Raw genomic sequence first — 57671 nt, forward strand, 5'->3', positions numbered from 1 at the left:
ATCCGTGTCGATAATGCAGTCGAAGGAGCTCCTGCTGATAAAGCAGTTGCATATGATTTAACTACAGAAAAGATCTTCGAGAAAGAACTGCACGCCTATACCATCACTCACGCTATTGAAGACAAAAATGTATTGGGTTTCCACATCGATTATTTTGGAAAAGGCAGTAGCAAGGAAGATGGCAAAGATGGGCAAGCAAAGCCCAAGAAAAAAGAACTGCCACCACCTGAAGCGGTAGTAAAAGCAATTTTCGATAAACATGACAGCGCCACTAATCAGCGCCGATTTAATGCCCTGTTAGCGACAGCATCTATCAATCAGGCCATTGAGTACTTTGAGCTCTTTAAGAGTTTACAGGCGCAAAAAAAGGTAGAAGATGAAAATTTTGAGTCGTTGCATATTGCTTGTGTTTTTTCGCCACCAGTAGAAGGCAATAAAGATGTGCAGCAGTTGCAAGAAGATTTAGCAACTGAAAAAGAAGACAATAAAAAAGACCCGGAAGAAAAGAAAAAAGCGCTTAGAGAAATTATTGCCGACTACAATGCGCAGTACGGCACCAATCACAGTATTAATGAGTTTGATCTTTACTATCAGGATGTGCAACAGCGCATCAAAGACCAAAGATACAGCAATGCCGATTACCCACGTGAAAACAAAATCGACATCACCATAGTGGTCGACATGCTGTTAACTGGCTTCGACTCTAAATACTTAAATACCCTCTATGTGGATAAAAACCTGAAATATCACGGCCTTATCCAAGCCTTTTCGCGCACTAACCGGGTTCTGAATGATACTAAGCCCTGGGGGAATATTCTTGATTTCCGTTTTCAGGAGGATCAAGTCAATCAGGCCATTAAGAGATTTTCAGACAATAAAGACGAAAACGAAGCACGGGAAATCTGGTTGGTCGATCCGGCTCCTAAAGTCGTTGAGGCCTTCCAGAAAAAGGTGGATGAATTGCAAACCTTTATGGAGTCCAAAGGCTTAACCTGCAAACCATCCGAGGTTCATAACCTCAAGGGTGATACCGCCAAGGCCGAGTTTATCAATCACTTTAAAGAAGTGCAGAAGCTTAAAACTCAGTTAGAGCAATACACCGATCTGGATGAAGAAAGCAAAGCCACTATCGAGCAAAAGCTACCAACAGATACCCTGCGTGGCTTTAAAGCCATTTACCTCGACACAGCCATGGAGCTAAAGCGCAAGCAAGGGAAAAGTGATGACAACGAAGCGGCGGTGGAGCAACTGGAATTTGATTTGGTGCTGTTTGCCTCCAGCATTATTGATTATGACTACATCATGGGGCTGATCGCCAAATCCACCCAAAAGACTGGCAAGCAGAAAATGACTCGCCAGCAACTGATCGACCTGATCAGCGCTAATGCCAATTTGATGGAAGAGCGCGAAGACATTATTGCGTACATCAATAGCCTGAAGGCAGGTGAAGCGCTAAATGAAAAGCAAATCCGCGAAGGCTACCAGGCTTTTAAAGCGCAGAAAGCCGCGCAGGTATTAACGCAAATAGCTGAGAAACATGGACTGCAAACCCCAGCGCTGCAAGCTTTTATAGACGGTATTCTGGATCGTATGATCTTCGATGGGGAACAACTCACCGACCTGTTGGCCCCCTTAGAGCTGGGCTGGAAAGCGCGTCGCGTGGCGGAGCTGGCTTTAATGGAAGATTTGGTGCCTTACCTGCAAAAACAGGCCGAGGGGCGAGAGATTTCGGGATTAGATGCCTATGAGTAAGCAAAAGAAAGGATTGGTTCCAGAGCTGCGGTTTCCTGAGTTTGAGAAGGAGCCTAACTGGCCATGCGTGCAGTTGAATGCCGTGGCCAGAAGGTCAACAAGTAAGAACAAGGGAGAGAAAGTTTCCCGTGTGCTTACTAACTCTGCGATTGATGGAGTTGTTGACCAGCGAGATTATTTCGAAAAGGATATTGCGGTCAAAGGAAATCTTGAAAGCTACTACATAGTTGATAAAGGCGATTACGTCTATAACCCAAGAATTTCATCCACCGCACCGGTAGGGCCAATCTCGAAGAACAAGGTTGGCAAAGGGGTGATGTCTCCGCTTTACACAGTCTTTAATTTTAATAGTAAGAAGAATGATTTTTTCGAGCAGTTCTTCAAGTCGTCCAGATGGCATGGCTATTTACAAACGATCTCGAATAGTGGTGCACGCCATGATCGTATGAGTATTACCAGCGGTGAATTTATGGCAATGCCTGTTCCTAACCCTAGTGATATGGAACAACAAAAAATCGCCGACTGCCTTGCCTCTGTCGACGAATTGATAACGCTGCACACCCAAAAACTCAACACCCTCAAAGACCATAGAAAAGGCTTGATGCAACAACTCTTTCCCGCCGAAGGTGAAACAGTGCCCAAACTACGATTCCCTGAGTTTAAAGGTAAGGAGAGTTGGGTTGCTTTACAGTTACAGGATTTCAGCACAATTATCAGAGGTGCAAGTCCAAGACCAAAAGGCGATCCAAGGTATTATGGCGGAAGCGTGCCTCGTTTGATGGGGCAGGATGTTTCACGGGATGGCAAATGGGTTACTCCGTGCATAGATTATTTGACTGATGAAGGTGCGAAGTTAAGCCGATTTTGTAAAAAGGGAACTTTAACAATTATTTGTTCCGGTGATGTCGGTGTTCCAAGCTTTTTGTCTGTAGATGCATGTATACATGATGGGTTTCTTGCGCTAACTAAGATTAATTCAAAAGTTATTAATAAAGAGTTTCTCTACTATTGTTTGGTTAATCTATACAGCGTCTTTAATGACTCAGCTACTCATGGCGGTATCTATATAAATTTAACCACTTCAATACTTAAGGAGTTTCAGGTTTCAATTCCTGAGAGCCTAGAAGAACAAGGATCGATAGTTTCGGTACTTGCGGCTGTAGATGATCTAATTGCTGCTCAAGATTCTTACCTGTCTGATTTAAAGAATCATAAAGTCGGATTGATGCAAAAACTCTTCCCAGTCATGGATAATGCTGTCTGATGAGCGATAAGCCAAAAATTTACAATTACAAAGCTCTTCGAAATGTCGTTACACGGATAAGAGATGATTTGCGTCAAAATGATAATGGCGGTGTCGATTTCGTGCTGCTATATGCATATAACGGCACAGGCAAGACCCGCCTATCAATGGAATTTAAAGAAGCCGGCAAGCGTAAGCGGGGCCAAGAGCGAGACACCCTTTACTTTAATGCGTTTACCGAGGATTTGTTTCATTGGGATAACGACTTGGAGAACGACGCCAACAGAGTGTTGCAGATCAATTCAGACTCCAAGTTTTTTGAAGGCTTTAAAGAGTTGGCCCTCGAAGACAAGATTTTCGCTTACCTAGCACGCTACAGTAACTTCAACTTTAAGGTCGATTACGATAACTGGAATGTTAGCTTCAGCAAACTGGTGAAGAATCCGCGATTTCGTCCAGGTTCCGAAGAGCCAGAGACGATCGTGCAAGACAGCATAAAGATTTCGCGCGGTGAGGAGAATATCTTTATCTGGTGTGTGTTTCTGGCGATTTGTGAACTAGTTATAGATGGATCAGAAGCCTACAGCTGGGTGAAGTATTTCTATATCGACGATCCTATCTCATCGTTGGATGACAACAATGCCATTGCTGTGGGTTCCGACCTGGCGAAGCTGTTGAGACGCTCAATTGGCAAGGTGAAAACGGTCATATCGTCGCATCACAGCTTGTTTTTTAACGTTATGTGCAATGAGTTAAAAAAGCAGCCGCATAAATCCTATTTCATTTACAGCCGTAATGGTGATGGCTATAGCCTTCAATCCACCACAGACACGCCGTTTTTCCATCATGTTGCCATGCTCAGCGAACTAAAGAAAGCCGCTGATGCCGGTAGGCTCTATGCAAACCACTTTAATGTATTGCGCGGGGTGTTAGAAAAAACCTCCGCTTTCTTCGGTTTTAAGGACTTTTCAGGCTGTATTCACGGTATCGAGGATGAGGTGCTTTTCTCCCGCGCTTTAAACCTGTTAAGCCATGGGGATTACTCTTTGTTTGATCCAAAAGAGCTCACCGAAGACAACAAACGACTTTTCAACAGCATTCTTAATGGGTTTCTGGCGCGATATGCCTTCGATTTGCCCGATATCCATGCGTAAAGGTAGATAACTAATATGACAAAAGAACAACTCAATCAGCTTGGCAAAACCCTCTGGGATATTGCTGATCAATTACGTGGCGCGATGAATGCCGATGACTTCCGCGATTACATGCTGTCTTTTCTATTCTTGCGTTATCTTTCTGATAACTACGAGCAGGCAGCTAAAAAGGAATTGGGGCGTGATTACCCAGAACCAGAGAAAGATGATCGTCGCGCACCTCTAGCAATCTGGTATCAGAACAACCCAGCTGATATTGCCGATTTTGAAAAGCAGATGCGGATTAAAACCCATTATGTAATTGAGCCTGCGTTTCTGTGGAGCAGCGTGGCCGAAATGGCACGTACTCAACATGCCGATCTGCTGGATACCTTATGGAAGGGCTTTAAGTACATTGAAGAGAAGTCCTTTAACAGCACGTTTCAGGGCTTGTTCTCGGAAATCAACCTGCACTCTGAAAAGCTTGGCAAAAAACCTGCTGATCGTAATGCAAAGCTTTGTACGATTATTCAAAAGATTGCCGAAGGTATATCTCATTTCAGTACTGATACCGATATTTTGGGTGATGCGTACGAATACCTGATCGGTCAGTTTGCCGCAGGCTCGGGCAAAAAGGCGGGAGAGTTCTACACCCCTCAGCCAATTTCACAGATTTTGTCTGAGATCGTAACACTTGACAGCCAGGAACCAGCGACTGGCAAAAAGAAAAAGATCAAACAGGTTCTGGATTTTGCCTGTGGCTCAGGCTCATTGCTGCTAAATGTGCGCAAGCAGATAGGCCCCCACGGAATTGGCAAGATCTACGGGCAAGAAAAAAATATCACCACCTACAACCTTGCCCGCATGAACATGCTGTTGCATGGGGTAAAGGATACCGAGTTTGAAATTCATCACGGTGATACGCTAGAGAATGACTGGGATATTCTCAATGAGATGAACCCCGCCAAAAAGATGCAGTTCGACGCCGTCGTAGCCAATCCGCCTTTCAGTTTGCGCTGGGAGCCGACCGAGGCATTAGGTGAGGATTTCCGCTTCAAGAACTACGGCCTTGCTCCTAAATCAGCGGCTGACTTTGCCTTCCTTCTTCACGGATTCCATTTCCTAAGTGATGATGGGGTTATGGCGATAATACTGCCGCACGGTGTGTTGTTCCGTGGCGGCGCAGAAGAGCGCATTCGTACCAAACTATTAAAGGATGGCCATATCGATACCGTCATTGGCCTTCCAGCCAATCTGTTTTTCTCGACAGGCATACCTGTTTGCATTTTGGTGCTCAAGCGATGTAAGAAGTCGGACGATGTATTGTTCATCAATGCTTCTGATTCGGAGCATTTTGAGAAAGGTAAACGCCAGAATTACCTATTACCAGAGCACATTGGAAAGATCATAAGTACTTATCGGTTTCGCAACGAAGAAGAGCGATATGCTCGCCGTGTTTCCATAGAAGAAATTGAGAAAAATGGTTATAACCTAAATATCTCCCGTTATGTAAGTACAGCACAGCCTGAAGACATAATAGATTTGGAGGCAGTTCACAATACGCTGGTATCGCTTGAGGAAAAGATCAACAAATCGACCGCTCTCCACAACACGTTTCTGACAGAGCTAGGCCTTCCAGCATTGCCTCATCAAGATCGGAGTAGCTAAGCTGATCACCACGGTTTCACTGAGGTCGCGTCAAGGCCCTCTACAGGCATGTTAATAATTATTAACATGCCTGTGTACCCAAGTGATAATCCCTTGGCGCACCACCAACTTTACAGACACACCTTTTAGCATAGGACGCATCGCACAACGCAGCACAGCGTCAGCTTTAGATCGAGAGCTACATCTCCCCCGGCCTTCGCCAATGTCTGCTCTGTGCGCTAGTCAGGCTTAACCAGTCAGTGACGCTTGAGTTGCCCAACGCTGACCTTTAGGGAGCTCTAATAAACGTAAACCGGCAATTGATGCCAGCAGCATTTGCACCCATCCCATGAGGTGGAGCCGAAGGGGCCATGTAATGGGCATCGCGATGTCTGCATCGCTTAGAAGAAATTGGTTGCCTGCTTCCGTTGTGCTTGGACAAAGCCAGCACCTTGTGGTGAGTTTTCACGAATCATTACCTCATTCTGATTGGTAGAATTCAGGTTAGGACCAAAAGTTATTGATTCGAGGTTCCTCAGCAACATAGGCCAACGGTGCGCAGTAACAAAAGGCATGGCAAGGAGCTGGGTTAACTGTAGGCCTGTTTGCACACACTGGGGGAACTCTGGAAGCTCCATTGCTTCAATTTCAGGCCAGGCTCCAGCCATGAGACTGGAACCTGGCCTGCTGGCGAACCTACAGCTGTCTTAGAATGGTTGAATCGGTGATTTTGTCGTCTTCCGCTAGCATAAATGCCTTGGACAGGACGATTGAAAGCCCGCTGTCACCCTCGAAGGGCAGGAAAACCCGGCTCAGGTGCTTGTTCTTGCTTCGGCTGGGCACAATGCACAGATAACGATCATTAGGACAAATCAGGATATTGCCACTGCCGATATGGATCTTATAGGTGTGGCGTGAGCCTTCAACAAACAGGAACTTGCCGTCAATATGTGTTTTGTCCCGAATTTTTAATTTGGGCAGCAGCCTTTCAAGCACAGCCTTGCGCGTTTTAGCCACTTCCGTCAGGTCCCCGAATGAATAGCTCTGCCAGTACTCACGATACTGCGGACGTGCCTCAGGCCCACCATCCTGCCACTGGGGATCGTTACCCACACTGGCAACACCAACAAAAAGGTCAAGGTCCCGCATAATTTCCGACAGCACAAGCGGCGGAATATCTGTCAGGGGAACAGGTTCGTCGCCGTCTCGACAGAAGCGCAGTTGATCCGAGGCCACGTAATGCCAGATACCGACATCATTAACGTTGTCAGCGATTTCATTGATCCAGTACTGAGCTTCCAGGTTATAGGCCGGAAGCGTCCTGCGAGCAATTCCACCATTACGATCATCATCGTGAATGCCCAGCAGCGAATACTTCCAGCCGCGTATGGCTGCCAACGAATTAAACTGATGTTGCTTGAGGATGTGAGCCGCCATGCGGTTGGAGTACAGCCGCGTGTTGATCTCTGCATCGGTCAGGATATACACCTCGCGATATGCCTGTTTAAAAGGCTGGCTAACTGCCAGCTCTTCAAGACGATCACGCCAGGCCAGCACCTCTTCCGGAGATGAGTCGATGGGGTGCCAAAGACGGATTTCACGGATATCTGCTGGCACCAGCAACTCGCCGTTGACGTTCTGCCAGTGCTCATCATGATAGAGCGCTGGCGTCCCATCGAGTGCCCATATCAGCTTTCGGGCAATGTCTGCCACCAACCCGTGGTGTAGGTAATATGTTTCAAAATCATCCTTGGACCAGCGCATATCTTCAAGATAGAGGCGATCAATGCGGTCGCGCTGCGACGTGGATGATTGTTTAACCTGCTTTTCCAGAGCCCGCATTTGCTTCAATTTGGCCGAATGGTCGGCACTGTTCTTAACGAAGGCTGGGGCTGTTTTCTGTGGTGAACCATCCGGTTTGATCCACTGTAGTTGCGTCGCCCCAACACCTGAGTGTTTTAGTACCAGGCGATAATCGTCAAAGGCTTCTACTCGCTCGCCAGCGTTCAGTCCAAAGTCCGGTACGGCGATCTCTTCGATCTGCGCAGGCCTGATGCCCTGTTTGGCCGCCTGCTCGTCGATAAAGTTCTGAATCAGCTTTTGCGTGTTGTTCTGACGAATGCGCAGCTTCAAACGCGACAGGTGGCTGATACCCGCCAGCCCCGGCGCTTGTGCCAACGCATAAATGCCGGCATTGCCCACACTAGCGGCTACTGGGCCGTGCCTGGGGATTTTCTGGAAGCACTTTTCCGTCAATAGCGCGATGGATTGCAGAGTTTGCGGATCATGAAACCAGCTCTGTAACCAAAGCAAACCTTTCAACAGGCTGAAGCTATGAGCTTCGATAAACACGACGTCACGATACGTATAAGTGTGGACAATATACTGCTCGGTATACTCTGTTTCGGTCATTTGGAGCTGTGCCGCTGCGGCCAGCCAACGGTTGGTGCAAGACCTGAATACAGGCACACCGATTTCATCCACCAGAGGTCTAAGCGTATTGAGAAATTTTTGGGACGGCGTACCCCCGTCGGCCATACTGAGATGATGAAACAGGTGATGCCACTTTCCCCTTTCCTCTGCACTTATCTGCCCCATGTCAGCTTGCACCAGGGAACCAAAGGGACCCCCTCCGAGCTCGTAAGCCGGCATCTGAAATATACCGGACTCACCTGCCTTAACCAGGATGCGCTCAAGCTTTTTGGCTGCCCAGCAAACTTGTCGCGTTTCTCCCCTGAGATGGCGTACAACGCACTCTTGTCCAATCAGGTTAGAGATATCCTCCGCAATGATTTCGTTCAGGCCCCACCGTTTAATATGTTTTTCAATCTGCATAACCAGGGCGGTGAAGGGGCCAGATAAAATATCCAGGTCAGGGGGTGACTGGTCGGTAATGCCATATAACGCCCGGAACAGCTGGAAAAACGAGAAACCATCCGGGAAGTCGATGCGCGTACGCATCAGGGTATTCAGCAAATTGGCATGAACGAGACGGCGCAGGTATTCCGGGTCGTCATCTTGTGATGAACGACTGACTGCGTTGTGATTAAGCTGCGATATCAGATAAAGCAGGAATTCGATTTTTTCTTCTGCAGGCAACACTTCTAGAGTTGCATAGGTCTCACAGCCCTTGAGCGGTAGGCTAGAGTGGGTGGGAATATAGCGCGTTTTAGCCAGCACGTGCGATTCAATATCACTGAGCAATGCGTCCATTTCAGGATGTTTTTCAACAGGATGACCAGCGAGAATCTTGCTCATCAGTACGTCCATATGCTTAACGATGGCATTCACAACTTAGCCTCCGACCAAGGGTGTCAATTTAATGAACGATACTCGTGTTTGCGGTCGAATGGTGATGATATCGTCCAAGTGTTCCACCTGACTGTCGCCGATAAAGATGAAGAAGCCGTTGCTTTCGAATGCCTGCAGGGCAATCGCAATTTGCTTGTCAACATCTACGAGCGGGCGCTTTTTACCTGGCCCATTCAGCTGTCGCTCGAGTTCAGTGGGCTGCACCAGATCAAATTTGTCCGTCGAAGCGGACCGGTTATAACGGATGACCTCCTGCATTACCCGTTCAGTGATGACATCCCTGACCGAAACCTCAACACGGTCAAAACTCATCTGCCATTCATTGAAAATTGTTCCTAAGCCGTTTTCATCACGTATGTGCAATATGTTCTCGTGTAACACGAATATCTTCCTCCTGAAGATCCAAAAAGCCTACGGATTTGATTCCCTATTGAATCTGTCCACTTACGCTCATATTCTTTCCGCGAGCGTGTGACCATCTTATTAGGCATCCTTACTGCCTAATTTAGGCCAATAATGTACAGTTGGCGCATTGCTGCGCTTTCACTCCGGCACTCAGTTGTCGGGACAGCAGCCCTGCTAAGTCGATTAAAGCTCCCGCCATGAAAAGGCTCATTCAGTAAAGCGAAGGAGGGTGTTCAAAACTCTGTGTCAGCCAACCAGCCTTATAGGCTGATGTGATATTCCAAACGCCTTGGGAAGTGGATGGCCATCTGTGACAGCGTCAAGTTCCAGTTCTGCACGGGGTGCGTCCAGCGCTCAGAGGCCTTGAGTATACCGGCATAGAGTAGCTTGAGTAAGCTGTTCTCATTGGCGAAGCCGCCCTTGGTCTTGGTGAGCTTGCGGAACTGGCGGTGTACGGCTTCCACCGCGTTGGTGGTGTAAATCGCCTTGCGCACGTAATCGGGGTTTTGAAGTAGGCTGAGAGCGTGGGCCACTTGTCCCGCCAAGACTTGATCACCATGGGATATTTATCGCCCCACTTGGCTTCCAGGTCATCAAGCGCAAGTTCGGCGGCATTGAGTGTGGCAGCCTTGTAGACGGCTTTCAGGTCGGCCATAAAGGCCTTCTGGTTTTTCGAGGCAACGTACTTCATCGAGTTCCGGATCTGGTGAATGATACAGTGCTGGATCTCGGTGTCGGGGTAAATCGACTCAATGGCTTCGGGGAAGCCCTTCAGTCCACCGATACAGGCAATCAGGATATCTTTGACGCCCCGGTTGTAGAGGTCCGCGAGTACACTGAGCCAGTGGTGAGCACCTTCCTGGTCTGAGAGGTAATGGTCTTGTGACTGGAACCGTTCTTGCGGTTGGCTGTGTCCTCCGAGGCTAAATGGGCCTCCAGCTCACCTTGCATGGCGGCATCCATATCAAATGTAGGTTTGGTCATGAGTCATCTCTTCTTGCGGTACCGTTTGTGTCCTTGGCGCAATGTCTTGTAGAGCTTGCCGCCACGGGCCTTATCGGCAGCGACATGAGGAGAGCCGATATCTGCTGCAGCCCTTGCGATTGCTGGGTCAGATGAGTATTTGAACTCCATTGTCTAGGGTATTGGCTGATTCAGATTCGCTATCTGTATACGAGGTTCGCTTTTTGCATATTCCTTAGCCTCAAGCTGTGAGAATTTAAGGTTGTATGGTTTTTAAACCAACAAGTCTGCGGTCAAAAGGAGTAGACAATAAAAGTCAGCTGCTGAGCGCTCAAGATACTCGCTTTTGTCGGATTACCTGATTCCCTGCATTTCGCCCTTGAGGGCATAGAAAATGAGGTTCATAGATGAATAAGACACAGTTGTTCTGCGCTGCACTGACGCTATCCATGACAGCGAGTGTTTCCCAGGCTGAGACAGTCAAGCTCTCCATGTCTTCCTGGTTGCCCCCGACACACCCGCTCGTGACCGATGTATTCAAGCCTTGGATTGAGGATGTCAAACAGGCAACCGAAGGTCGTATCGAGATTGTGATGTTGCCATCTCCTCTGGGGCATCCCAAGACGCACTTTGATCTTGCTCGCGACGGCCAGGCCGATATTACCTACAGTACCCATGCTTTTAATCCCGGCCGTTTCAAGCTGACTGAAATGTTCGAACTACCGTTCTCGGGTGACAGCGCCGAAGTAACATCGGTTGCGACCTGGGAGGTCTACAGCAAGTATTTCGCCAAGGCTGGCGAGCATGAGGGGGTGCAACTTTTGTCGCTGTTCACCAATGGACCTGGGCAAATTCATACCAGTACGAAGCCGATCAAAGAGATGACCGATTTTAGGGGTATGAAACTGCGTGTCGCCGGTGGTGCTGCTCAGGATATTGTTGAAGTGTTGGGCGGTGTTCCTTTGCATAAGCCTGTATCAAGTACCTTCGAGCTGATGTCGAATGGCGTTGCCGACGGTACTCTGTTCCCGGTGGAGTCGGTCAGTAGCTTTAAGCTGCAGGATATTGCGACCCATACGACGCTGGTACCCGGTGGCTTGTTTAATACGACGCTGTTTCTTGCGATGAATAAGGACCGGTTCGACAGCCTGCCAGCCGAAGATCAGAAGACGTTGATGGATATGTCGGGCGCAGCCTTTGCCAAGCGTGCGGGGCAAATGTTCGATGCGCAAGACGCCAGGGTGCTCAATGAGTTGAAGGCAAACGGTAATGATATCACTGTTGCGGATCCGGACTTTGTCGCCCATATCCGTACCTCTACCGCGCCCATCACAACGGCCTGGGTTGAAGAGGCTAAAAACAAAGGCGTTGATGCAGAAGCGGCCCTGGCGGAATACCAGGAACGGGTTCACTGATCTTACTTGATCGTGAATATTCCCGCTAAACTTCGGTCCCTGGCGGGATTTTATTTACGATCACTCTTGTCATATTTAAAGCATTCAATCGATTGATAAACCGTCCAGAGTAAAATTTTTTTAGATGTTTTTTAGATGTTTTTTAGATGTTTTTTAGATGTTTTTTAGATGTTTTTTAGATGTTTTTTAGATGTTTTAAATGTTATTAATGGGAAATTTTATTTCGAAAGTGGGTTGAGAAAGTTTTCCAATTCAGTAGAAAAAATTTTAGTTGACGTCTGTTAGGAACTGCTCTTAGAGTCGAAAGAGGCTGTTTGATGACACTTCTCGGTGAAGTGTAGTTAACGGCCAGGCTTAAGGTGTTTCCCAACAGAGTGAGGCAAGATGTTACAGGCAAACCCTCTGTCCAATCACAACCTCTTCGAGTCTCATGATTTGGAGGAGACACGAGCGCGTATAGGCGATTATCTCTGGCCTCACCAGATGCAAATTCTGGGCAGCTCGTCTGAGGTGACGACTCGACTGGATGGGGTGTCATTTGATTGTATCGATCTGTTCAGTCTGGAGTACGGCACAGAAGTACAGCTTGAACCCGGCGAGATCGAAGGCTATTACCTGGTGCAGACAACGCTCTGCGGCACTGGGCATGTGAAAAACGGTAATCGCTGTGCGGATACCCGGGTTGGCCTGACCACCATTGTTTCACCTTCTGAGCCCACCTCGATCATCATGGATGCCGCTTGCCGCCGCTTGATTCTGCGTGTTGAACGAGAAGCGCTCGAAAGGCAGGTTAGCCTGACGCTTAATCGCGAGCTGAAGACCCCGCTGGTTTTTAATCTCGAACTCTCCCACAGCTCACAGGAAGGTGTTGCCTGGCTTCAAACGCTGGAATATCTCTGCCAGCAATACAACCTCTGTGCCGGCACCCTGGATAATCAGGCGATTCGAAAGCAGTTCGCCAATATGGCGATGACACTTCTGATTGGGACTCAACCACACAATTACACGGAGCAGCTCAAAACCGAGTCCCATGTGGTATTGCCGCGCCATGTGCGTCAGGCACGGGATTATATTGAGGCCAATCTGGGTGAACCCATCAATATGTCCGAGCTGGCGTCTCAATTTGGTGTCACGCCTCGAACCCTTCAGTCCGGGTTTCAGCGCTTTCTTGATCAGACGCCCAGCGAATATATCCGTGAGCTAAAGCTTAAACGGGCCCATGAAGCATTTCTGAGTGCTGACCCTGAGACCTCTCAGGTGACCGATATTCTGCTGGGATTGGGTGTCAGTAATGCAGGGCGCTTTGCACAGCTCTACAAGAAACGCTTTGGTTGCCTGCCGTCACATACGCTCAAAAACTCGAATTCCTGATCCTCTTGCGTTTACTCCGCGTCTCTTTACCCTCAGCCATCGGCTGACACGATTTTCATAACGGGGCCATCACTGTTGGCTGTCTGAAAATCACTTCGCTTAGTGAATACAGGCTTCGTGATTCGCATATTTTCCCCACCGGGGCAGTGATTGAATGGTCACAAGGTTCGCACCAGCTGATGCAGGCTTGGGACGCGAATGTGGTCAATTGACAGGTGGAGAAGCATCATGGAAATAGCAGTACTGGGTGGTGGACATGGTTGTTACGCAGCGGCCGCAGAGTTGTCCGAGAAGGGGCATCAGGTGCGCCTGTGGCGTCGGGATGCTGAAGCATTGGCGCCGGTGATTGAAGCCGGGTCCATCAGTCTGAAGGATTTCCGGGGCGAACGTGATGTGCCGATCGCCAAACCAACAACGTCACTTGAAGAGGCTGTAGCAGGTGCTCAGCTGATTGTTATTCCTTTGCCGGCGACTACGCATTCAAGTCTCTCCAAGCAGCTGGCGCCCTTGCTGGAAGATGGCCAGGTGCTGTTCTTCCCGCCGGGCACTTTCGCCAGCTACATCTTTGCCAAGGCCATGCGAGAAGCGGGAAACAAGGCCAATGCCGCCTTTGCTGAAACCGGAACCCTGCCCTATTTGGCACGTAAACATGGGCCGCGTCAGGTCGTTTGCAGTGGTTATGCCACGCGTCTGCCCACCGGTGTCTTCCCGGCATGTAACGCCAAGCATGCGTTCGAAGTGCTCAAGCAGGCTTACAGTTCCATTGAAGAAGTTGAAGATGGCTTGAGTGGTGCGCTGATGAATGCAGGCGGCATCATTCATCCGCCGTTGATCATGATGAACGCAGGTCCTCTGGAGCATTTTGATGCCTGGGATATCCACAACGAGGGTACTCAGCCAGCCGTACGCCGGGTAACGGATGAGCTGGATGCTGAACGTATCCGCCTGCGTGAAGCACTGAACTACAGCGCCCCCCATTTCCCGCTGGCCGATCATTACGCCAAAGAGGGTGATGAATGGATGTATGGCCGTGCAGCGCATGAACGTCTGACGGACAGTGGCGATTGGCGCGAAAAGATCGTACTCACCGAACATCGATACATGCTGGAAGACACGGCGCTGGGCCTGTCATTCCTGGTGTCCCTGGGCAAGTGGCTGAACTGCCCTACGCCGGTTGCCGCAGGTTTCCTGGCCATCGCCTCCGCCATTACCGGTCAGGATCTATACGCGCAGGGACGGACACTGGAAAACCTGGGGCTGGACCAGCTTTCAGTGGATGAAATGCGCAATCTGCTGCAGAACGGGGTGTAAGTCATGGCGCTGTCAAATGTTGAAGTCGCGGTGCTGGGTGCCGGGCGAATGGGCCGAGGGATTGCACTGAGTTATGCCTTTGCCGGCGTCCCTGTGGTGATGCTGGATTTGAAAAAACGCTCTGCAGAAGGGCGTGCCCTGCTTCATGACGAGGCGTTGGCCGAAATCCGGCGTGATTTAGAGTTTCTGGTCTCGTCTGGTCTGCTTGATGACTGTAAGGTGGACAAAGTCATGGACCGAATTGGCTTCGCCGCCGAGGCTCAGGCTGAGCGCATGCTGGCATCGGCAGCGATCATCTTTGAAGGGGTACCTGAAGTGCTGGAAGCGAAGCAGGAAGCCTTCGCTTTCGTGAATCGGCATGCGGCCCCTGATGCGATTGTCGCCTCTACCACCTCGACCTTTCTGGTGAATGAGCTGGCTGAGCTGGTCGAAAACCCCGACCGCTTCATGAATGCGCATTGGTTGAACCCGGCGCATCTGATGCCCCTGGTCGAACTGAGCAAAGGGGAGAAAACCAGCGACGAAACGGTGGTGTCACTAAAGGCGAGTCTTGAGTCGGTTGGCAAGGTGCCCGTGATCTGCGCTGCTGCTGCCGGCTACATCGTACCGCGTATTCAGGCACTGGCGATGAACGAAGCCGCGCGTCTGGTTGAAGAAGGTGTGGCCAGCGCCGAAGATGTGGACAAGGCAATCAAGGTTGGCTTTGGGCTGCGTTTCTCGGTACTGGGCATGCTGGAATTTATCGATTGGGGTGGGGGTGACATTCTCTACTACGCATCGAAATACCTCAGCGGCAAGGTCGATCCTCGCTTTGAATCACCGGACATCATTGCCTCCAACATGGAGAACCAGAGGAACGGTATTCGTGATGGTGTGGGCTTCTATGACTACGATGCCGTGGATGTGGACGCCTATCGCCATTCGCGCATGCAGGATTTTGTTGCGATGTTGAAGAGCCGCAAGTTGTTACCTGAAGAGGGGCAAGCACGTGCAGCAAGCGAACAGCGAGCCGCCGGTGCGCACTGACAGGGACCTTTAGAGCACCTGTAAGGTGCTCTTCTGTTTGGGTGGTCGAGTATTTGCGCAAGTTGGTACATTGCTGCACTTTAACTCCGGCACCCAGTTGTCGGGACAGCAGCCCTGCTGAGTCGATAAAAGCTCCCGCCATGAAAAGGCTCATTCAGTAAAGCAAAGCTCAATCTTGGCGATAGAGTGCGAGTTCTGCCTTGCATCCCCATTATCAGGGTCGTGCGTGACCTGTTCACCATAAAGCTGGAAGTCCACCATATCCTTGTCAGGATCTACGCTTATCAGTGAGAAGTTACTATCGGTGTAGCGTGCGAGCCGTTTGAATTGATAACCATCGTGCGTCACACCTGTATCAGGTACTACCTTGCCTAATGCCCAACCCAAAGCACGTGATTGGTTGTAGGTGATGGCACTGGATGTCAGCTGGTAAATGACTTTACCGGAGTCTGGGTCGGTTAGACGAAACGCTGCGGCTACGTGTACATCACCGCTGAGAATGCAGACCCGATGACCTTTTTTGGCCGCTTTGAACAGGTACTTCAGAAGGGTACGGTTTTCGACTCGATGTGCTTTGTGTTCCCAACCGTCACGCAGGTCATCCGTAATGTTCGCTAAATCGGGCAGAAAGCCTTCTCCCTGATCAACCAAAATATGGCTCAAATGAACCATGGGCACGGCACTGGCAACAAATATGAACGGCGTTGTTTCAACGTCGAGCTCTTCTATCCAGTTCTTGAATCGTTCCAGTTGGTCTTTACCCAGGATTTTGAGTGTTGAGCGATCAAAATCCCGCTGGCCACGTCCGTCCAGTACGTACAATGCCCCTTTAGGGAACTCGATGTGATAATCATAGGCATCGGCAGGAAAAGCGGGTGATGCCTGCTGCATATTGGGGTTATGGCTGTGTTGGTATTCCCTGTACACATGCTTGGCGGCTTGTACCATCCGCTGAATAAGTTCAAACCGGTCCTGGTAGCTCAGGTTGCTGTCATTTTGGTCTGGAAGGATCTCATCTATTTCGTCTCTCGGCATGCCTTCGGCAAACCGAAACGACCCCCAGCCATCGGCAATTTCATGATCGTCCCAGATCATGTAGGTGGGGAAGCTGGAAAACACTTCTCTCAGGGCAGGAAACCCCCAGTAACCGCGATAGATATCTCGGTACCAGGTGATCATTTCATCTATGTCAGGTAGAAGCTGGTCGCCTTCACGGCGCATTACCTTCTTCAAAAAATTCCAGATACTGAGGGTTTCGACCCCATCGCTGTACACCTGGTCCCCGCCCGCCAACACAAACCGCAAGTCTTTTTCGTTGTGCCGTGAGAGCATTTCATGGAAGTAGTCCCACATCTGTTCGTTGACCACTTGGGTACGACCGAACAGGGTCTTTTTGTACGGCATATGGCAGGAGAAGAATCCGAAGGAAATCGGTCCTGCAACTTCAGCGAATGTTTTGAGCGTCAGGGGCCTTTGGTGCCCCAAGACGGGCTGGTCTGTGTCTTCATTCCACAAAAGGTAACGGTAATGTGAGTCGGCTTTCAGGTTTTCAATATCGACAACAGCAGTAGTATCGGTTTCAGTTGAGCTCTCGAACGAGTAGGACTGCAGAGCATAATGATCTGCGGATCTTGCACGTAACTCATCGAGTTGCGCCAGTGTTGGGTTGGGTTCAGCCAGCACGCTGTCAATCGCATCCGAGGGTATCTCTGATAGTGCAAATACCAGAACGACGAAGTGCCCGGGAGTATGTGTACGGAACCAGAGGCGTGAACTGTGTGGCGTGGTGTGGCCCACAATGGCCGCTACTTCAAGATAAGGATTGGGCCAAGGCCTCTCGGGCTTGTTCACGAACGAATTCTTCATGGTACTTCCCTGTTTTCTGTCCCTGAAATGGTAGAGTTCAGTCTGGACCAAGGACAGAAACTTGGCAAATACGGGTGATCAGAATGCTTCCATGAGGCATGTGATATAGAATACATTGAACAAGACGCTGAGAGTTGCCATTGAAAGGGTATTAGACCCTCGGTGCAGGCCTGTTAATGATGGGTGGCTTTGTCGAGAGGAGGTAGTGGCTATCAATATTTTGATGCAGTATCTTCGCCAAAACGAGACAATGTGGGAGCAATGTTCCGTTATGCACTTTATTTTATTACTTGCTCTTGTTATATCGGCTTTTATGACACCAAATATGGCGAAGGCGGAAGATTTATCACCGGGGCCAAAGCAGCAAGGATTGCAAGAATATGAAGATCAGGTTTCCTATATAGTATCAGGTATTATCAGTTATTCCCGCTGGCCCGAAGGTACGCGCCCTTCAAAGGCCTGTATTGTCGGATCGACACGATACATAAAGGCTTTGCTTGCTCAGAATGACAGTAATAATACCTATACTTGGCAGTATTTTCAGGAAAATAACTATTCGGATTTGGAAGATTGCGAAATTATTTATATAGGTTCGCTTAACGCTTCAGAGATGGATAGCCTTTTACTCAGGATTATTGGTAGGCCAGTGTTAAGTATTACTGAAAATGACCCACATTGTGATGGTGGTAGTCTGATATGTTTGAGCCTCGTCGAAACAAGGAGCTCATTCCAGGTCAATTTGGATGCGGTGGCGCGTAGCGGTATTCGTATTCACCCTCAGGTATTAAAACTTGGAAGAGAGTTGTGAGGTTAGCCAGATGAGCGAGAATACTACCGTCAATTATGGAAAGGTAGTCACATTGCGACGTTTGATGCACAAGGCACAAATACGCAGTAATGTGGTGGGTATTATTACATCGGGCACCATTCTGACCATTTTAGGTTTGTATGCACTGGTTAACTTGGCTGACCACAATCAGAATCTCGTTAGTCGTGTTTTGTCCTACACACTTGAAGCGGCTGTGGTTTTTAAGGATGAAGATGCCATACGCGAAGGGATTGATCTGGTTGCAGAAACCGAGAGGCTCTCTGGTGTCGTCGTGCTTGATGAGCAAGGCCGGTCCTTGTACGAATGGGATACCGCTGGCGCAACAAAATGGGGACAAATCGAGAGACAGGTTTTGGGGTTCATACTGGACCAACCCCGGGTTGTACCTGTCCGCCATAACGGTAAACATGTTGGCGAGCTGAAGATATATACAGATGGTACAGTCTTCTTCATATTTCTGCTGTGCGGGGTTTTGGCTGTGTTTTTAAGCCTTCTCATCAGCACGGTTGGTGCCAATATCGAAGGTGGTCGTATACACACCTTTATCTGCAAGTCAGTCAAGGACTTGGCTAACATTGCCCGAAAAATTGCTCGTGAGCGGTCATTCGAGCTCCGAGCTCCTCTGAGCTCCATTTATGAAATCAGGGAGCTGGCGGAAGACTTGAACATATTGCTCGATGAGATTGAAATATGGGAAGGTCATTTACAAAAGGAGAACACTTCTCTTAGCTATAAAGCTAACCATGACCCATTGACCGGGGTGTCTAACAGAGCATCTTTCGAAACCTTCCTGTCTCAGCAAGTTGATTCTTTTCTTGATGAAGGAGGGAAGTTTGCTCTGCTTTATATTGATGGCTATCGATTTAAGTCAATCAACGATACGTATGGGCATGCAGCGGGTGATGCTGTGCTGGTTGCTACGGCGAAACGGCTTGGCTCTCTGATTCGAGAGCAGGACAGGTTGGCTCGTCTTGGTGGTGATGAGTTTGCCATAGTGATACAGCCTTTACAGCATGGCCAGGACCTTGAAGCAATTGTGAAAAAAATGGTCGACAGCATGTCTCATCCCATTGCATTAGATAATGGGGAGCAGGTTCCTTTTGCGCTTACGATAGGCGCAGTGGTATTCCCTCAGCATGGTGAAACGCCAAAAGATCTTATGCAGGCAGCGGATGAGGCTATGTATGCTGCCAAGAAAGATGGGAAAAATTACTATATTAGGGAATTTTTTAAAGGAGGAGAGGTGTGAGGGTATTAATTGTATTTCTGTGTATGCTGACGTTAACGGCATGTCAGCTTTTTCAATCAGGAAATTTAAACTCCGAGCAGGTTGCTGTGCTGCAAAAACATGGTTTTTATATGTCGGATGAAGGCTGGGAGTTTGGCATGGCTGCCAAAGTACTATTCGAATTTGATTCTGACAATATAGCACCTGCCAGCCAGCAGAAGCTGGCAAATATTACGCATGACTTTCTTGATGTGGGTATCAGCGGGCTTACTCTGGAGGGGCATACGGACGATTACGGAGACCCTGTATACAATGTTGAGTTGTCTGAGCGCCGTGCGAATGCTGTAGCTGAAGTTATGATTAATAACGGTATGCCAAGAGAAAACATTCAGGTGCGTGGCATTGGAGATGCCAAACCGATAGCTGACAACAGTACCTTGAGTGGGCGTATTGAAAACCGACGAGTGACCATTATAGTGGCCAACTAATATCACACCAAAAAGGGAGCAACCGAGGTCGGTATTCACTTGAAGCGCTCACAACTGATTGCACTGATCCTCATCCCCCTGCTGTCAGCTCTGCTGTTGCTAACACCGGTTGCAGAGCTGTTTACCGGCCAGCAGCAGCTGTCGGCTCTGCTGATCATGGCCGGTATGGTGCTGTTTGCCACCGGTGCACTGCCGGAGTTCGTCAGTGCTCTGTTGGTGCTGGTGCTGGCCATGCTGCTGTCGCTGGCGCCGGCGGAAGTCGTATTTTCGGGCCTGACCTCGACAGCCTGCTGGCTGATTTTTTCGGGTCTGGTGATCGGTATCGCGATAGCGGAAACCGGCCTGGCACGGCGCATCTCTGACCGCTTCACTCGTTACCTGGACAGCAGTTATGCACAGCTGATTACCGGCATCGTCTTCATGGGAGTGCTGCTGGGGTTTGTGATGCCCTCTTCAGTGGGGCGTGTGGTGCTTTTCATCCCGATTGCGTTGGCGATCGCTGAAAACTGCGGTTTTGCCAGAGGCAGCAAGGGCTATTACGGCGTATTGCTGGCAGCGGCCTTTGGCTGTCACCTGCCCACCTTTGCAATTCTTCCGGCCAATATCCCGAACATGATCATGATCGGTTCAGCCGAGAGTATCCACGGATGGACGCCGATGTTCACCGAGTATCTGTTGCTGCATTTCCCGGTGCTGGGTCTGTTGAAGGCGGTGCTGTTGATTGGGGTGATCCTGCTGCTGTATCCGGATACCCCTCGGCGCGCAGCGCCGGTCAGCCGTAACGGAAGGTTCAGCTTCCGAGAAAGCCGGCTGATGTTGATTATGCTGACAACGCTCGGATTCTGGCTGACAGATTCCATACACCACATCTCGGCGGCATGGATCGGGCTGGCGGCGGCTACCGTTCTGTTGCTGCCCGGCGTGGGAATGGTGTCGCCCAAGAGTTTCAACGACAAGGTGAATATCAGCTCGATTCTGGTTGTGGCCGGGCTGTTGGGTATTGCAAGCTTGATCAACTACAGCCAGATCAGCCAGGTGGTGGGGGAACGGGTGCTCGACTGGTTGCCACTGGAGCCGGGCCGTGATGCAGTCAACTTTTTCTCCCTGTCGCTGGCGGCGATGCTGACCGGGGTGGTAGCCACCCTTGCGGGAGTGCCTGCTACCCTGACCCCGCTAGCCGGGCAGATCAGTCAGATGACGGGTTTCAGCCTGGAGGCGGTATTGATGACCCAGGTGTTTGGCTTTTCGACCATCGTGTTCACCTATCAATCCGTGCCACTGATGATGGCGATGCCGCTGGCGGGGATCTCAATCGGGCATGCCGCTCGGCTGTGTCTGATTCTGGCCGCGCTGACGGTGGTGGTTTTGTTGCCACTGGATTATCTCTGGTGGCAGCTGCTGGGCTGGATCTAGCGTCGAAACAGCTGCGGATTGCGGGCGACGAAAGCGTCGATCCAGCGTTCAAGCAGCGATTTCTGACCCGGATTTTTCAAGTAGCGCCAGCCCAGTATGGAAATGACCAGTGCGCCGACAGCATCCACGATCAGGTCCCACATGGTGTCGGTCAATCCGGAGGGGTCCCCCAGCATTGGCTTTTGCATGTTCATGCCGAGCAGGGAGTCCATGGCAAACTCGAAAATTTCCCAGAGCGCGCCCATGCCGAGTGCAAACATAAAGGCAAAAAAGGCGACAAAGCCGGGCTTCATATGGACATGGATGTCATCAATCTCATTCATGATGTGTACCAGCAAAAAGCCGACAATCCCCAGCAGAAAGCCGGAAAGCGTGTGCAGCGCCATATCCCACCACCAGAAGCGGGTGTAGTAATCACGAATCTCACCCAAAAACAGGGATGCAAACACAAAGCAGATTGCGGCCAGTTGCAGATCCGGTGGAATGTGAATCCTGAAACGGCGTTCAAATACCAGTGGCAGAAGTGTGATCAGAATGATCATGCCGCTGAGAAAGGCGGTAAACCAGCGCTGGTTCCAGATCGCCAGTACCGCCTCCAGCAACAGTATCAGTTGCAGCACCAGCGTGATTCTTTGGTGAGTGGTGCGAATCCTCATGGGGTGTCCCTGTACTCCCTTGTTGGGTCATTGGCTCAATGCTCGGATATACTCTCAGCATAACGCGTTTGTGTAGCCTTGGAGATAGCCTGTGTCACGATTGTATGTTTACGACCACTGCCCCTTTTGCATTCGCACCCTGATGGTGGCGCACTACCGACAGGTCAGCGATCTTGAGCAGGTGGTGTTGCTCAATGATGATGAGGCGAGCTGCCAGCGTCTGATCGGCAAGAAGATGGTGCCGATCTTTGAACATCAGGGTGTGGCCATAGGTGAGAGCATGGATATTGCCAAACTGCTGGATGAGCTGGGGGAGGGGCCCAAAACGCTGCGTCCACTGCAACTTGCTGAAGCAACCCAGCCTCGGCTGCAGCCGGTTCAGGCGCACAGCTGGGCGCTGACCTTTCCCCGAGTGACTCAAATCGGTATGAAAACCTTCGCAACTGAATCGGCGCGGGACTATTTCCGTCATAACAAGGAAGCGATGTTGGGGCTCAGCTTTGAGCAGGCGCTGGCTGAAACCGAAGCGCATAAAGCTGTTATCGAGCGTGTGTTGGCGGAACTGCCGCCGTTAACGCTGCCGTCAGAGCAAGGCCACACCTTGAGCTGGAACGATGTTATGAATTTTCCGCCGTTGCAGTATCTCACGATGGTGAAAGGCCTGACGTTCCCGCCACGGCTGCAACAGTGGTTGCAGGAGGTCGCCGAGCTGGGTGGTGTAGAGCTGTATTTTGATCGTGCGATTTAGGGTGAAGCGAATGAACATTAAAGCTGTCTTGCTGGGTGTGGTGTTGAGTGTGTCGATACTGCCCGTTATGGCAGAGTCGGATCTGGACGCCGCCATTGAGTACCGCCAGGGTGTGTTCACGGCGATGGAATGGAATCTTGGGCCGCTGGCCGCGATGGCGCAGGGGCGGGTGGCGTTTGATGCCGAAGAGTTCGCGCAGCGTTCTGAACGGCTGGTATTCCTCAGTCATCTCACGGGGGAAGGCTTCACGGATCCGGCGAGCGGTCGAAGCAGCCACGTGGAAACAAGAGCGTCATGGCAGATATGGGAAGCAAAATCGCGCTTCGACAACCTGATGAGTGAGATGCAGGTTCGCCTGATGACATTGAATGAAGCGGCTTCACAGGGGCAGGGGCGCGAACAACTGAGGCCGCTGCTGGGGCGCGTGGCACAAAGCTGCAAGGCCTGCCATGACAAGTTCAGGGACTGATCAGGCATAGCGCTTACTCATAAACAAAAGCCCCGCAGACTCTCGCCTGCGGGGCTTTTATTGCATACACGCTTGAAGCTGGTTCAGCCGGCCTGCTTGGCCTTCAGTTCCAGACGACGGCGGTGCAGCACCGGCTCGGTGTAGCCGCTGGGCTGTTCACAACCCTTGAGCACCAGTTCGCAGGCAGCCTGGAACGCGATGCTGTCATCGAAGTTCGGCGCCATCGGCTGATACAGGGCATCACCGGCGTTCTGACGATCTACCACCGCTGCCATGCGCTGCAAGGTTTCCATTACCTGCTCTTCAGTGCAAATGCCGTGGTGCAGCCAGTTGGCAATGTGTTGGCTGGAGATGCGCAGAGTGGCACGGTCTTCCATCAGGCCCACATCGTTGATATCCGGTACCTTGGAACAGCCCACACCCTGATCGACCCAGCGTACCACGTAGCCGAGGATGCCCTGGGCATTGTTGTCCAGTTCCTGCTGGATCTCTTCGGCGCTCCAGTTGGGATTCTGCGCAACCGGAATGGTCAGAATATCGTCCAGGCTGGCGCGGGTGCGGTTCTTCAGCTCTTGCTGGCGTGCAAAAACGTCCACCTGGTGATAGTGCAGGGCGTGCAAGGCAGCGGCCGTCGGGGACGGTACCCAGGCGGTGTTGGCACCGGCCATCGGGTGGCCGATCTTTTGTTCCAGCATGTTGGCCATCAGGTCCGGCATCGCCCACATGCCCTTGCCGATCTGGGCACGACCACTGAGGCCACAGGCCAAGCCGGTGTCGACGTTCCAGTCTTCGTAAGCCTTGATCCAGGCGGCGCCTTTCATGTCGCCCTTGCGAATCATCGGGCCGGCTTCCATGGAAGTGTGGATCTCGTCACCGGTACGGTCGAGGAAGCCGGTGTTGATGAACACCACGCGTTCCTTGGCGGCACGGATACATTCTTTCAGGTTGACGGTGGTGCGGCGCTCCTCGTCCATGATGCCCATCTTCATGGTGAAACGGGGCAGGCCAAGGGCGTCTTCCACACGGCTGAACAGTTCGTTGGCGAAGGCTACTTCTTCCGGGCCGTGCATTTTCGGCTTCACGATGTAGATGGAGCCGGTGGTGGCGTTGCGGAACGGGCCGTTGCCCTTGATATCGTGCAATGAAATCAGGGTGGTGACCACGCCATCCATGATGCCTTCAGGAATCTCGTTGCCGTCGCGGTCGATGATGGCCGGGTTGGTCATCAGGTGGCCCACGTTGCGCACGAACATCAGGCTACGGCCTTTCAACGCCAGGCTGCCGCCATTTGCCGCAGTGTACTCGCGATCCGGGTTCATGCGGCGAGTGAAGGTTTTGCCACCTTTCTGGATCTCTTCCGTCAGGGTGCCCTGCATCAGGCCCAGCCAGTTGCGGTAGGCCAGTACCTTGTCTTCGGCATCGACGGCGGCAACCGAATCTTCGCAGTCCATGATGGTGGTTAGCGCCGCTTCCATCAGGATGTCCTTCACGCCGGCAGCGTCGGACTTGCCGATCTGGCTGTCGCGGTCGATCTGGATTTCGAAATGCAGACCGTTGTGCTGGATCAGAATGGCGGTCGGGTTGCTGGCGCTGCCGTTGTAGCCGATCAGCTGGGCACTGTCCTCAAGACCGGTTTCACCACCATCACGTAGCACAACACACAGCTGGCCGTTCTGAATGCTGTAGCCGGCCGAATCCTTGTGCGATGCATCCTTGAGCGGGGCGCTCTGATCAAGGAAGTCACGACCGAAGGCGATCACCTTGGCTCCACGAGCCGGGTTGTAGCCCTGCCCCTTCTCGGCACCGTTCGCTTCCGATATGGCATCGGTGCCGTACAGTGCATCGTACAGGCTGCCCCATCGGGCGTTGGCCGCGTTCAGTGCGTAACGGGCGTTCATCACCGGTACGACCAGCTGGGGGCCGGCCATGGTAGCCATTTCCGGGTCCACGTTCTCGGTGGTGGCGGTGAAGTTTTCGCCTTCGGGCAGCAAATACCCGATCTCCTGCAGGAAGGATTTGTAGGCATCAAAACTGAAGGCAGTGCCACGGTTGTCGCGGTGCCAGGCATCGATCTGTGCCTGCAAGGCGTCACGTTTGGCCAGCAGCTCACGGTTACGCGGTGCGAGGTCGTGCACGATGCTGTCGAAGCGGCTCCAGAACTGCTCCACCTCGACGCCGGTGCCCGGCAGTGCTTCAGTGTTGATGAAATCGTAAAGCTCTTTGGCGACCTGCAGGCCACCGACCTGTACCCGTTGGCTCATCTTCTTGCCCCAATTGATTGAATCATCTGCTCCGGTGCAGTCCGGCAGCAGCAGGAATAACTGTCCATCAAAGGATTGTGCATTGCGAAAATAGCGCAAAAAAACGCGCCTGTCCCGCGTTTGCGCCTAAAGTATGAAGAAGTGGCTCAATGGTGGGGTTTTAGTGAAAGATCGCGGGTTGTTGACAGTTTTTCGCGAATGTTTGGTTGTTTTTTTACAAGACGGTCAGTGTGTATTCCGGTATGTGTGCATCTGCACTGTACCGACCCCGGCTTGTCGTAAATTTAGAACAACCGGCCCGCAGGCCGGTTGATGCACTCGCTTCCGCTGCAGCTCAGGCAGTTTCGGGGCCTGGGGTCGGCTTGGCGCGGTGCAGGTGTACATCGAGCTGCGGGAACGCGATCTCGATGCCGTTTTCATTGAACGTTTTGTTGATTGCCTTGTTCAGCTCATCCGTAACCGGGACGCGATCGGACATAGTGCTGACAAATACGCGCAGATCGATCTGCAGGCTGCTGTCGGCGAACTCTCTGAAATAGGCATCGGGTTCGGGATCATCAAGCACGCGCGGGTTGTTGTGCGCGACTTCCAGCAGCAGTTTTTCGGCCAGCTCCTCGTCGCTGCCATAGGCGATACCGATCTTGATTACGACCCGAGTAATGGCATCGCTGAGTGACCAGTTGATCAGTTGATTGGTGATAAACGTCTTGTTGGGGATGATCACCTCCTTGCGGTCCCAGTCGGTGATGGTGGTGGCCCGGATCTGGATACGGGACACGGTACCGGTGACATCGCCCAGTGTGACGGTGTCACCGATTCGGACCGGCTTTTCAAACAGGATAATCAGGCCCGAGACGAAGTTGGCTACGATCTCCTGCAAACCAAAGCCCAGGCCCACACCCAGAGCGGCAATCAGCCATTGCAGCTTGCCCCATTCCAGCCCGAACTGGCTGATGGCAACCAGCACACCAACCAGAATCAGGGTGTATTTCAGCAGGGTGGTGATGGCGTAGCTGGTACCGGGTGTCAGATCGAGGTGGCGCAGGGCCAGCAGTTCCAGCAGCCCCGGCAGGTTCTGGGCCGCCATAATGCTGATCCATAGCACCAGCAACCCCAGGATAAGATCACGCAGAGTGACATGGGTGAGTATCTGTTCCGCCCCCTGCTGAGAGAGGCTGCTCCAGAGTTGTACACTTTCCAGTACCTGCAGTGTCGGCAGGAAATCGCCCAGTGTCAGCCACAGCATGATGCCCAGCAGCAGCAGGGTAAGGCTTTTCAGCAGTATCCGAGACTGATCTGAGATGGTCTGCAGATCAAGGTAGTTTTCCTTTAGCGGTGCACTGTTGTCTTCACTGTTTTCGCGTGCGGCCACCAGCTCGGCCCTGCGAGCGCGGGCGCGGCTGAACGCCAGACGGCGCTCGGCGATCAACAGCCAGCGCAGGCCGAGCTTGAACACCAGAAAGGCGCCCAGCACCTGCAGAATCACCACCAGCAGGATCAGCATGAAGAACAGTGCGGTGAGGATATAGCCCCAGACACCGAGCAGGAACATGGCGATGTTGAACAGAATCAACATCGCGATCCAAAGGTGGGCGCTCTGCCACCAGCGCCGGCCCTGTGTCATCTGATTCAGCTCATGGCTGACACGCCAGATACCGCGCCAGAACAGAATCAGGGAAAGTGTCAGCAGCAGGAAGATCAGCCGCCCCAGACCGGTTTGCAGTTCGGGAGAGTTGTAGCTGTCGATCAGCAGCCACAGACTCAGTAACGGGGTGCCAAGCCAGAACAGCAGATGCAGCTGTCGTTTCAGGCGTTTGGCAAGCGCTTCGGGGGTTGCAAAATGACCGCAGAAAAGGCCATCAGGGACCCGTAGCCACTGCAGTACAGTGCCGTACAACAGCAGACTGGCAGCCCAGAGCAGCATCAGCTGTTGCAGCGCAAAGTGATCGGGGTGCGATGGATTGAGACTGTGTTCGCGCAACAGGATCAACAGCAGCGGCAAGGGGGCTGCAATCAAAGGAGCGAGCAGATACAGACGCAATGTGCGGGCAAAACGGTCATGCACTACGTTGCCCAGCTCGCGTACCCAGCGGGCGCGATTCTGGCGCTGATAGCGCTGCAGCCAGAATGCCAACAACAGGCTCATGACGAACATGATCACGCTCAACCCCAGTTGAGGAGTCTCATTCCATACCGCGGTTTGTGGCATGGGCTTCAGTTGCTGTGACAGAAGGCTGAAGCCGGAGACAACCTGCCCAGGCCAGGAGGCAGATATGGGAGTGACCACCGGCAGCCACAGCAACTGGCGTGCAATCAGGCCTCGAGCCTGTGAAATTCGCTCATTGAGCTGTTCCTGAACGGTTAGAAGTTGTGACAACTCACCGATCAGTTGTTGCCGGCGCTCCTGTATCCGGCTGAGCAGGTTTTCCTGACTGGCTTGCAGCTGCGTCAGCTGTTGCTGTTGTGCAGCGGACAGGGAAGCCTGTTCGGTGTTGGTCTGTGCATCCTGCTGTGCCCGCAAACGGTTGAAGTCGAGACTGCCAAGGCGTAAGGAGTTCAGCATCTGCCGTGTGGACAGCGTGTCGACCGGTCGTGAAAGGGACTGGGTGAAACGGCGCAACTCATAGCTGGCGCTGTAACTGTCCAGCTCCAGCTGTTGCTGGACGGTTTTGAGACTTTGGCTGACCAGGTTCAACTCCTGCTCCAGCGCATTGCGGCTGCGGGTAGCGGCCGCACTGCGCTCGTTGAGTTGCCCCAGCTGCTCGGTCAGTTCGCGGTTGCGCTCGATCAACTCCCGTATCGGCCCGGGCTGCGTGGCTTCGGCACCTGCCTGAATCAGGTTGCTCAGGGTGTTTTGCAGTTCATCCTGTCGCTTCTGCTCCAACAGCTGCTGCATCTGCGTCAGCTGTTCGCTCTCGGAGGTCAGCTGCTGCTGCAAATGACGCAGTTCCAGCCGGGCGCGTTCGCTTTCACCCGGCAGTGCCAGCAACTCCAGCTCCAGCGCCTGTATCTGGCTGTTGTGACGTTCCTGCAGTGCATTTTTCAGCTGCAGACGTGCATCGGTCAGTTGGCTGTCGCCCTCACCGGGAAAGTCGGGAATGCGAGGTGATGTCTGTTTCAAGTCTGCCAGCTGCTCACGCAGGGACACCAGCTTCTGCTCATTGAGCTCTGTCTGCTGCAACAGCTGGTCACGGCGCTGCTCCAGCTGCAGCAGAGCGGCCCGCTTAAGGGTCAAGCGTTGCTCAAGACTGACCGTATCGAGAGCCTGCAATGACTGCATGTCGATCGGTGTCAGGGGACGTTCCAGTTGGCGTTGCTGTTCTTCCAGTGCGGCGGGTTGACGTTCGAGCTGTTGCTGCAGGGCTTCGGCACGTTGCTGATATTGCCGCTGATCCTTGATGGCGCTCAGGGTGCGCTGATAAAGATCGCGCAATGGGGGCTGGCCACTTTCATCCTGGCTGAGCTGCTCAATTTGTCTTTCCAGCTGCGTTACCAGTTCTGGCGTTGCTGCCGAAAGAGAGGTGGCCAGCCCCAGCAGAAGAAACACTATCGGCGTCAGCAGTATTGATCGGATCATCCAGGAAGTCCGCACAGGGTCTAGGAACAGGAAGGCACAATGCCTTTTCGAGCATTCTAGCGTGACTCAGTGAATTTTAGCTGACTGTGACACGGTTTGGTGTGGCAGGGAAGGTGGTTACGGTTAGACACGTCCCAAACGCAAAAGGCAGGCCGAGGAGGCCTGCCTTTCAAAACAGCACCGGAAAGATGATCAGAACAGGCGGCGGCAACGAATGGTGCCGTTGACCTGCTGCAGTTTTTCCAGTGCCAGTTTGGAGTAGTCAGCGTCTACATCGATCACCACGTAGCCAACCTTGTCGTTGGTCTGCAGATACTGGCCGGAGATGTTGATGCCGTTCTCGGAGAACACGGTGTTTATCTGGCTGAGCACCCCCGGGATGTTCTCGTGTACGTGCAGCAGGCGGTGCTTGTTCGGATGCTCCGGCAGTGCCACTTCCGGGAAGTTGACAGAGGTGATGGAAGAACCGTTGTCGCTGTACTTGATCAGCTTTTCGGCCACTTCATAACCGATGTTTTCCTGTGCTTCCATGGTGGAGCCGCCCACGTGCGGGGTCAGGATCACATTGTCGAACTCACGCAGCGGGCTGATGAACTCGTCATTGTTGGAGCGCGGCTCGACCGGGAATACGTCGATGGCGGCGCCCAGCAATTTGCCGGCTTTCAGAGCTTCACACAGGGCATCAATATCGACCACGGTTCCGCGTGCGGCGTTGATGAAGATCGCATCCTGTTTGATCTGGTCAAACTGGGTGGCGCCCATCATGTTCTTGGTCGACGGCAGTTCAGGTACGTGCAGGGTGACAATGTCACACATGCCCAGCAGTTCAGGCATTGAACTGACCTGTTTGGCGTTGCCCAGTGGCAGCTTGGTGACGACATCATAGAAGTAGACATTCATGCCGAGGCCTTCGGCCAGCACGCTCAGCTGGGAGCCGATGCTGCCGTAGCCGACGATACCCAGCTTTTTGCCACGGATTTCATAGGAATTGTTGGCGCTCTTGAGCCACACGCCGCGATGTGCTTTGGCGTTCTTTTCGGCCACGCCGCGCAGCAGGATGATCGCTTCGGCCAGTACAAGCTCGGCCACGGAGCGAGTGTTGGAGTAGGGCGCGTTGAATACCGCAATACCGCCTTCAGTGGCAGCCTGCAGGTCGACCTGGTTGGTACCGATGCAGAAGCAACCCACGGCAACCAGTTTTTCGGCCGCTTCGAATACCTTACGGGTCAGCTGGGTGCGGGAGCGGATGCCGACAAAATGGGCGTCGCGCACCTTCTCGATCAGCTCTTCTTCGGGCAGTGATCCGGTGTGGAATTCGATGTTGGTGTAGCCCTGCGCGTTCAGCGTGTCGATCGCGGACTGGTGCACGCCTTCCAGCAACAGAATCCGGATCTTGCTCTTATCCAGAGAAGTAGTTTTGCTCATCGTCTGTGACTCATGCTGCAGCTGGGCGGAAACTCGTCCAGCCAGGAAAATTAAAGCGGGGATTCTAGCACAAACCTGAACCGCTTGTGTGCCGAGACAGACCGTTGCGAGCGGGAAAAATATTCAGCCGTGCTTGAATGAAAATGCAGCAGGGAGCCGGGCAGGCCGGCTCCGATGCGCTCAGCTGTAGTAGCAGAGGTAGGCGGTGGGGGTTTTGACCTGCAGATCGAAGGAGTCACCGGCGGTGATGTTGAACTCGGTGCCGGCCGGGAATGAGGTCCACTCTTCGCTGCCCGGCAGGCGTACAATCAGCTCGCCGGCAGTGACGATCATGCGCTCGTTCTGGCTGGTGCCGAAGGTGTACTCACCTGCGGCCATCACACCGGATGTGGCAGGGCCTTCGGGGGGTTCAAACGCGATGGAGACGACCTTGCCGTCAAAGTAGCTGTTGGTGCTGAGCATGTGCTCTCCTTAAAACAGAGGCCATGAGGCCGGGATAATGGGACAGCATGATAATCCTGACGGCAGCGGCTGTCATCAGCCGTTGCCGGCCTGCTCCAATACGAAATCGACAAAGGTGCGGTTGGCACGTGACAGCAGATGGCCCTTACGCCAGGCCAAAGACAGATCAAGCCAGACCGGCTGCTCAAAGGGCAGGGCGATCAGCTGTGGGTCGTCGGCTACTACCATCTCCAGCAGGGTGGTGATGCCAAAGCCGTGGCTGACGATCTGTTTGATCAATGGAATCAGGTTGGTTTCAAAACCGATATGGGGACTGACGCCGGCTTCGGCGCTGAGCCGGTCGATCACTTCACGGTGAAAGTACCCTTCCTTGAACAGGACCAGCTCCTCGGTGAAAAAGGCGTCATAGCTGATGTTGTCCCGCGTGGCCAATGGGTGATCCGCCGGCATGATGGCCATCATCTGGGCCTGGAAGAAACTGTGGGTTTCCAGATCATCCGGTGGCGTATCCGCCACGATGACGCCCATATCGATTTCGCCGCGGTGAATCATCTGCTGCAGCTGCCGCGTTCCGGCTTCAACCACTTCCAGCCGCAGCTGTGGGTAACGATGGCGAAAAGCCATCAAAATGGGCGGGAAGTAATAGGACCCCAACATACCGGGCACACCGACGCGCACTTCACCGCGTTCCAGCGCATGCAGTTCATGCATCTCGCGCTCGGCATCCCGTACCGCCTGCAGAATGGCGCGGGCATGACGCAGCAGCACCTGACCTTCATCGGTGAGGCTGACACGGCGTTCATTGCGATGAAACAGCTGCAGTTGCAGCGACTGTTCCAGCTTGCGAATCGCCATGCTGACGGCGGGCTGAGCAACATGCAGCTGCTCGGCAGCAGCACTGAAGCCGCCCAGTTCAGCCACGGTCATGAAATAACGCAGACTGCGAATATCCATATAAGAGTTTCTTATGTGTTGGATAATAACTATATATTTTATTGATCATATCCCGGCTGTTAGGGTGACACCAGTTTTTACCATCTGGAGTACTGCATGATCGAGTCCGGCAATCCCCTGTTCTGGCGTGCCACACTGGCGCTCTGTTTGGGGTCGTTCATGATTTTTGCCAATGTCTATGTGACCCAGCCGCTGCTACCGATGCTGGCGCAGGCATTTGATGTGTCACCTTTGGCGGCGGGATGGACCTTTACCGTCACCACTTTGACGCTGGGGCTGTCATTGCTGTTCTGGGGGCCGTTATCGGATGCTCTGGGACGTCGCTGGATCATGCTGTTAACCATGAGTGGCGCAACGCTGCTGACACTGCTGCTGTCGTTTACCAAAGATTACACCAGCATGCTGGTGTTGCGTGCAGTGCAGGGGATACTGCTGGCAGGCCTGCCGGCTATCGCCATTGCATGGATGGGAGATGAGTTCAGCCGCAAGGCGATGTTGCTGGCAGTCGGGCTCTATATCGGTGGCAACAGTCTTGGCGGGATTAGCGGCCGCCTGATAGGTGGCTTTGTGGGTGACTGGCTGGGCTGGTCGGAGGCATTTCTGGTAATGACACTGCTGAGCATCACCTGTCTGCTGCTGTTTGCCCTGTTGCTGCCACCGTCGCAACATTTTGAGCCGCGCCCTCTGCGGCCACGCCAGATGGCGGCTGATCTGGGCGGGCATCTGCGTAACCCACTGCTGTTGCTGGCGTACCTGATTGGCGGCTTCAACTTCTTTATCTTCGTGAATCAGTACAGCTATATCACCTTTGTACTGGCCGATGCGCCTTATACCCTGCCGGCAAGCCTTCTGGGTATGTTGTTTCTGACTTACCTGAGCGGCACGTTCGGCTCTTCCATATCGGGCAGGGCCGGGCAGCGCTGGTCGCAGCCAGCCTGTATGGCGGCAGGTATCCTGATCTTGATGCTGGGGTCGTTGCTGACGCTGGTCGACTCCTTGTTGATGATCGTGCTGGGGTTGTTGGTCAACAGTTTCGGCTTTTTCTTTGCTCATTCCAGTGCCAGCAGCTGGGTGAGTCAGAATGCACAACGTGCCCGTGCCAGTGCTTCTTCTCTCTATCTGCTGTTTTACTACAGCGGCGCCAGTGCTGGTGGCTTTTACCTGAACCCGTTCTGGGAGTGGCTCGGCTGGCCAGGGGTTATTCTGGGCTCATGGCTGATCCTGTTGCTGACCTTCGGGCTCAGTATATGGTTGCGATCACTTAAGTTGGCGGTCGAGACAGGGCGTGATTCTGCTAAGATTGCGTTAGATGTCCAGCCGGAGCAGACGAAATGAGTTATCAACACCGCAACGCCGATGCCAGCCTGATTGAGTTACCCACAGGCAAGGTGGTGTGTGTCGGACGCAACTATGCCGACCATGCCAAAGAGCTGAACAACCCGGTGCCGACCGAGCCGATTCTGTTTATCAAACCGGTCACCTCGCTGGTACCGTTGGAAGAGCCCTTCGATATTCCTGCCGGTTTGGGCGCCGTGCATTTCGAGACTGAACTGGCGGTGCTGATTGGCGAAACCCTGACGCAGGCGGATGAACAGCGTGCCCAACGTGCCATTGCCGGTATTGGTGTAGGGCTGGATCTGACCCTGCGTGAAGTACAGGATCAGCTGAAACAGAAAGGGCACCCCTGGGAGAAATCAAAGGCATTTGATGGTGCCTGCCCGCTCTCCGCATTTCTGTCGCCGGCGACAGCCGGTGATCTGACCGATGTGCAGATCCGTTTAAGCGTCAACGGTGAGGTACGTCAGGATGGCAACAGCGCCCGTATGCTCACTCCTGTGCTGAAGCTGCTGAGCTACATCAGCCAATGGTTTACGCTGCAGCCAGGCGATGTGGTGCTGACCGGTACCCCGGCAGGGGTTGGGCCTGTACGACCGGGCGACGAACTGCGGGTGGAACTGGTTGATCTTTTACGGGTCGATACCCGGGTCAACAATCACTGATACGTTCCGCATGGCGGCGCATGTTCAGGTAGTGGCAGGATCAATCAAGGAGACATCATGCTCTGGTACAAAATGCTTCATATACTGGCAATGACCAGCTGGATGGCCGGTATTTTCTATCTGCCGCGTATTTTCGTGCACTATGTTGAGGGCCGAGAGGCCGGCCAGGATGTATCCCGGCTGGAGATCATGGCGCGCAAGCTCTATGGTTTCATGACGATCATGGCCGTGTTTACGCTGGGGTTGGGACTTTGGCTTTGGCTGGGATATGGCTGGAGCGGTGGCTGGTTACACGCGAAACTGCTGTTTGTCGGTTTTCTGATTGGCTACCACTTCTGGTGTCGTGCCTATCTGAAACAGATGCAGCGCGGTGAGCTTAAACGCAGCGGGCGGTATTTCAGACTTTATAATGAACTGCCGCTGCTGATATTCATCCCGATTCTGATCTTCGTTGTGGTCAAGCCCTTCTGAATTAAACCCTTCCGGTGCTTTCCGCTTCTGCATGGGGGCGGAATCGCCCTCTGAACCAACTGAGAGCCGGTTGTTCGATCAGCCGATGGATCAATATGGCAACGCCAACGGCCGCGGACAATGCCAGTATAATTCCCACCCAGCCGGGCAATCCTGCACGGTAGGCGGCAGAGATAATGCCGTAGCCGATGTTCTGGTGCACCAGATACAGGCTGTAGGACAGGCGTCCCAGCCAGAGCAGGGGAGCTCGACACAGCCAGTCCAGCCGCCCGAGTACGGCCAGCATGAAAATGCCGTAGCTGGCAAATACAACCAGGTTGAATGGTGTCTTGTAGCTGAGCAGGCTGTGCCCTATCGCCAGTGCCAGCAGTGCCTGCTCAGCAAGGTTTGGGCGGCCATGACGGTACCAGCGGTAGATCAGCATGCCGCTGATGAACAGCGGAGCGTAGCGGGTGAGCAGCAAATCCTTGAGGATGAACGCCAGGCTGTCAGGTATCTGTTTCCATGTCAGTACTGCTGCATAGCTGATCAGCACCCATCCCCATAACACTGGACGAATACGTTTCCAGTCACGCACCCCGTAGTGCAGCAGTGCGATCCAGACGTAAAAGGTGGCTTCGATCACAAGGCTCCAGTAGGCGCCGTCTACATGTTCAAGGCCCAGGTACTCATGCAGCAGGGTAGTGTTGAGCAGTGCCGTGCCGAGGCTCACGGCTCTGTCTGCCGGCCCCAGCCAGTGAACGCTGGCAAAGGTAAGTGCTATGCCTGCCCAGAGTGCCGGCAACAGGCGAAAGGCCCTAGCCATGGCAAACAGATGTGGGGCCGGGGTGCGCTCCAGGGTCATGAATATGACAAAACCGCTGAGCATGAAGAACAGATGTACCCCGTAGCGACCGGCTTCAACCAGTGCCCAGGGGGTAAAGTCATGCTCATAGAGACGGTCATACCAGTAGATGTAGTGGAACAGCACCACGGCCAATGCAGCGAGTCCGCGCAGTGCATCCAGTGCGCTAAGGCGATCACTACCGGCTATTGCCCTGTTCATGCAAAGGGTCTCGGGAAGGGCATCGAGGCGGGTCAGTCTTTGGCTGAGGCACGCAGCCGTTCAAGTCGGCTGATACGGGCGTCCAGTCGGTCAGTGGCGGCGCGCAGGGCATCAATCTCGTCCTGTGCGATTTCGATCTCGACTCGTGTGGGCAGTAATCGGGCTTCTTCGTGCAGGTACTCTTCCAGGCTGTGCATGAAGCTTGAGCCCGTGCGCTGCAGCTGCTGACCGGTATTGCGCATCAATTGTGCCAGCGGGTGTGCCGCCGTATCGCCGATCAGATTTCCAAGCCAGGCTTCCCAATCGATTTGGCTATCGGCCAGAATTTGCTGCAGTGTGTGTGCCAAGCCGCTGTCGCCCTCGATACGAACGCCCTGCCCGAACAGAACCGCATTGCCGGCCGAGGGCAGGCGCATCAGGTTAAGTGCCGAGCCGTGCAGAGTAACATCGGCTGCCGTGGCACTTTGCCCCAGCAGGTCGATGCCCTGTGCATGGGGCAGCAGGTAGAGCTGAAATTCGGGAGCGGTGCAATGAACGGCGATTTCACGGCCAGACAGGGTTGCAAGTCGCTGCAGGGTGACCGGGTCCTGAGCCAGAATCCGGTTGAGACTTTCTTCTGCCAGTGTCAGCAGGGTTGCACCGATCATCCCCGTTACCATGCAGAGACCTCCGCTCAGGGCTTGATGCCGGTATGCAGCGCGACCACGCCGCCGGTCATGTTCTGGTAGCGACAGTTGACGAAGCCGGCCTGCTCCATCATCCCCTTGAGCGTTTCCTGATCTGGATGCTTGCGGATCGATTCGGCCAGGTAGCGGTAGCTGTCGGCATCACCCGCAACCACCTTGCCGATCTGCGGCAGGATGTTGAAGGAGTAAAAGTCATACAGTTTGGTAAAAGCCGGGTTATTGGTTTTGGAAAATTCCAGAATCATCAGCTTGCCGCCGGGTTTGAGGACCCGAAGCATGGAGGCGATCGCCGCATTCTGATCAGTCACGTTGCGCAGACCAAATGCGATGGTGATGACATCAAAGGTGTTGTCATCAAACGGCAGGCATTCGGCGTTGGCCTGAACATATTCCACATTACCGCCCACGCCTGAATTCAGCAGCTTGTCGCGGCCCACCTTCAGCATGGAATCATTGATGTCGGCCAGTACAACCTTGCCCTCATGGCCGACCATGCGGGCAAACTTGCGCGTCAAATCACCGGTGCCGCCGGCAATGTCCAGCACCTTGTGACCCCGGCGCACACCGCTCTGATCGATCGTGATGCGTTTCCATAGACGATGAACACCGCCGGACATCAGGTCATTCATCAGGTCATATTTGCCTGCAACCGAGTGAAATACATCGGCCACGCGTTTTACCTTCTCTTCAACGGGTACATCCTGGTAGCCGAAGTGAGTGGTCTTGTTCTCTTTCTGCTCTGACATGCTGTTCTGTCCGACGTTTACTCTGATGAGATCATTCTACTCCGCGTATCGGCGTTTGTCGCACGCCGCTGGCTGCCACTTAACCGCGTGCGATCAGGCCGTTGTTGCGTGAGGCACCGGCGGCCTTGAGCTGCTCCAGATAGCGCTGCCAGTAGTCAGCCTGATTATGGGCCAGATCATGCAGATATTCCCAGGTGTACAGCCCGGAGTCATGACCGTCATCAAACGTGATTTTCAGTGCATAGTTGCCAGCGGGCTCAACACCTTTGATACCCACATGTTTTTTGCCGGTCTGCAGTACGCCGTTGCCGATACCGTGACCTCGCACTTCGGCAGAGGGTGAGTGTACCCGCAAAAACTCGGCCGTGAGTTCAAAAGTACCATCGGCATAGACCAGCTCCAGGGTGCGTGATTTCAGGTGCAGGCGGATATCGGAGGGCAGGGGAACCTGTACGATCATGGTGGGGCTCCGGCAGACCGGGGCTCAGCAGCCCCGGTCGTGTCATTACAGATGGTTGTCAAAGGATATAGTGACTCAGGTCCTCATCCTGGCTGAGTTCACCAAGCTGCTCATTCACATACGCGGCATCGATCAGAACGGTTTCACCCGACTTGTCGGAGGCCATGTAGGACAGCTCATCCAGCAGGCGTTCCATCATGGTGTGCAGGCGGCGTGCACCGATGTTTTCGGTTTTCTCGTTGACCTGGAACGCCAGCTCTGCGATGCGTGCGATGCCGTCGTCGCGGAATTCGACACTGACCCCTTCGGTGGCCAGCAGCGCCTTGTACTGCTCGGTCAATGAGGCCTTGGGTTCGGTGAGAATGCGACGGAAGTCTTCGGGTGTCAGAGCATTCAGTTCGACGCGAATCGGCAGGCGGCCCTGCAGCTCGGGGATCAGATCTGACGGGCGTGCCAGATGGAAGGCGCCGGAGGCGATAAACAGAATATGGTCGGTTTTCACCATGCCGTATTTGGTGCTGACGGTGCAGCCCTCGATCAGCGGCAACAGGTCGCGCTGTACGCCTTCGCGGGAGACGTCACCACTGCCGTTGTCGGAGCGCTTGCATACCTTGTCGATCTCGTCGAGGAACACGATACCGTTCTGCTCCACCATTTCGACCGCTTTCTGCTTGGTCTCTTCTTCCTTGACCAGTGCCGCGGCTTCCTCGTCGGTGAGCAGTTTGAACGCTTCCTTGACCTTCAGGCGGCGGTTTTTTTTGCGCTCCTGCCCTAGGTTGGAAAACATGTTCTGCAGCTGGCTGGTCATCTCTTCCATGCCCGGAGGTGCCATGATCTCGACGCCCACCTGCGGCTGAGCCACTTCGACATCGATCTCTTTGTCATCCAACTGGCCTTCACGCAGTTTCTTGCGGAATACCTGGCGAGTGGCGCTGTCGGTCTTGCTCGGCTGCGGTTCGTCACCGAAACCGGTAGGGCGGGCTGGCGGCAGCAGGGCGTCCAGAATGCGTTCTTCAGCGGCTTCCTCAGCACGAAAGCGCACCTGTTCCATCGCCTGCTCGCGCACCATCTTGACGGCCATCTCGGTCAGGTCACGCACAATGGTTTCCACGTCACGGCCCACGTAGCCCACTTCGGTGAACTTGGTGGCTTCGACCTTGATGAACGGAGCGTTCGCCAGTTTGGCCAGGCGGCGGGCTATTTCAGTCTTGCCCACGCCGGTGGGGCCGATCATCAGGATATTTTTTGGCGTTACTTCCGGTCGCAGATCTTCATTCAGCTGCATGCGGCGCCAGCGGTTGCGCAGCGCGATGGCGACAGAGCGCTTGGCATCGTCCTGACCGATGATGTGGCGGTTAAGCTCATGCACGATCTCGCGCGGGGTCATGTTGGACATATTCACTTCTCCTCGCGGCTGTTGGCCAGGGTTTCGATGGTCAGGTTGTCATTGGTAAAGACACAGATGCCGGCTGCAATATGCAGACTTTTTTCCACGATTTCACGGGCACTCAAATCGGTGTTGTCCACCAGTGCACGGGCGGCAGCGAGGGCATAGTTGCCGCCGGAGCCGATGGCGATGACGCCGTCTTCCGGTTCGATCACGTCACCGTTGCCGGAGATCAGGTAGGTTTTTTCGTGATTGGCCACCAGCATCAGAGCTTCTAGCCGACGCAGAACCCGGTCGGAGCGCCATTCGCGCGCCAGATGAATTACGGCGTTGACAATATTGCCCTGGTGTTTGTCCAGTTGCTGCTCAAAAAGGTCGCGCAGGGTAATGGCATCGGCAGTGCCCCCGGCAAAGCCGGTGATGACCTTGTGCTTGGCCAGCATGTTGACCTTGCGTGCAGTGCCTTTCATGACGGTATTGCCAAGTGAGACCTGACCGTCACCGCCGACCACAACCTGATCGCCACGGCGTACTGATACTATCGTTGTCATAACAGAAAAAATCCTTCAGCCCGATAATTGAAAGAGATATGGATGCATGCGGGCGGATTTCAAGGGGGAAGCCCGGATCAGTCGATCCGGACTTCCATCGGGATGATGCTCAGCTTGCCGAGCCGATTGCTGGCCTGGTTCATGGCGGTACGGTTATCAAACGGCCCGATGCGTACTCGATACCAAGTACCGTTGCTGCCTTCGCTGCGGTCAGTACGTACACCCGGCAGGCCTTCAAGGATCAGCCGCGCCCGCATTCTCTCGGCATCGGCCGGGTCGCGGAAGGATCCTGCCTGCAGCAGATAGCGGTGCTCCATAACGGCGTCTTTGGGCGTTGACTTGTAGGCCTCGACCTTGGGTGCCACTATTTCTGCCTTGGGCAGCTTCTCGTAAAACTCGAAGCGGCTTTCCTTCGGCTCGACCACCGGCACCGGCTCGGATTTGACTGCCGGTTTGGCAGGGACTGGCTGAACCGCTTTGGCGGCCGGTTCTGTTGCCGGTGCGGCAGCGTCCGGAGGCGTATTCAGCAGGAAGTACAGCAGATAAGCCAGCCCGGCTACAACCGCCAGAGTAACCAGCGTCAGGCCCAAGGGCAGTCGCCGGGGTGGTGGCGGAGGAGGTGCACGCCGCGGTGCTGGCTGGCGTGCCGGCTTGCGACTGGCGCTGCTGCCGCTGCGACGCTTTTGGCCGTAGTCCTGTTTCGCCATGCTTACATCTGCTCCGGTGCAGATACACCCAGCAGCTTCAGGCCGTTGGCCAGCACTTGACGTACGGCAACGCTCAGCGTCAGGCGGGCGTTACGCAACTCGGTGTCATCGATGATCAGCTTGTGGCCGTTGTACCAGGTGTGGAAATCACCTGCCAGGTCGCGCAGGTAGTTGGCCAGCACATGCGGCTCGAAATTGAGTGCGGCGTGCTGAAGGGTTTCCGGGTACTTGCCCAGCTGCATTACCAAGTCCTTCTCGGTTTCACTCTCCAGCCGTTCCAATGCTTCAAGGCCGGCGGCCTGATCCCAGGCCATGCCTTCGCTTTCCAGCTTGCGCAGTACCGAGCAGACACGGGCGTGAGCGTACTGAATGTAGTACACCGGGTTGTCCTTGGACTCGGATTTGGCCAACTCCAGATCGAAATCCATGTGCTGATCGGCCTTGCGGGTCACATAGAAGAAGCGGCAGGCATCGTTACCCACTTCATTGCGCAGCTCGCGCAGGGTGACGAAGGAACCGGAGCGGGTGGACATCTGTACGCGCTCGCTGCCACGGTAGAGGATGGCGAATTGCACCAGTTTGACCACCAGCTTTTCGGGATCGTAGCCCAGCGCCTGAATGGCCGCCTTTACGCGGGTGATGTAGCCGTGATGATCGGCGCCCCAGATATTGACCACCTGGTCAAAGCCGCGCTCGAACTTGTTCATGTGGTAGGCGATGTCGGAGGCAAAGTAGGTGGTCTGACCATTCGCACGCTTGACCACGCGGTCCTTGTCGTCGCCGAAGTCAGTGGAACGGAACCAGAGGTTGCCCTCCTGCTCATACAGATAGCCCCTCGCTTCCAGTTGCTCCAGTGCACGCTCAACATCGCCGCTGTGGGTCAGAGATCGCTCGGAGAACCAGACCTGATAATCAACACCGAACTCTGACAGATCCTCACGAATATCACCCAGAATAGCGTCAAGACCGGCGTTGAAGACACGCTCGTAGTCATCAGCCAGCATCTGCTGGGCGCGCTCGATCAGGGCATCGATATGCAGTTCCTTGTCGCCACCGGCAGGTTCATCGGCAACGATGTCGAAGAACAGCTCGGCAACGGGGACATTGAAGCGGTCGCCATGTGCTTTCAACAGGTCATGGGCGATATCGCGGATGTAGAAGCCTTGATAGCCGTTGCTGGGGAAAGTCAGTTCCTGATCGTTCAGTTCCAGATATCGCAGCCAGACGCTGACCGCCAGGATGTTCATCTGGCGACCGGCATCGTTGACATAGTATTCGCGCTCAACCTCGATACCTGCCGCTTCCAGCAGATCGGCTACAGTGGCACCGTAGGCCGCGCCACGCCCATGGCCTACGTGCAGCGGGCCGGTTGGGTTGGCGGATACAAACTCCACCTGCATGCGCGGACCTGAGTCGGGAGTGCCACGACCGAACGCGTCGCCCTGCGCAAGGATGTCACCCACAACGGTGAAGATCGACGCCTGACTGACAAAAAAGTTTATGAACCCCGGGCCTGCAATCTCGGTTTTTTCGACATTGGAGGAGGTCGGCAGGGCGTCACAGATCTGCTGTGCCAGCTCTCGCGGGTTGCGTCGGGCGGGTTTAGCCAGAGTCAGGGCGATGTTGCTGGCAAAGTCACCGTGCGACTTGTCGCGGGTGTTCTCCACCTGAATGCTCGGAGCGATATCGGCCGGCAGGGTGCCGTCAGCTATCAGGGAGGCAAGTGCCGTTTCGATCAACTGGGCAATCTGTTCTTTCATTGGGGTACTCTGGCTGGATTCGAAGATCAGAATGATGCAATAAACCGAGTATTATACGGCCTCGCTGTGGTTAATTGCCAATCAGTAGCTGTCAATCGGATCAACGTCGATACTCCAGCGTACCCTGCGTGCCTCAGGGTGTGCCTGCATCAGCCCGGTCAGCAGTGGCAACGCATGCTGCAGTGCGGGACGGTGCGGGCTTTGCATCAGCATCTGGGCGCGGAACAGGCCGGCACGCTTTTCCATTACCGCGGGAAAAGGGCCGATGCACTGCACGCCCTGGGGCAGCAGCTGTTGCTGTTGAGCAAGTTCACGCAGGCTGATCAGAAAGCTCTCGGCCAACCCCTGTCGGTTGGCTTCTGCTCGGATCAGGGCGTGATGGGAAAAGGGTGGCAGGTATCCGGCATGCCGCAGCCGCAACTCCTCACTGGCAAAGGCTTCATAGCCAGCGTGTACCAGCGTATTAAGCATGGGATGCTCTGCATGCAGGGTTTGCAGCACTACTTCGCCCGGGTGATCGGCGCGACCGGCACGGCCGGCGACCTGCAGAATTAACTGGGCGGTTTTTTCCATGCCACGAAAGTCCGCGCTGAACAGACCCGCATCCGCATCCAGCACTGCTACCAGCGTTACCTTGGGGAAATGATGCCCTTTGGCCAGCATCTGGGTGCCCACGAGAATACAGGGCTCGCCCTGATGTACCTGTTGCATGATTCGCTCCAGCGCGTGCTTGCGCTGAGTGCTGTCGCGATCAACCCGTAATACGGGGGTGTCGGGGAAGTGTACCTGCAGGCGGTCTTCTACCCTTTCGGTTCCGCTGCCGGCGGGTCGCAGCTGGCTGCTGCCGCACTGAGCGCAGGCGCGTGGAATGGGGGTTTGGCGGTCACAATGGTGACAATGCAGGTGAGGGGGCTGACGGTGCAGGGTCATGCGCGCATCGCAGCGGGTACAGTCGACCGGAGTACCACAGTCATGACAGATCAACGCCGGTGAAAAGCCGCGTCGGTTCAGGAACAGCAACACCTGGGTGCCCTGTTCGAGGTGTGATCGGATCTGGCTGATCAGCGCTGCCGAGAGGCCAGCGTCCAGCGTCTGCTGTCGAATGTCCAGCAGTTTGAATACGGGAGGGGTGGCATTGCCGGCACGACGTGTCAGGTGTAGATGCTGGTAGCGACCACTGCGTGTATTCTGCAGACTTTCCAGTGACGGAGTGGCGCTGCCCAGTACAACGGGGATCTTGAGCTGGTTAGCACGGAAAATCGCCAGGTCGCGGGCATGGTAGCGAAAGCCGTCCTGCTGCTTGAACGAGCTGTCATGCTCTTCGTCCACAATGATCAGGCCGGGACGGCTCAGGGGCGTGAAAATGGCTGAGCGCGTACCGATCAGAATGCGGGCGCTGCCTTCGCGTGCCCAAAGCCAGGCATCCAGGCGCTGGCGGTCGGTCATGCCGGAGTGCAGTGCCAGTACAGGCACCCGAAAACGCGCCTTGAAACGGGACAGTGTCTGTGGCGTCAGGCCGATCTCCGGCACCAGTACCAGTGCCTGCTGGCCGCGTTCAAGGCAAGATTGAATCGCCTGCAGATAGACCTCGGTCTTGCCTGAGCCGGTGACGCCCTCAAGCAACAGAGGGCTGAAACCCCGTGCCGCTCGAATGGCCTCAACCGCCTGTGCCTGCTCATCATGCAGCGTCAGGGGCGCTTCACGGATAACCCCGTCGGTGAGGTCAGCATGCGGCAGGTCCGGGTGATGTTCAAATGATTGTGCGAGTCCCTTCTGCTGCAGCGATTTGAGCAGTGCCGGATCACCGCCCTCGGCACGCAGAGCATCTGCGCTGATGCCACCGGGATGTTCCAACAGCAGTTGCAGCAGCTCTCGCTGGCGGAACGCGCGCGCAGTGATGGCCTCCAGTGTTGCATCAGGTGCGGTGTGCCACAGTGTCTGGTGCGCAAAACGTGCAGGTTGGCCCTGGCGCAGCAGTACCGGCAGGGCCTGTTGCAGCGCATCGCCAAGAGGGTGTTGATAGTAGCTGGCTGCCCAGCGTGTCAGAGCAAACAGATCATCACTGAATACAGGAGTCTGGTCCAGAACCTCGCTGACCGGCTTGAGTTTGTCGAGAGGGAATTCACTGGTGGTCTCGATCGAGACCAGAATGCCGATGGCCTCGCGCCGGCCAAAGGGGACCCGTACTCGGCAGCCTGGCTGAGCGGGGGGCTCATTCAGGGGCTGTCGGTAGTCGAACAGCCGGTGCAGAGGTGTTGGAATGGCGACGCGGTAGATCAAGATCTTGGTCCTGTCAGTGAAGGGTGTCGGTCGGCAATGCTATGGCCCCGAGTCTAGGGCTTTTGAGCGTTACAGGGAATGGTTGAACGGCATGCTCGAATTGGCTTGCTCGCAGTGGGTGGGCTGCGTATAATTTCGCGCCTTAACTGTAAGCATCGCGGTGCTCTTGTATTGGAGTGCTGACTATTAAATGTGCGGTGCCTGGCGTCAATGAATACGACCGGGTGGCGGCACGCCAATTTTATCGAGGTTCAAGATGAAAGCTGGTATCCATCCGGAATACAACGAAGTTACCATCACCTGCTCTTGTGGCAACGTGATGAACACCCGCTCTACCATGGGTCAGGACATGCTGGTCGACGTGTGCAGCCAGTGCCACCCGTTCTACACCGGCAAGCAGAAGGAAGCGACTTCCGGCGGCCGTGTTGACCGCTTCAAGAAGCGTTTCGGTGGTCGTGGCTTCAAGTCTTAATCGACTGCGCCAGCGTACATCAAAAAAGGCACTCCAGACGGGTGCCTTTTTTGTATCCGCGTTTTGGCTTTTGTTGTCTCCTGCGGTTTGGGCGCAATGCCCGCTGCTGCCGGGTGGTTTTGATGCTGAAGTCGTGCATGTGTACGACGGGGATACGGTTCGCCTGAAGTCAGGGCAGCGGGTGCGTCTTATCGGTATTGATACCCCTGAGGTCGGGCATGACGGGCGCCCTGATCAGCCCGGTGCACGTGAGGCCGGCCGTTGGCTGGAGCGGCGTGTAAAGGGTCAGCAGGTCTATCTTCTGCCCGGAGCAGAGCGTCATGATCGCTATGGCCGGCTACTTGCCCACCTTTATTGGCGTGATGAGCTGATAGCAGAAAAAATGCTGCAGCAGGGGCTGGGCTTTGCTTTGGCGGTGGGTGCCAATACCCGTCTTGCCAATTGTCTTTTCAGCGCAGAAACGCCTGCACGCGTTGCATCTGAAGGTGTGTGGCAGCGCGCGCCTCGTACCGCAATGGAAATTGATAAACCCGGTTTTGCACTGGTTATTGGGCGTATCAGCCGAATCACTCAAACACGAACCGGCTACTACATCGATTTGGATGATCACCTGGCTCTGTTTCTGCCGGAAAAGCTTGGGGTGGATCATGCGCGAATGCAGGTGGGTGACCGGATCGAAGCCCGTGGCTGGGTGCAGGATCGCCTGCAGCGGCAGAATCGGCTGAGTCATGGCCAGCAGCGCTGGCTGCTCAGAATTACCGCAGACCAGCACCTTCAGGCCAACTGAAGTCTATATTTGCATCGCCTAAAGTGCGGTTGTTGTCTATATGGCTTTTATATATGATGCAAGACCGTCTATTTACAACCTTAGTTGGAAACAGCAACCATGTCTCAAGATTTTAAACAAGCCGCCCTCGATTACCACGAGTTCCCTCGTCCGGGTAAGATCAGTGTAGAGCTTACCACCTCCGCTGAGACTTCCCGCGACCTTTCTCTGGCCTACTCCCCGGGTGTGGCCGAGCCTGTGCGTGAAATCGCGAAGGACCCTGATGCGGCTTACCGTTACACCGCCAAAGGCAACCTGGTTGCTGTTATTTCCAACGGTTCCGCCATTCTGGGGCTGGGTGATCTGGGACCTTTGGCCTCTAAGCCGGTCATGGAAGGCAAGGCGCTGCTGTTCAAGCGTTTTGCCGGTATTGACTCCATCGATATCGAAGTCGATGCGGAAAGCCCGCAGGCGTTCATCGATACTGTTGCGCGCATTGCCGAAACCTTCGGTGGCATCAACCTTGAAGACATCAAGGCGCCAGAGTGCTTCGAGATCGAGCGCGTATTGATCGAGCGCTGCAAGATTCCGGTTTTCCACGATGACCAGCACGGTACAGCGATCGTAACCGCTGCCGGCATGATCAACGCACTGGAGCTGGCCGGCAAGAAGCTGGCGGATGCGCAGATCGTGTGTCTGGGTGCCGGTGCTGCTGCCAGTGCCTGCATGAAGCTGCTGATCAATATGGGTGCCAAGGTCGAAAATATCTACATGATTGACCGTAAGGGTGTTATCCACTCGGGTCGTAATGATCTTACTCCTGAAAAGGCCGCTTTCGCGACCGAGACCGACAAGCGCACGCTGGAAGATGCCGTCACCGGCGCTGACGTATTTGTAGGCCTGTCTGGTCCGGACCTGTTATCACCGGAAAACCTGCTGAAGATGGCGGATAACCCGATCGTCTTCGCCTGTGCCAACCCGGATCCTGAAATCAAGCCGGATCTGGCACGCGCGACTCGCTCTGATGTGATCATGGCTACCGGTCGCTCCGACTACCCGAACCAGGTGAACAACGTGCTGGGCTTCCCGTTCATCTTCCGTGGCGCGCTGGACGTTCGTGCAACTGCCATCAACGAAGAGATGAAAGCGGCAGCCGTGCGTGCGCTGGCTGATCTGGCCAAGCAGCCGGTTCCGCAGGAAGTGCTGAATGCCTACAACCTTATGGAGATGGGATTCGGTCGTGAGTATATCCTGCCGAAGGCGACTGACCCGCGTCTGCTGGGTGCAATCTCCAGTGCGGTTGCCCAGGCCGCTGTCGACACAGGTGTTGCGCGTCTGCCGATGCCCTCGCACTACCCGATTCAGAGCGTGAAAGACATCTGATCACGGATTGAATACGGACATAAAAAAACCGCCAGTAGGCGGTTTTTTTATGTCCAATGCAGGCGTTGTTCTAATAGCCGAAGATGGCCTCGGTCGGTGGTGCCTGCATCTGCTGCTCAGGGCTGCGGGCTGTCTCTGAGGGAACATCTTCGGTGCGGAAGTATTCGCCAATGGCATTGTCCTGACCGGGCCAGGCACGCAGGCCGCTGGCCGGGTCTATGGCGATGCGTACAACGCCTTCGGGTGCCGCGGGAGGGCGGTCAGGCAGCCCGGCAAGTGCCTCTTCCATATAGTCGATCCAGATCGGCAGGGCAGTACTGCTGCCGTACTCGCCTCGCCCAAGAGGAGATGGCTGGTCAAAGCCAACCCAAACTGTTGTTACCAGGTCGGGGCTAAAACCGCTGAACCAGGTGTCCTTTTGCTCATTGGTAGTACCGGTTTTGCCTGCTAGGTCTGAGCGTTCCAGGACGCGAGCTCGCGTGCCAGTGCCACGTGTAATTACGTCGCGCATCACATCGTAGATCAGAAATGCATTGCGCTCGCTGATGACGCGAGGTGCAACAGGTGTGGGTGCGTTTGTAGAGCCCTGTGATGCTGCAGCAGGCATTGGCTCGGAGGTATCGGTCAAAACCGCTGTTGCAGTTGTGGCTTCGATGTTGGGTGCATCACAGTTGTGGCATACCGTTACGGGATTGGCCTGCTCCAGCACTTCGCCTTCGGCATTCTCGATTCTATCGATCAGATAGGGCTCTACCAGATAGCCGCCATTGGCAATGGCAGCATAACCGCGTGCAATCTGCAATGGAGTGGCGCTGGCGCTGCCAAGCGAGAGTGAGAGGTTGGCAGGCAGTTTATCGGGCTCGAAGCCGAACCTGAGCATGTATTCACGGGCCTGTTCGATACCCAGTGCGCGCATGATGCGAATCGATACCAGGTTGCGTGATCGGTACAGGGCTTCGCGCAGGCGCATGGGGCCGTTGAACTCGCCATTGTCATTTTCAGGGCGCCAGTTGCCTTCAAGGCTTACATCGTGAAACACGATAGGGGCATCATTGATGATGGAGGCGGGTGTGAAGCCGTTCTCAAGCGCAGCGGTATACAAGAAGGGCTTGATGCTGGAGCCTGGCTGGCGGTAGGCCTGAGTCGCGCGATTGAACTTGTTGTGATAGAAGCTGAAGCCGCCAACCAGTGAGCGTATGGCGCCATCCTGAGGGTTCAGGGCGACCAGAGCGCCTTGAACCTGCGGCATTTGGGTCAGGCGCAACGTGCCGTCGGTATCGGGCATCACGCGGATGATATCGCCTGCCGAAAGTACGTCGGTTGCCTTTTGGGGAGCCGGCCCGGTCCAGTGTACGCTGCGGAAAGGGCGTGCCCATTTGATGCCGTCCCATTTCAGTTCGGCCGGCTCGCCGCTACCCAGCAGCAGTTGAGCGGAGTTGTTCGTCACGGACTTGACCAATGCTGGCTCCAGGCCAGCAAAGGTGGGGTATTGGCGCAGCTGGTTGAGCTGGTCAGCTTCACTGCTGAGGCTGTCTAGATCCAGGCTGGCTTCAGCACCATGGTAGCCGTGACGATCGGTGTAGGCGAGGAGTCCCCGTCGCAGAGCATCAGTCGCTTCCTGTTGCTGGTGACTGTACACCGTTGTCCAGACGCGGTAGCCATCGGTATACAGTGCTTCGCCATACCGCTCAAACAGTTGCTGGCGTACCATCTCGGCAATATAGGGGGCATCAAGCTCGATATCGCTGCGGTGGTAGCGTGCATTGTCCACAAAGGCGATGGCTTCGGCGTGTCGTGTGCTGTCAATGTAGCCCAGCTCAAGCATTCGTCCCAGAATCCAGTCACGTCGGGTGGTTGCACGAGTAGAGTTGGTGATCGGGTTGAACGCGGAGGGAGCCTTGGGAAGGCCGGCAATCATGGCAAGCTGGGCCAAATTGAGCTGATCGATGCTTGAACCATAGTAGGTGTTGGCGGCTGCTTCGATGCCGTAGGTGCGGTGTCCCAGATAAATCTGGTTTACATAAAGTTCCATGATCTCCTGCTTGCTGAGCTTCGTTTCGATCTGCAGGGCCAATAGAATTTCGATAAACTTTCGTTTGAATGTCTGTTCGCGCGTGAGGAAGAAGTTTTTCGCCACCTGCATGGTGATGGTAGAGCCACCACTCTGTATGGAGCCTGTCGATGCCAGCTGGAAGGCGGCTCGGCTCAGGCCTTTGATGTCGATACCGAAGTGCTCGAAAAACCGTGCATCTTCAGCCGCCTGGAGGGCGTAAACAAAGTCGGTCGGAATCTGCTCGTAGCTGACAGGTACGCGTTTCTTCTCGCCGAATTCAGCGATCAGCTTGTCGTCTGCGGAGAAAATGCGCAACGGCGTTTGAAACTTTACGTCGCGTAAAGTTTGCACATCAGGCAATTGCGGACTGAAATAGTAGTAGACTCCAGCCAGTGTGGCAGCGCCAAGAAAGACGCCGATCAGAGACAGAGTTAGGGTCCATTTGAACAACCGGCTTAAAATTCGCATGCTAACCTTAAAAAAATGCGGTAAAAAAATAGAGCTGGGTCATTATATAGGTGTATGCCAGCTGGTCTACAGTAAACGGACAGTTTAAATTGTGCCCGAATCAGGCTACATTGTTGGCATTCGCAGGACTTCACCTGATTGATACAAGGAAAACGTCGTGCTCAGTATCTTCAAAAAAAAGGTTGCAGGTTGGGTTGGGGTGGATATTGGGTCCTCCTCTGTCAAGCTGGTCGCACTCACGAAACATGGACAGTCATATCAAATTGAAGGCTATGCGATAGTCTCATTGCCCCCAGCTTCTGTCGTTGATGGGAATGTTGAAGTGGTGGCGGATGTTTCAGATGCCATTGAAAGGGCTGTAAAACTTTGTGGCGTCAAGTTAAGTCATGCTGTCACGTCTGTTCCTGCTTCGGCTGTCATCACAAAGAAAATAGAGGTTAGCAAAGCTTTCTCTGGCCTCGAGCTTGAAGATCAGGTGAGAGTTGAGGCTGATCAGTTCATCCCCTACCCGCTCAACGAGGTCGCTTTGGATTTTGAAGCAACCGGAGATGCAGATAACTCTCCGGGGCTGCAGGAAGTCCTTTTGGTGGCGTGCCGCAAAAAAGATGTCGACAGTAGGGAAGATGCTATCAGCGGTGCAGGCTTGTCATGCGAAATTGTTGATATCGATACTTATGCAGTCGAGCGTGTCCTGCCATTTCTGGAGTCGACCCCCGCTGATGGCCAGATTACGGGTGTTATTGATATCGGAGCGGCAACTCTTACACTCAATGTGTTTCGCGGCGACAGGATTATCTATAACCGCGAGCAAGCGTTTGGTGGCAATGATTTGGTTAACCTGATACATCAAGTAAAAGGTCTTGGCCTTACCGAGGTTGAAAGGCTCTTGGCTACTGATGAGTTGGATCAGGAATCCAAGGAGTCTCTCATTGAGCCGTTCAAGTCTACAGTGGCACAGCAGGTATCCAGAGCCTTGCAGTTTTTCTATTCCTCTGGGGCAAGAGCCGGCCAGATCGGCAAGCTGTATTTGGCGGGAGGGACTTCACGTATTGAGTCGCTTGCCGAGGCTGTTGAGCAGGAAACCGGTTTGCCAACGAGGGTTGCTAATCCCTTTGAACAAATGGGGATCGTTTCCAAAGTTAATCCTTTGCGTTTGGAGAAAGACGCGCCTAGGCTCTTCAAGGCGTGTGGCTTGGCTCTGAGAAGCTTCGACGTTTAGCAACATAGGGACTTTGTATGGCGAAGATCAATCTGAGACCTTGGCGCGAGGAGCGCAATGAGAGGTTGCAGAAAAATTTTATTGGTAACCTGGTTGGATCTGGGTTGCTTGGCGTTCTTATGTTGGTTGCCTCTGCTCAATACTATGACATGCAGATCAGTCGCCAAGAGGCTCGTAATGCCTACATGAGTTCGGAAATTGCTGTCCTTGATCAAAAAATTAAGGAAATCCAGCAGCTAAGGGCAAAACGAGAGAGGCTTTTGGAGCGGTTGAATGTCATTCAGCAGCTTCAAGGTAACCGGCCTGTTATCGTGCGCAGTTTTGATGAGCTTGTCCGTGTGCTGCCTGATGATATCCACTATTCATCTCTATCCAGAGCTGGCGAAACAATCAATATCAAGGGGGAAGCCAAGGATAACAGCAATGTTTCCGATTTGATGCGTAGTCTTGACCAATCAATATGGTTCAAGGAACCGGATCTTAGTAAGGTTGATAACCTGGAAGGCACCATGAGGTTTGATATGAAGGCTGCTATGACCCGTCCCAATGCAGAGGAGGCAGGCAGGTGAGCTTTGATATGATCAAATCAGCTTTTGAAGGCTTTGATCCCAACGATGTTGATTTCAAAAAGGCGGGTAACTGGCCTATTGGGGTTAAGGTTCTTGCGTATTTTTTACCTGTGTTAATTGTCATGTTTGCCGGCTACTACTTCATTTTGAAGGATAAGCATGCGGAAGTTGAAAGCTTGCAGGCAAAAGAGTTCAGTCTGAAAGACGAATATCGAACAAAGGCTTTCCAGGTTGCCAGTCTTGAGGCGTTACGAAAGCAAATGGCCGATGTTGAAGGAAGATTTGCGGAGCTTCTCAGGCAGCTCCCAACACAAAAAGAAGTGCCAGGCCTGCTTGAAGATATCACTGAGATTGGGGAGTTGGCTGGTTTGAGGTTTGATTTAATAGAGCTTCAGCCCGAGAAGCGTGAGCAGTTTTACGTTGAACTACCCATCAAGGTGATCGTTCAGGGTAATTACCACCAGATGGCTGAGTTCGTCAGCGGGGTTGCAGCAATCAAACGTATTGTCACCCTGCATGATTTTACGTTGAGCCCCATGGAAGATACTGGCTCTTTGAGCATGGAAATTAGTGCGAAGACATACCGTTATGATGATAAGAACTGAAGTGCTTAAAATGGCGCGTTTCTGTCCGTTATTGCTGGTTGTGCTTGCCTCTGGGTGTGTATGGGTTGAAGGGACTGATGACCTTAAGCAGTACACCGAAGAACAAAAAGCAAAGCCCAGCGGGCGCATTGAGCCGTTGCCTGAGTTCAAGGCTTATGAAAGCTTTGTGTATGAAGGCAGTAGTTTGAGAGACCCTTTCAAGCCTCTTGCTCAAATCAGTGCTAATGACATTGAGTATGAAGATCAGGATGCACTGAAGCCTGATATGGAACGAGACAGAGAGTATCTTGAAACATTCTCTTTGGATGTGCTGGACATGGTAGGAACCATCACACATACAGGCGATACGGGTATTTGGGCCTTGATCAAGGATCCAAATGCTGAAGTCCACCAGGTGAGCGTCGGTGATTACTTGGGCAATGATTATGGGCAAATAGTTTCCGTGAGTGAGCGAAAGCTGGATTTGGTGGAAATTATCTCTAATGGGCGTGGGGGGTGGATGAAGCGTCCCCGTACACTGAGTCTTGAAGTGCAGGATTGATAAGGATGCAGACCGTGAATACATATAGACGGACCGAAACCGACCGGATGCTATCCGGATTCCAGACCCGTATCTGGCTCCTGTTGAGTGTGCTTGTACTGGTTCTTGTTGGCCGCACAGCTTTGGCCCAGGGCGCCGCGCTTAAGGATGCCTCTTTTGTCTCTTTGCCCGGCAGTAAAATTGAAGTAAGGCTTGACTTCGATGTTGCGCCTCCTGTGCCAAAGGCCTACATGATTGAAAACCCTCCACGTCTCGTGATGGATTTATGGGGTGCTCAAAATGGCATGGATACCAAAACGCTTTCAGTTAAGTCCGGCGATGTAGATGGTTTACATTTTGCCGAGTCTGGCGGTCGTCTTCGGATTGTTACGAGTCTTACCGGCTCAGCCGGTTACAAAACGTATAGTGAAAATAACAGCCTGTTTATTGAGATTGGTGGTCAGCCTGCCGACAGTGTAGTTGGTCAGATCTCTGCGTCTGATACTTCTGCTGGAGTCCCTCAGCAAGGGCCAAGGATGCCTGCCACAGAAGATGACCGTACGCGAGTGCGTGGAATCGACTTTCACCGCCTTGAGGGTGATCGGGGAAGAGTAACAATTGATTTGAGTGACTCTCAGGCGGGTCTCGATATTGTTGAAGAAGGAAATAACGTCGTTGTAAATCTATTGGGGGCGGGGCTTTCCAATGCATTGGAGCAACGTTTGGATGTTCAAGACTTTGCTACACCGGTTCTTTTTATAGACTCGATGGTGCGAGGTGAAAATGCCACTATTCTGATTAAACCTTCAGCCGAGCCTTATGACTATATGGCTTACCAAAGTGGTAATCAGTTGGTATTGGACTTCAAGCCTTTAACACGCCAGGAACAGGAGAATCAGCGTGATCTGTTCCCGTACACGGGGGAGAAGATCGACCTGAACTTCCAGAATGTAGAAATACGTACTGTATTGCAGATCATAGCGGAAGTGGCTGATAAAAATCTTGTGGTCAGTGATAATGTACAAGGTACAATTACCTTGCGACTAAAAAATGTCCCTTGGGATCAGGCCTTAGATATTGTCCTTAAAACCAAAGGGCTGGATAAGCGCGAAGCGGGAAATGTTTTGTTGGTAGGAACTGTTGATGAGATAGCTGCTCGAGAAACAGTTGAGATGCAAAGCCAGCAGCAAGAGCAGGAGCTTGCACCACTGGTAACCGATTTCATTCAAATTGACTACCGCAAAGCTTCTGACATAAAAGAACGCGTCATTGAAGCCAAGCTTTTGTCAGAACGCGGTTTTGTCATGGCAGATGATGAAACAAACACTCTTATGGTACGTGAGACAGCAAAGCAGGTACGTGAAATAAGAGATACCATCAAACGCTTTGATGTTGAAGTCGAGCAGATCATGGTACAGGCGCGACTTGTTACTGCAGAAGTTAAGGATACCAAGGAGCTTGGCATACGTTGGGGTGCCGGGGTTTTGACTGGTGGTGATAACCATGAACTCAAGATTAGTGGTTCTCCCAATGCTCCATCAACTCCTTATGTGGATACATCAGATAGAATTCCAGGCAATTTGATGGTTGATATGGGGGTAACACCACAGTCATCAATCGCATTTGGCTTTATCAATAATTCACTACTGTTGTCGGCAGAGTTGTCCGCACTTCAAACTGATAATAAAGTGGATATTCTGTCGCAACCTAAAGTGATGACGACAAATGGCAAAAAAGCCATTATCCAGGCGGGGCAAGAGATTCCAATTCAGAAAATTGAGGATGGAACTGTCTCAATCGAATATAAAGATGTTGTGCTGAAGCTTGAAGTGACGCCGCAAATAATACCAGGAGACAAAATCTCTCTGGAGATACTGATTAACAAGGATTCGTTGGGTGGGACTCTCTTTGAAAATATTATAATCAACAAGCAAGAGCTATCGACAACAGTGGTTGTTGGCGACGGCGAAACACTTGTGTTGGGTGGAATATTGGAGACTGAAACACGTAACAATACATCCAAAACTCCTTTGCTTGGTGATTTGCCTGTGGTTGGCGGGTTGTTCCGCAGTCGCTCAAATGATGCAGAAAAACGTGAGTTGCTTATCTTTATCACACCAAATATGATTCGTGAGTCTCTCACCAGACGATAAGAACAGAGCTGTAAAAATTTGAACGTTTTCCTTATTGGCCCTATGGGTGCTGGCAAAAGCACCATAGGGCGTTTGCTTTCTCAAGAGCTTGGGCTGGAATTTCACGATTCTGACCGTGAAATAGAGACGCGCTCCGGAACCAATATCCCGTGGATTTTCGATGTCGAAGGCGAAGAGGGCTTTCGTCAACGTGAAGAAACTGCCATTGATGAACTGACCCAGTTAGATGACATCATTCTGGCAACCGGTGGTGGTGCTGTCTTGCGTGAAGCTAACCGACGGAACCTGCAAAGCAGAGGCACTGTCGTTTACTTGCAGACATCAATTGAGCAGCAACTGGAACGTACTGCAAAAGACCGCAATCGTCCTCTTCTGCAGACAGAAAACCCGCGAGCTGTACTGGAGCAACTGATTGAAAAGCGTGACCCGCTTTACAGGGACTGCTGCGATCTGTTGATTCGTACTGATCGACGTCACCCACGTGGCGTGGTAAATGATATTATTCGTTTCCTGAAGCGACAGCAGCCGCTGAAAAAAATCTGATTCACTCTGTTTCCGGAGACTGTTCTCATGCAGACATTGACGGTCGATCTTGGCGTCCGCAGTTATCCCATTTTTATCGGCCAGGGTCTATTGCAGCAAAACCTGCTGCTACCGTATGTCAAAGGCCGCCAGGTGATGGTGGTCAGCAATGAGACTGTTGCTCCGCTGTATCTTGACACGTTATTGCAGCAGTTTCCGGGTAAACAGGTGGATAGCGTAATTCTGCCGGATGGTGAAGCATACAAGGATCTGCAGCATGTCAATCTGATCTTTGATGCGTTGCTCGAAAAGCGGCATAACCGAACAACTACACTGGTTGCGTTGGGCGGTGGTGTTGTGGGTGACATGACCGGTTTTGCGGCGGCAAGTTACCAGCGAGGCGTGAATTTTATCCAGGTGCCTACGACATTGCTGTCGCAGGTCGACTCGTCTGTTGGTGGCAAGACAGGCGTAAATCATCCACTTGGCAAAAACATGATCGGAGCTTTTCATCAGCCTCAGGCTGTGTTGGCGGCGACAGATGTACTCGGCAGTCTACCGGAGCGTGAACTGTCTGCCGGTCTGGCGGAAGTGATCAAGTACGGTTTGATTCATGATGCCAAATTTCTCGATTGGCTGGAGTCCGCCATGCCGGCGCTGCGAGCACGTGATCCTGAAGCGCTCGCGTATGCCATCTATCGCTCATGTGAAATCAAGGCCGAGATTGTAGCGCAGGATGAGCGAGAGTCAGGTATCAGGGCGCTGCTGAATCTTGGCCACACCTTCGGCCATGCCATCGAAACCGATCAAGGGTACGGTAACTGGTTACACGGTGAAGCGGTAGGGGCCGGGATGCTGATGGCCGCCAACCTTTCAGCTCGCGAGGGTTGGATAGGCGAAGCAGAGCTTACCCGTGTCGAACGCCTTCTGATAGCGGCAGGGTTGCCTGTCGCACCACCCGAAACGATGAGCTGTGAGCGATTTATAGAGCTGATGGCGGTGGACAAAAAGGTGATTGATGGAAACTTGCGTCTTGTTCTGTTGCAGCAGCTTGGACAGGGTGTCGTAACGGCTGACTTTGCTGCGAACAAACTTGAACAAACTCTGATCTGTGGCCAGTCACTGGGGCGGATCGGATAACAGGACAGGACGTCATGAGTATCCCGACCCATTACTACGAACCGGAATCTCGCCTGCAGCAGAGGGATAAGCTGCAACACTTGGTGCGCTTCTCCGATTTTGTCATGTTAATCATTGGTGAAAACGGTGTTGGTAAATCGGCCTTGCTTGAACAGCTTGTGCCTGATGATAACAGGACTTTGGGGCGTGCCGTCAGGCTACAGCTTGATGAAACAACTGATGTGACCAGTCTGCTGCAACAGTTGACGGGTGCTCTCGACTTTGAATCTGCAGCTGATAATCGACAGCGCCTGAAACAGATGCATGTGTTGGCGCGTCAACTGCGTGAAGATGGTTTGGCGTTGATCTTGTTGATAGACGATGCCGATTTTCTGACCAATAACGCACTTGAGCTGCTGGTGAACTTTGCTACCTTTGAAAAAGGGGTTCCGCCGCGAGTACTGCTGACCGGTACTACAGAGTTTGAAGAGCGCTTTCGGGGGCTCGGGTTGGCTGAACAGCTGGAAAGCCACCTGCATGTGGAAAGGCTTGAACCGTTCACCCCGGATGAGTCGGCCGATTTTGTCGAGTCCCTGTTACCTGACGGCATTGATCTGGGGAAGCGACAGTTTGCAGCGCTGATTGAGCGCTCGCAGGGATACCCGGGGCGGTTGCGTGAGCAGGTAATTGAGCTGCTGCGTAGCGGTCGTTTGAAATCTCCAGGCAGCAACCGGCTGCCTCTGCCGCCCAAGCATATCAGTGCGGCCATTCTGGTGCTTCTACTGGTGTTTGGTGTCGCTGTCTGGCAGTACCTTCCTGATGAGGATAGTACTCCAGTGGTGGCGGAGAGAATTACGCTTCCCCTGCCTGTAAGGCCGGAGCCTCAGCCGCGACTTGAGAATGCTCAGGAGTACCCGTCACCCGCTGCGCCAGATCGAGCATCAGAAAACACTGAATCAGTTACAGCAGTTGGCCCTGAAAGCCAAGTTGCGGCAATCGATGCAGAACAAGGTGGAGCTGATGTAAGTGTTGTCTCGGATGGATCGACTGTATCCGAGCCCCCGGCTCTGACGGAGCCCAGACCAGAGCCCAAGCCAGATCCAAAACCGGAACCCAAGCCAGAGCCAAAACCAGAGCCAAAACCAGAGCCAAAACCAGAGCCAAAACCACAAATCGTGGCTGAAACAGGTGGTGTGGCCAAGCAGTGGTTGAGAGAAGAGGAGTTGCTCGGTTGGCCGGAGCAGGGCTATACACTTCAAGTCATGGGTGCACGTGCTGAAACCAGTGTCAGAGACTTTATTCAGGCACAGGAACAGCCGCAGCGGTTCTATTATTTCCAGACGGTTTTCAAGGGTGCTCCCTGGCATGTAGTTGTATATGGTCAGTATGCTGACCGAGCGGCGGCAACCAACGCGGTGGCCAGCTTGCCGGAATCCCTGCGTAAACTCCGTCCCTGGGCGCGCTCGATTGCTGGGGTGAAAGCGGACATCCGCAAAAAATAATTCTGCAACAGGGTTGTATCCCTGTCCGGATTATAAGTGCACTAATCCGGTGCGTATAATGCAACTATTTTTGCTTTATTGCACCATCATGGTGCAATATTGACAACAATTCTCTTGAGTCCGGCCTCTTCCATAGGTAGAATTGCTTCCCCTTTTTGCCCACAATTTGATCAGCGGGAGAAAGGAAGTTAGATAACTTCTTGATTTAAAAGAGTTTTAGCGAGGTCGGCGTATGAATAAAGGTCTTTATCGCCACGGGGAGTTCAAGGATAA

General features: G+C 53.4%; 49 protein-coding genes and 1 pseudogene (2 of these 50 cut by a window edge). 29 read left to right on the forward strand and 21 right to left on the reverse strand.

The window, feature by feature from the left end; translation table 11 throughout:
• The 4 genes in view from BLV48_RS12855 to BLV48_RS12870 are tightly spaced (at most 15 nt apart) and all read left to right on the forward strand, a layout consistent with a single transcriptional unit that may run on beyond the window.
• Nucleotides 1-1752, forward strand: partial view of a type I restriction endonuclease subunit R gene (locus BLV48_RS12855; RefSeq protein ID WP_091827197.1) — the 3' portion only. It extends 1293 nt beyond the left edge of the window; 1752 of the gene's 3045 nt are visible here — the last part of the coding sequence; its start codon lies beyond the left edge, outside the window; its stop codon occupies nt 1750-1752.
• Nucleotides 1745-3016, forward strand: coding sequence for a restriction endonuclease subunit S (locus BLV48_RS18990; RefSeq protein WP_175527671.1), 1272 nt, complete (start codon nt 1745-1747; stop codon nt 3014-3016). The genes BLV48_RS12855 and BLV48_RS18990 overlap by 8 nt, the downstream gene beginning before the upstream one ends.
• Complete coding sequence (locus BLV48_RS12865; protein WP_091827198.1) at nt 3016-4149, forward strand: ATP-binding protein; 1134 nt, start codon at nt 3016-3018, stop codon at nt 4147-4149. Before BLV48_RS18990 ends, BLV48_RS12865 begins: the two co-directional genes overlap by 1 nt.
• Nucleotides 4150-4164: 15 nt before the next feature.
• Nucleotides 4165-5796: a type I restriction-modification system subunit M gene (locus BLV48_RS12870; protein ID WP_091827199.1), complete on the forward strand. Its 1632-nt coding sequence runs from the start codon at nt 4165-4167 to the stop codon at nt 5794-5796.
• A 380-nt stretch (nt 5797-6176) separates the two neighbouring features.
• On the opposite strand, the gene BLV48_RS12875 is transcribed toward BLV48_RS12870, so the two are convergent.
• From BLV48_RS12875 to BLV48_RS12890, 4 genes and pseudogenes are all read right to left on the reverse strand, one after another.
• Nucleotides 6177-6443, reverse strand: coding sequence for a hypothetical protein (locus BLV48_RS12875; protein WP_091827200.1), 267 nt, complete (start codon nt 6441-6443; stop codon nt 6177-6179).
• A gap of 28 nt (nt 6444-6471) precedes the next feature.
• Entirely contained in the window at nt 6472-9033 is a 2562-nt protein-coding gene (locus BLV48_RS12880) for a DUF4132 domain-containing protein (RefSeq protein WP_175527672.1), read from the reverse strand.
• Nucleotides 9034-9069: 36 nt separating this feature from the next.
• The gene (locus BLV48_RS12885) at nt 9070-9450 is read right to left on the reverse strand and encodes a hypothetical protein (RefSeq protein WP_139253921.1); all 381 of its coding nucleotides are present in this window, start codon (nt 9448-9450) and stop codon (nt 9070-9072) included.
• Nucleotides 9451-9752: 302 nt separating this feature from the next.
• A pseudogene (locus BLV48_RS12890) lies at nt 9753-10300 on the reverse strand (IS256 family transposase); the annotation flags it as partial.
• Between the two features lie 562 nt (nt 10301-10862).
• Between BLV48_RS12890 and BLV48_RS12895 the strand changes: the two are divergent.
• The 4 genes from BLV48_RS12895 to BLV48_RS12910 all read left to right on the forward strand — a co-directional run bounded on the left by BLV48_RS12895 (nt 10863) and on the right by BLV48_RS12910 (nt 15578).
• On the forward strand, nt 10863-11870 hold the full coding sequence (locus BLV48_RS12895; RefSeq protein WP_091827203.1) for a TRAP transporter substrate-binding protein: 1008 nt from the start codon (nt 10863-10865) through the stop codon (nt 11868-11870).
• A 384-nt stretch (nt 11871-12254) separates the two neighbouring features.
• On the forward strand, nt 12255-13241 hold the full coding sequence (locus tag BLV48_RS12900; protein WP_091827204.1) for an AraC family transcriptional regulator: 987 nt from the start codon (nt 12255-12257) through the stop codon (nt 13239-13241).
• A 228-nt stretch (nt 13242-13469) separates the two neighbouring features.
• The gene (locus BLV48_RS12905) at nt 13470-14552 is read left to right on the forward strand and encodes an NAD/NADP-dependent octopine/nopaline dehydrogenase family protein (protein WP_091827205.1); all 1083 of its coding nucleotides are present in this window, start codon (nt 13470-13472) and stop codon (nt 14550-14552) included.
• 3 nt (nt 14553-14555) lie between these two features.
• Complete coding sequence (locus BLV48_RS12910) at nt 14556-15578, forward strand: 3-hydroxybutyryl-CoA dehydrogenase (protein ID WP_091827206.1); 1023 nt, start codon at nt 14556-14558, stop codon at nt 15576-15578.
• A 150-nt stretch (nt 15579-15728) separates the two neighbouring features.
• On the opposite strand, the gene BLV48_RS12915 is transcribed toward BLV48_RS12910, so the two are convergent.
• Complete coding sequence (locus tag BLV48_RS12915; protein ID WP_091827207.1) at nt 15729-17444, reverse strand: alkaline phosphatase D family protein; 1716 nt, start codon at nt 17442-17444, stop codon at nt 15729-15731.
• A gap of 205 nt (nt 17445-17649) precedes the next feature.
• Between BLV48_RS12915 and yfiR the strand changes: the two genes are divergently transcribed.
• Genes yfiR through BLV48_RS12935 form a run of 4 tightly spaced genes read left to right on the forward strand, consistent with a single transcriptional unit; the run spans nt 17650 to nt 21402 of the window.
• Nucleotides 17650-18252 (forward strand): regulatory sequestration protein YfiR, encoded by a 603-nt coding sequence (gene yfiR, locus BLV48_RS12920; protein WP_091827208.1) that lies wholly within the window; start codon nt 17650-17652, stop codon nt 18250-18252.
• Nucleotides 18253-18262: 10 nt separating this feature from the next.
• Nucleotides 18263-19522: a diguanylate cyclase DgcN/YfiN gene (gene dgcN, locus BLV48_RS12925; protein WP_091827209.1), complete on the forward strand. Its 1260-nt coding sequence runs from the start codon at nt 18263-18265 to the stop codon at nt 19520-19522.
• Complete coding sequence (gene yfiB, locus BLV48_RS12930) at nt 19519-19989, forward strand: outer membrane lipoprotein YfiB (protein ID WP_217633017.1); 471 nt, start codon at nt 19519-19521, stop codon at nt 19987-19989. Before dgcN ends, yfiB begins: the two co-directional genes overlap by 4 nt.
• A gap of 39 nt (nt 19990-20028) precedes the next feature.
• A complete protein-coding gene (locus BLV48_RS12935) occupies nt 20029-21402 on the forward strand; it encodes an SLC13 family permease (RefSeq protein WP_254775041.1) in 1374 nt (457 codons plus the stop codon).
• On the opposite strand, the gene BLV48_RS12940 is transcribed toward BLV48_RS12935, so the two are convergent.
• Nucleotides 21399-22058: a DUF2238 domain-containing protein gene (locus tag BLV48_RS12940; RefSeq protein ID WP_091827212.1), complete on the reverse strand. Its 660-nt coding sequence runs from the start codon at nt 22056-22058 to the stop codon at nt 21399-21401. The genes BLV48_RS12935 and BLV48_RS12940 overlap by 4 nt on opposite strands.
• A gap of 91 nt (nt 22059-22149) precedes the next feature.
• Between BLV48_RS12940 and grxB the strand changes: the two genes are divergently transcribed.
• Nucleotides 22150-22806, forward strand: a complete 657-nt coding sequence (grxB, locus tag BLV48_RS12945) for a glutaredoxin 2 (RefSeq protein WP_091827213.1) — start codon at nt 22150-22152, stop codon at nt 22804-22806.
• 10 nt (nt 22807-22816) lie between these two features.
• Complete coding sequence (locus tag BLV48_RS12950) at nt 22817-23275, forward strand: c-type cytochrome (RefSeq protein ID WP_091827214.1); 459 nt, start codon at nt 22817-22819, stop codon at nt 23273-23275.
• Nucleotides 23276-23358: 83 nt separating this feature from the next.
• Here the strand turns inward: BLV48_RS12950 and BLV48_RS12955 are convergent, their stop codons facing one another.
• The 5 genes from BLV48_RS12955 to BLV48_RS12975 all read right to left on the reverse strand — a co-directional run bounded on the left by BLV48_RS12955 (nt 23359) and on the right by BLV48_RS12975 (nt 31954).
• Nucleotides 23359-25536, reverse strand: coding sequence for a malate synthase G (locus tag BLV48_RS12955; protein ID WP_091827248.1), 2178 nt, complete (start codon nt 25534-25536; stop codon nt 23359-23361).
• A gap of 334 nt (nt 25537-25870) precedes the next feature.
• Nucleotides 25871-29113 (reverse strand): mechanosensitive ion channel domain-containing protein, encoded by a 3243-nt coding sequence (locus BLV48_RS12960; protein ID WP_091827215.1) that lies wholly within the window; start codon nt 29111-29113, stop codon nt 25871-25873.
• 192 nt (nt 29114-29305) lie between these two features.
• Entirely contained in the window at nt 29306-30538 is a 1233-nt protein-coding gene (gene serA, locus BLV48_RS12965) for a phosphoglycerate dehydrogenase (RefSeq protein ID WP_091827216.1), read from the reverse strand.
• A 180-nt stretch (nt 30539-30718) separates the two neighbouring features.
• Nucleotides 30719-31000, reverse strand: a complete 282-nt coding sequence (ppnP, locus tag BLV48_RS12970; protein ID WP_091827217.1) for a pyrimidine/purine nucleoside phosphorylase — start codon at nt 30998-31000, stop codon at nt 30719-30721.
• A gap of 75 nt (nt 31001-31075) precedes the next feature.
• Nucleotides 31076-31954, reverse strand: a complete 879-nt coding sequence (locus tag BLV48_RS12975; RefSeq protein ID WP_091827218.1) for a LysR family transcriptional regulator — start codon at nt 31952-31954, stop codon at nt 31076-31078.
• A 96-nt stretch (nt 31955-32050) separates the two neighbouring features.
• Here BLV48_RS12975 and BLV48_RS12980 point away from each other — a divergent pair, with 96 nt between their 5' ends.
• Genes BLV48_RS12980 through BLV48_RS12990 form a run of 3 tightly spaced genes read left to right on the forward strand, consistent with a single transcriptional unit; the run spans nt 32051 to nt 34425 of the window.
• Nucleotides 32051-33289: an MFS transporter gene (locus tag BLV48_RS12980; RefSeq protein ID WP_091827219.1), complete on the forward strand. Its 1239-nt coding sequence runs from the start codon at nt 32051-32053 to the stop codon at nt 33287-33289.
• Nucleotides 33286-33954, forward strand: coding sequence for a fumarylacetoacetate hydrolase family protein (locus BLV48_RS12985; protein ID WP_091827220.1), 669 nt, complete (start codon nt 33286-33288; stop codon nt 33952-33954). The genes BLV48_RS12980 and BLV48_RS12985 overlap by 4 nt, the downstream gene beginning before the upstream one ends.
• Before the next feature lie 57 nt (nt 33955-34011).
• Nucleotides 34012-34425, forward strand: coding sequence for a CopD family protein (locus BLV48_RS12990; RefSeq protein WP_091827221.1), 414 nt, complete (start codon nt 34012-34014; stop codon nt 34423-34425).
• Nucleotide 34426: 1 nt separating this feature from the next.
• Here the strand turns inward: BLV48_RS12990 and BLV48_RS12995 are convergent, their stop codons facing one another.
• The 9 genes from BLV48_RS12995 to BLV48_RS13035 all read right to left on the reverse strand — a co-directional run bounded on the left by BLV48_RS12995 (nt 34427) and on the right by BLV48_RS13035 (nt 44047).
• Nucleotides 34427-35470, reverse strand: a complete 1044-nt coding sequence (locus BLV48_RS12995; RefSeq protein ID WP_091827222.1) for an acyltransferase family protein — start codon at nt 35468-35470, stop codon at nt 34427-34429.
• 32 nt (nt 35471-35502) lie between these two features.
• Entirely contained in the window at nt 35503-36129 is a 627-nt protein-coding gene (locus BLV48_RS13000) for a ubiquinone biosynthesis accessory factor UbiJ (RefSeq protein WP_091827223.1), read from the reverse strand.
• A 14-nt stretch (nt 36130-36143) separates the two neighbouring features.
• Nucleotides 36144-36902: a bifunctional demethylmenaquinone methyltransferase/2-methoxy-6-polyprenyl-1,4-benzoquinol methylase UbiE gene (ubiE, locus tag BLV48_RS13005; RefSeq protein ID WP_091827224.1), complete on the reverse strand. Its 759-nt coding sequence runs from the start codon at nt 36900-36902 to the stop codon at nt 36144-36146.
• 79 nt (nt 36903-36981) lie between these two features.
• On the reverse strand, nt 36982-37362 hold the full coding sequence (locus BLV48_RS13010) for a gamma-butyrobetaine hydroxylase family protein (protein ID WP_091827225.1): 381 nt from the start codon (nt 37360-37362) through the stop codon (nt 36982-36984).
• A gap of 58 nt (nt 37363-37420) precedes the next feature.
• Nucleotides 37421-38758, reverse strand: a complete 1338-nt coding sequence (hslU, locus tag BLV48_RS13015; protein ID WP_091827226.1) for an ATP-dependent protease ATPase subunit HslU — start codon at nt 38756-38758, stop codon at nt 37421-37423.
• Nucleotides 38759-38760: 2 nt separating this feature from the next.
• Nucleotides 38761-39300, reverse strand: coding sequence for an ATP-dependent protease subunit HslV (gene hslV / locus BLV48_RS13020; RefSeq protein ID WP_091827227.1), 540 nt, complete (start codon nt 39298-39300; stop codon nt 38761-38763).
• 77 nt (nt 39301-39377) lie between these two features.
• Nucleotides 39378-40007: an SPOR domain-containing protein gene (locus tag BLV48_RS13025; protein ID WP_091827228.1), complete on the reverse strand. Its 630-nt coding sequence runs from the start codon at nt 40005-40007 to the stop codon at nt 39378-39380.
• Nucleotides 40008-40009: 2 nt separating this feature from the next.
• The gene (gene argS / locus BLV48_RS13030; protein WP_091827229.1) at nt 40010-41767 is read right to left on the reverse strand and encodes an arginine--tRNA ligase; all 1758 of its coding nucleotides are present in this window, start codon (nt 41765-41767) and stop codon (nt 40010-40012) included.
• A gap of 81 nt (nt 41768-41848) precedes the next feature.
• The gene (locus BLV48_RS13035; protein WP_422730699.1) at nt 41849-44047 is read right to left on the reverse strand and encodes a primosomal protein N'; all 2199 of its coding nucleotides are present in this window, start codon (nt 44045-44047) and stop codon (nt 41849-41851) included.
• A 256-nt stretch (nt 44048-44303) separates the two neighbouring features.
• Here BLV48_RS13035 and rpmE point away from each other — a divergent pair, with 256 nt between their 5' ends.
• From rpmE to BLV48_RS13050, 3 genes are all read left to right on the forward strand, one after another.
• Nucleotides 44304-44519: a 50S ribosomal protein L31 gene (rpmE, locus tag BLV48_RS13040; protein ID WP_091827249.1), complete on the forward strand. Its 216-nt coding sequence runs from the start codon at nt 44304-44306 to the stop codon at nt 44517-44519.
• Nucleotides 44503-45306 carry a thermonuclease family protein gene (locus BLV48_RS13045; RefSeq protein WP_175527673.1) on the forward strand — a complete coding sequence of 268 codons (804 nt, stop codon included), beginning with the start codon at nt 44503-44505 and terminating at the stop codon, nt 45304-45306. The genes rpmE and BLV48_RS13045 overlap by 17 nt, the downstream gene beginning before the upstream one ends.
• Before the next feature lie 99 nt (nt 45307-45405).
• Entirely contained in the window at nt 45406-46668 is a 1263-nt protein-coding gene (locus tag BLV48_RS13050) for a malic enzyme-like NAD(P)-binding protein (RefSeq protein ID WP_091827232.1), read from the forward strand.
• 70 nt (nt 46669-46738) lie between these two features.
• On the opposite strand, the gene BLV48_RS13055 is transcribed toward BLV48_RS13050, so the two are convergent.
• Entirely contained in the window at nt 46739-49189 is a 2451-nt protein-coding gene (locus tag BLV48_RS13055) for a penicillin-binding protein 1A (RefSeq protein WP_091827233.1), read from the reverse strand.
• A gap of 157 nt (nt 49190-49346) precedes the next feature.
• Between BLV48_RS13055 and pilM the strand changes: the two genes are divergently transcribed.
• The 9 genes from pilM to gltB all read left to right on the forward strand — a co-directional run.
• On the forward strand, nt 49347-50408 hold the full coding sequence (gene pilM, locus BLV48_RS13060; protein ID WP_091827234.1) for a type IV pilus assembly protein PilM: 1062 nt from the start codon (nt 49347-49349) through the stop codon (nt 50406-50408).
• Nucleotides 50409-50425: 17 nt separating this feature from the next.
• Entirely contained in the window at nt 50426-50977 is a 552-nt protein-coding gene (locus BLV48_RS13065; protein ID WP_091827235.1) for a PilN domain-containing protein, read from the forward strand.
• The gene (locus tag BLV48_RS13070) at nt 50974-51582 is read left to right on the forward strand and encodes a type IV pilus inner membrane component PilO (protein WP_302847904.1); all 609 of its coding nucleotides are present in this window, start codon (nt 50974-50976) and stop codon (nt 51580-51582) included. The genes BLV48_RS13065 and BLV48_RS13070 overlap by 4 nt, the downstream gene beginning before the upstream one ends.
• On the forward strand, nt 51566-52123 hold the full coding sequence (locus BLV48_RS13075) for a pilus assembly protein PilP (protein ID WP_091827236.1): 558 nt from the start codon (nt 51566-51568) through the stop codon (nt 52121-52123). The genes BLV48_RS13070 and BLV48_RS13075 overlap by 17 nt, the downstream gene beginning before the upstream one ends.
• Nucleotides 52124-52128: 5 nt before the next feature.
• A complete protein-coding gene (locus tag BLV48_RS13080; protein WP_254775042.1) occupies nt 52129-54255 on the forward strand; it encodes a type IV pilus secretin PilQ in 2127 nt (708 codons plus the stop codon).
• Between the two features lie 18 nt (nt 54256-54273).
• Nucleotides 54274-54798, forward strand: coding sequence for a shikimate kinase AroK (aroK, locus tag BLV48_RS13085; protein ID WP_302847905.1), 525 nt, complete (start codon nt 54274-54276; stop codon nt 54796-54798).
• Between the two features lie 27 nt (nt 54799-54825).
• A complete protein-coding gene (gene aroB, locus BLV48_RS13090) occupies nt 54826-55917 on the forward strand; it encodes a 3-dehydroquinate synthase (protein WP_091827238.1) in 1092 nt (363 codons plus the stop codon).
• A gap of 14 nt (nt 55918-55931) precedes the next feature.
• The gene (locus BLV48_RS13095) at nt 55932-57398 is read left to right on the forward strand and encodes an SPOR domain-containing protein (protein WP_091827239.1); all 1467 of its coding nucleotides are present in this window, start codon (nt 55932-55934) and stop codon (nt 57396-57398) included.
• Nucleotides 57399-57630: 232 nt separating this feature from the next.
• Nucleotides 57631-57671, forward strand: the 5' end (the start) of a protein-coding gene (gene gltB / locus BLV48_RS13100; protein ID WP_091827240.1) for a glutamate synthase large subunit. The gene runs 4414 nt beyond the window's last position; the window shows 41 of its 4455 coding nt (coding positions 1-41); it begins with the start codon at nt 57631-57633; the stop codon falls past the right edge of the window.

It is taken from the genome of Marinobacterium iners DSM 11526, from assembly GCF_900107855.1.
GTDB classification, from domain to species: domain Bacteria; phylum Pseudomonadota; class Gammaproteobacteria; order Pseudomonadales; family Balneatricaceae; genus Marinobacterium; species Marinobacterium iners.

Excerpts from the sequence above, each read along its gene's own strand:
- BLV48_RS18990 (WP_175527671.1), top strand. The coding sequence starts at position 1,745 with ATGAGTAAGCAAAAGAAAGGATTGGTTCCAGAGCTGCGGTTTCCTGAG.
- BLV48_RS12865 (WP_091827198.1), top strand. The coding sequence starts at position 3,016 with ATGAGCGATAAGCCAAAAATTTACAATTACAAAGCTCTTCGAAATGTC.
- BLV48_RS12870 (WP_091827199.1), top strand. The coding sequence starts at position 4,165 with ATGACAAAAGAACAACTCAATCAGCTTGGCAAAACCCTCTGGGATATT.
- BLV48_RS12875 (WP_091827200.1), bottom strand. The coding sequence starts at position 6,443 with ATGGCTGGAGCCTGGCCTGAAATTGAAGCAATGGAGCTTCCAGAGTTC.
- BLV48_RS12880 (WP_175527672.1), bottom strand. The coding sequence starts at position 9,033 with ATGAGCAAGATTCTCGCTGGTCATCCTGTTGAAAAACATCCTGAAATG.
- BLV48_RS12895 (WP_091827203.1), top strand. The coding sequence starts at position 10,863 with ATGAATAAGACACAGTTGTTCTGCGCTGCACTGACGCTATCCATGACA.
- BLV48_RS12900 (WP_091827204.1), top strand. The coding sequence starts at position 12,255 with ATGTTACAGGCAAACCCTCTGTCCAATCACAACCTCTTCGAGTCTCAT.
- BLV48_RS12905 (WP_091827205.1), top strand. The coding sequence starts at position 13,470 with ATGGAAATAGCAGTACTGGGTGGTGGACATGGTTGTTACGCAGCGGCC.
- BLV48_RS12910 (WP_091827206.1), top strand. The coding sequence starts at position 14,556 with ATGGCGCTGTCAAATGTTGAAGTCGCGGTGCTGGGTGCCGGGCGAATG.
- BLV48_RS12915 (WP_091827207.1), bottom strand. The coding sequence starts at position 17,444 with ATGAAGAATTCGTTCGTGAACAAGCCCGAGAGGCCTTGGCCCAATCCT.
- dgcN (WP_091827209.1), top strand. The coding sequence starts at position 18,263 with ATGAGCGAGAATACTACCGTCAATTATGGAAAGGTAGTCACATTGCGA.
- BLV48_RS12940 (WP_091827212.1), bottom strand. The coding sequence starts at position 22,058 with ATGAGGATTCGCACCACTCACCAAAGAATCACGCTGGTGCTGCAACTG.
- BLV48_RS12950 (WP_091827214.1), top strand. The coding sequence starts at position 22,817 with ATGAACATTAAAGCTGTCTTGCTGGGTGTGGTGTTGAGTGTGTCGATA.
- BLV48_RS12955 (WP_091827248.1), bottom strand. The coding sequence starts at position 25,536 with ATGAGCCAACGGGTACAGGTCGGTGGCCTGCAGGTCGCCAAAGAGCTT.
- BLV48_RS12960 (WP_091827215.1), bottom strand. The coding sequence starts at position 29,113 with ATGATCCGATCAATACTGCTGACGCCGATAGTGTTTCTTCTGCTGGGG.
- serA (WP_091827216.1), bottom strand. The coding sequence starts at position 30,538 with ATGAGCAAAACTACTTCTCTGGATAAGAGCAAGATCCGGATTCTGTTG.
- ppnP (WP_091827217.1), bottom strand. The coding sequence starts at position 31,000 with ATGCTCAGCACCAACAGCTACTTTGACGGCAAGGTCGTCTCCATCGCG.
- BLV48_RS12975 (WP_091827218.1), bottom strand. The coding sequence starts at position 31,954 with ATGGATATTCGCAGTCTGCGTTATTTCATGACCGTGGCTGAACTGGGC.
- BLV48_RS12980 (WP_091827219.1), top strand. The coding sequence starts at position 32,051 with ATGATCGAGTCCGGCAATCCCCTGTTCTGGCGTGCCACACTGGCGCTC.
- BLV48_RS12985 (WP_091827220.1), top strand. The coding sequence starts at position 33,286 with ATGAGTTATCAACACCGCAACGCCGATGCCAGCCTGATTGAGTTACCC.
- BLV48_RS12990 (WP_091827221.1), top strand. The coding sequence starts at position 34,012 with ATGCTCTGGTACAAAATGCTTCATATACTGGCAATGACCAGCTGGATG.
- BLV48_RS12995 (WP_091827222.1), bottom strand. The coding sequence starts at position 35,470 with ATGAACAGGGCAATAGCCGGTAGTGATCGCCTTAGCGCACTGGATGCA.
- BLV48_RS13000 (WP_091827223.1), bottom strand. The coding sequence starts at position 36,129 with ATGGTAACGGGGATGATCGGTGCAACCCTGCTGACACTGGCAGAAGAA.
- ubiE (WP_091827224.1), bottom strand. The coding sequence starts at position 36,902 with ATGTCAGAGCAGAAAGAGAACAAGACCACTCACTTCGGCTACCAGGAT.
- BLV48_RS13010 (WP_091827225.1), bottom strand. The coding sequence starts at position 37,362 with ATGATCGTACAGGTTCCCCTGCCCTCCGATATCCGCCTGCACCTGAAA.
- hslU (WP_091827226.1), bottom strand. The coding sequence starts at position 38,758 with ATGTCCAACATGACCCCGCGCGAGATCGTGCATGAGCTTAACCGCCAC.
- hslV (WP_091827227.1), bottom strand. The coding sequence starts at position 39,300 with ATGACAACGATAGTATCAGTACGCCGTGGCGATCAGGTTGTGGTCGGC.
- BLV48_RS13025 (WP_091827228.1), bottom strand. The coding sequence starts at position 40,007 with ATGGCGAAACAGGACTACGGCCAAAAGCGTCGCAGCGGCAGCAGCGCC.
- argS (WP_091827229.1), bottom strand. The coding sequence starts at position 41,767 with ATGAAAGAACAGATTGCCCAGTTGATCGAAACGGCACTTGCCTCCCTG.
- rpmE (WP_091827249.1), top strand. The coding sequence starts at position 44,304 with ATGAAAGCTGGTATCCATCCGGAATACAACGAAGTTACCATCACCTGC.
- BLV48_RS13050 (WP_091827232.1), top strand. The coding sequence starts at position 45,406 with ATGTCTCAAGATTTTAAACAAGCCGCCCTCGATTACCACGAGTTCCCT.
- BLV48_RS13055 (WP_091827233.1), bottom strand. The coding sequence starts at position 49,189 with ATGCGAATTTTAAGCCGGTTGTTCAAATGGACCCTAACTCTGTCTCTG.
- BLV48_RS13065 (WP_091827235.1), top strand. The coding sequence starts at position 50,426 with ATGGCGAAGATCAATCTGAGACCTTGGCGCGAGGAGCGCAATGAGAGG.
- BLV48_RS13075 (WP_091827236.1), top strand. The coding sequence starts at position 51,566 with ATGATGATAAGAACTGAAGTGCTTAAAATGGCGCGTTTCTGTCCGTTA.
- BLV48_RS13080 (WP_254775042.1), top strand. The coding sequence starts at position 52,129 with ATGCAGACCGTGAATACATATAGACGGACCGAAACCGACCGGATGCTA.
- aroB (WP_091827238.1), top strand. The coding sequence starts at position 54,826 with ATGCAGACATTGACGGTCGATCTTGGCGTCCGCAGTTATCCCATTTTT.
- BLV48_RS13095 (WP_091827239.1), top strand. The coding sequence starts at position 55,932 with ATGAGTATCCCGACCCATTACTACGAACCGGAATCTCGCCTGCAGCAG.